This is a genomic window from Streptomyces sp. NPDC102514 (assembly GCF_055584525.1).
This window is the reverse complement of the sequence record NZ_JBVJLW010000023.1, coordinates 112,400-155,465: the sequence shown is the minus strand read 5'-3', so window position 1 is coordinate 155,465 and position 43,066 is coordinate 112,400. Positions and strand designations below refer to the sequence as shown.

Genomic DNA, 43,066 nt, shown 5'->3' with positions numbered 1-43,066 from the left:
GCAGTTCCCCGCGCCCCTGACGGGGTGGGGGTCGATGGTCGGGTGCGGCTGCGCTGTGGCTGGTCGCGCCGGTCCCCGGCCCCCCAAAACGCGGCTGCGCCCCCCCCGGAGGCCCGGGCGGGGGGGGGGGGCGGCGGGGGCGGCCCCCCCCCCCCCCCCCCCGGGCGCGCGCCCCCCCCCCCCCCCGCGCCCCCCCCCCCCCCCCCCGGGGGGGGGGGGGGGCCCCCCCCCCCGCCCCACGGCCGTGTGCCGGTTCTGCGGCTGAGTGCTTACGCCGCCACCGGCTCCTTCGGCTGCGGTGCCGTCGCCGTCTCGGCGGACTTCTTCGTACTGCCGTCGGGAGCCTGCTTGCGCATGCCCTTCAGGACGATGACCAGGCCGGCCGTGACCGCCGTGCCGGCCGCGATGGCCAGCAGGTAGAGGAACGGGCTGCCGATCAGGAAGGTGACCCAGATGCCGCCGTGCGGGGCGCGCAGGGTCGAGCCGAACGCCATGGTCAGGGCGCCGGTGACCGCGCCGCCCGCCATCGAGGCCGGGATGACCCGCAGCGGGTCGGCGGCCGCGAACGGGATGGCGCCCTCGGAGATGAAGGACGCGCCCAGGACCCAGGCGGCCTTGCCGTTCTCCTGCTCGGCCGGGGTGAAGAGCCTCTTGCGGAGGGTGGTCGCCAGCGCCATGCCGAGCGGCGGGACCATGCCCGCGGCCATCACGGCCGCCATGATCTTCATCGCGGAGTCGCTGGGGTCCTGCACGGCGATCCCGGCCGTGGCGAAGGCGTACGCGACCTTGTTGACCGGGCCGCCCAGGTCGAAGCACATCATCAGGCCGAGCAGGACGCCGAGCAGCACCGCGTTCGTGCCGGAGAGCCCGCCGAGCCAGTCCGTCATCGCCTTCTGGGCCTCGGCGATGGGCTTGCCGATCACGATCAGCATCAGGAAGCCGACGACCATCGACGAGATCAGCGGGATCACGACCACCGGCATGATGCCGCGCAGCACCGGTGGGATCTTGATCCGCTGGATGGCGAGGACCACCGCGCCGGCCAGCAGACCGGCGGCCAGACCGCCGAGGAAACCGGCGTTGATGTTGGCCGAGATCATGCCGCCGACGAAGCCCGGCACGAGGCCCGGCCGGTCGGCCATCCCGTAGGCGATGTAGCCGGCGAGGACGGGGATCAGGAAGCCGAAGGCGACGCCGCCGATCTGGAACAGCAGCGCGCCCCAGCTGTCGATCTGGCCCCAGTTGAAGACCTCGGTGACCGGCTTGGCCTCGTTGATCTGGTAGCCGCCGATCGCGAACCCGAGCGCGATCAGCAGACCGCCCGCGGCCACGAAGGGGACCATGTAACTCACGCCGGTCATCAGCCACTTGCGGAGCTTGGTGCCGTAGCCGTCGCCGGGGTCGCCCGCCCGGTCCACCGGGGTGCCGCCGGGCCGGGCGGCCGAGGTGGACTCGCCGCGCTCGGCCCTGCCGCGCACATCGGCGATCAGCTCGGCGGGCTTGTTGATGCCCGCCTTCACACCGACGTCCACGGTGGGCTTGCCGGCGAACCGTTCCTTCTCCCGTACGGGCACGTCGTGCGCGAAGATCACGCCGTCCGCCGCGGCGATGACGGCGGGGTCGAGCCGGGTGAAGCCGGCCGATCCCTGTGTCTCGACGACGATCTCGACGTCATCGGCCTCGCGGCCCGCGTTCTCCAGCGACTCGGCCGCCATGTAGGTGTGCGCGATACCGGTGGGGCAGGAGGTGACGGCGACGATCCGGAACGGCTGCCGGGCGTGGCCCTCGGCCACGGGTTCGGCCCCGGCCGGGGCCGCTGCGGCCGAGGGGGCCGACGGAGCCGAGGGGGTCGACGCCGGCTCGGCCGGAGCGTCGGCAGTGGGCTCGGCGGCGGGCGCGGGCTCGGGTGCGGCCCCAGGGGTCTCGTCCCCGCGGATGAGCGCCGCCGCGGACTGCGCGTCGTCCACCGACCGCAGCGCGGTCGTGAACTCGGCGTTCATCAACTGGCGGGCCAGCGACGACAGGATCGTCAGGTGGGCGTCGTCCGCACCGGCCGGAGCGGCGATCAGGAAGATCAGGTCGGCGGGGCCGTCCGGCGCGCCGAAGTCGACCCCGGCCGCGCTGCGCCCGAAGGCCAGGGTCGGCTCGGTGACGTGCTCGCTGCGGCAGTGCGGGATGCCGATGCCGCCGTCGAGGCCGGTCGGCATCTGGGCCTCGCGGGCGGCGACGTCGGCGAGGAATCCGTCCAGGTCGGTCACCCGCCCCAGAGACACCATGCGCTCGGCGAGGGCACGGGCCGCCGCTTCCTTCGTATCGGCGGACAGGTCGAGGTCGACCAGTTCCGCGGTGATCATCTCGCTCATCGCGGGCTCCTTCGCTCGCGTATCGCCCGGGGAGAGTGGTGGGCGAGGGTGGGGATGGGGATGGGGACGGGGATTGCTTCAGTCGCCTCAGCCACTGCGGCTGGTGCGGGGTGGGCTGAGGGGGTGGTCATGACGCCGGCTCCGTCAGTACGCGGTCGACCGGGATCTCCGCGGTGACCGTCACCGCGCCCGGGTCGAGGTTCGCCGGGCTCGGCATCACGCTGCCCGGCAGTTGGACGGCCGCCGCTCCGTGCGCCACGGCGGAGGCGAGCGCGCCGGGCCCGCTGCCGCCGGCGATGAGGAAACCGGCGAGGGAGGAGTCGCCGGCGCCCACGTTGCTGCGTACGACGTCGACGCGGGCGCTCGCGAACCAGGCGCCGTCCTCGTCGACGAGCAGCTGCCCGTCGGCGCCGAGGGAGGCGAGCACGGCCCGCGCGCCCAGCTCCCGCAGTTCCTCGGCGGCCTTGACCGCGTCGCCGACCGTGGCGAGCGGGCGGCCGACCGCCTCGGCGAGCTCCTCGACGTTCGGCTTGACGACGTCGGGCCGTTCGCGCAGGGCCGCGAGCAGGGCCGGTCCCGAGGTGTCCAGCGCGATGCGGGCGCCCGCCCGGTGGGCGCGGGCGACCAGTTCCGCGTACCAGGAGGGTGCGAGGCCGCGGGGCAGGCTGCCGCAGCAGGCGATCCAGTCGGCGTCGCGGGACTGCTCGCGCACGGTCTCCAGGAGCGACTCCTCCTCGGCGGAGGTGAGTTCGGGTCCGGGTGCGTTGATCTTCGTGAGGACGCCGTCGGCCTCGGCGAGCGCGATGTTCGAACGGGTCGCGCCGGCGACCGGGACCGGAGCGACCTCGATGCCCTGTGCGTCGAGGAGGTCGGCGACGAGTGCGCCGGGGGCGCCGCCGAGCGGCAGGACCGCGACGGTGCGCCGGCCGGCCGCGGCGACGGCCCGCGAGACGTTGACGCCCTTGCCGCCCGGGTCCATGCGCTCGCCGGTGGCCCGGATGACCTCACCGCGGTCGAGCGAGGGGACCTCGTACGTGCGGTCCAGCGACGGGTTCGGGGTGACGGTGAGGATCATGCGCGCACTACTTCCGTGCCGCCGCGCTCGATGGCGGTGGCGTCTTCGGGGCTCAGACCGCTGTCGGTGATCAGGAGGTCCACCTCGTCGAGGCCACCGAAGCGCGCGAAGTGTTCCTGGCCGTGTTTGGCGGAGTCGGCGAGCAGCACCACGCGGCGGGCCGCGGCGAGGGCGGCGCGCTTCACGGCGGCTTCGGCGAGGTCGGGGGTGGTCAGGCCGTGTTCGGCGGAGAAGCCGTTCGCGGCGAGGAAGACCACGTCCGCGCGGATCTCGCCGTACGCCCGCAGCGCCCAGGCGTCGACCGCCGCGCGCGTACGGTGCCGGACGCGGCCCCCGATGAGATGGAGCTGGACGCCGGGGTGGTCGGCGAGGCGGGCCGCGATGGGGAGGCTGTGCGTCACGACGGTGAGCGAGGCCTCCAGCGGGAGGGCCCCGGCGAGGCGGGCGACGGTCGTGCCCGCGTCGAGGATCATCGTGCCCTCGTCGGGCAGTTCGGCGAGGGCCGCCTTGGCGATGCGGTCCTTCTCGTCCGCGGCGGTGGTCTCGCGCTCGGCGAGGTCGGGCTCGAAGTCGAGCCGCCCGGCCGGTATGGCACCGCCGTGCACCCGGCGCAGGAGTCCCGCCCGGTCGAGGGCCTTCAGGTCCCGCCGGATGGTCTCGGCCGTGACCTGGAACTCCTCGGCCAGCGATACGACGTCCACGCGTCCACCGTCACGTGCGAGCCGGAGGATCTCCTGCTGCCGCTCAGGTGCGTACATGCCCGTTCGCCTCCACTCTCTGCCCGAACCTGTGGTTTCACTCGCAGGCTACGCCCGCGTTTCGGGAAAGTAAACAGGTTCGGGCATCGATGTGGGCATGAACGGGCATGAGCGGATATTGCTGCTCGGTCACTGCCCGGCCGCTGCTCAGCGGACGAGTTCGGGCTCCTGGTCGTCGGCGGGGGTGGACGCGGTCGCCGCCGCGGGCGCTTCGTCCGTGGCCTCCGCACCCTCCGTGGCTTCCGTCGCCTCCGCGCCCTCCACGTGCTGGGCCGGACGCTTCGGCAGGGCGAACATCAGCAGGAAGATGACCGCCATCACGACGGCGACATGGACCAGCGCGTGCTGGAAGGCGTCGACGAACGCGGCGCCGACCTCCGGCGGTGCCAGACGGTCGGACATCGTGCCGAAGAAGACGACGGAGACCAGGGCGAGGCCGAGGGCGTTGCCCATCTGCTGGACCGTGTTGATCAGGCCGGACGCCGAACCGGCGTGCTCGCGCGGGACCTCGGAGAGCACCGCGTCCGTGAGCGGGGCGACGATCAGGCCCATGCCGAGGCCCATCACGACCAGCGGGAGGGCCATCTGCCAGGAGGCGATGGACAGGCCGTACCGCTCGGACTCCCAGATGTAGAGCAGGACGCCGGCGGCCATGGTGAGCGCGCCCGCCTGCAGCACCTTCCGGCCGAACCGCGGCACCAGCTTCTGGACCGACAGACCCGCCGCGAGCGACACCGCGATCGAGAACGGTACGCCCGTCAGGCCCGCCCGCAGCGGGCTCCAGCCGAGGCCGGTCTGCATGTAGAGCGTCCAGATCAGGAAGAAGATGCCCAGGCCGATCCCGAAGACGGTCTGGACGGCGATGCCCGCCGCGAAGCTCTTCACCTTGAACAGGGAGAGTTCGACGAGCGGCGAACCGTCACGCGCAGTCTTGTGCTTCTCGTACGCCACCAGCGCGCCGAAGACGACGAGGGAGCCGCCCATCGACACGTATCCCCAGGTCGGCCAGTCCAGCTCGCGGCCCCGGATCAGCGGGTAGAGCAGCATCAGCAGACCGAGGGTGACCAGGGCGACGCCGACGAGGTCGAGCTTCAGGGCGCGGGGGGCCTTGGACTCGGTGATGAACTTCCGGCCGAGGATCAGGCCGGCGATGCCCACGGGGAGGTTGATGAGGAAGATCGGCCGCCACTCCAGGCCGAACAGGTTCCACTCGGTGAGCAGCGCGCCGAAGAGGGGGCCGGAGACCGCGCCCAGGCCCACGATCGCGCCGAACAGGCCGAAGACCTTGCCGCGTTCGTGCGCCGGGAAGGTGGCGTGCACGATCGACAGGACCTGCGGGACCATCAGCGCGGCCATCGCTCCCTGGAGGATGCGGGAGGCGACCAGCATGTCCGGGTTCACCGCGAAGCCGCAGAGGGCCGACGCGAGGGTGAAGCCGCCGATGCCGATGAGGAAGAGGCGCTTGCGGCCGTGGATGTCGCCCAGGCGTCCGCCGGTGATCAGGCCCGCGGCGAAGGCGAGCGCGTAACCGGCGGTGATCCACTGGATCTGGCTGAACGTGGCGCCCGCGTCCCGCTGGATCGAGGGGATCGCGATGTTGACGATCGTCACGTCGACCAGGTCCATGAAGGCGGCCGTCATGACGATGGCCAGGGCGTACCAGCGGCGGCGGTCTGCCTCCGGCCGGGGGGACGCGGGGGTGGTGCTCGGTGAGGTCATGGTTCGACGCTAGGGGGGATGTAGGTCAGGTCGTGTCCTAGTTGTGGGGGATGCTCGGGGTGCGGGCGGACGGGGTGGGTGCGTTCGGAGGGTGCGGGTGCGTCGTGGCCGGTCGCGCCGTTCCCCGCGCCCCTGAGAGCGAAAGACAAACGATTGCGCCGTTCCCCGCGCCCCTTGGGGTTCGCGCCCTTAGGGGGTCCGCGTCCCCGGTCGGTTCCATGAGAGGGAGACATCTATGAGTACGGATACTCCGGCGCGGCTGTTGCAGTTGTTGTCTCTTCTTCAGACTCCTCGGGAGTGGCCCGGTGGGGAGCTTTCGGAGCGGCTCGGGGTGTCCCGGCGGACCGTGCGGCGGGATGTCGACCGGCTGCGGGAGCTGGGCTATCCGGTGCAGGCGACCAAGGGCGCGGACGGCGGCTACCGGCTGGTCGCCGGGAAGGCCATGCCTCCGCTGGTGCTCGACGACGAGGAGGCGGTGGCGATCGCGGTGGGCCTGCGCGCGGGCGCGGGGCACGCCGTCGAGGGCGTCGACGAGGCCTCCGTACGGGCGCTGGCCAAGCTCGAACAGGTCCTGCCGAGCCGGCTGCGCCACCGCGTCTCCACCCTGCAGGCCGCCACCACTCCCCTGACGACGGGCGACGGCGCCAGCATCGCGCCCGAGACGCTGACCACGATGGCCTCGACGATCGCCGGGCAGGAGCAGCTGCGGTTCGCGTACCGCGCGGGGGACGGGGCCGAGAGCCGGCGCCGGACGGAGCCGTACCGGCTCGTGTCGACCGGCCGCCGCTGGTATCTCGTCGCGTACGACCTCGGCCGCGAGGACTGGCGTACGTTCCGGGTCGACCGGGTGTCCGAGCCCTTCGCTACCGGGGCCCGTTTCACGAAGCGCGAGCTGCCCACGGGGGACGCGGCCGAGTATCTGCGGCAGTCGATGTACCGGCGGCAGGAGACGTACGAGTTCGACGTGATGTTCGTGGCACCGGCGGACTTCGTCACGGCGCGGCTGCCCGCGTGGCTTGGGGCGCCCGAGCCGATCGACGACCGGCGGTGCCGGTTGCGTGCCTCGACGGGGGACGCGGTGGAGTGGATGGCCGTGCGGCTCGCGATGGTCGACTGCGAGTTCACCGTGCACGCACCCGCGGAACTCGTGGCGTGTGTAAGGGACTTGGGGGGACGGCTCAGCCGGGCCGTCAAGGGGTAGCGGGCTGCGCGGGTGGCAGGGGGTGCCCGTCCCGGCGAACGACGTGTCCGCCGGGGCGGCGCGCCTCCGTGACACAATGTGCCGCCTGGGTCACCCCGGGGTTCAGGTTCGGGGTGGCCCAGTCGTCGTGTCCGCATGCCTCACACGGAACGCCGAACGCCGTACGCCGGACCCAGCGCGCCGCCCGCCGCGCGCCGTACGTCCCCGCAGAACGGCCGTACGACCCCGGACATGAAGCCGAGCCCCGGCGCCAGGGGGGGAGGCGCCGGAGCTCGGCTCTGGAAGAGTCCCGGCACCGGGGGGAGTGCGTCGGGACTCGGCTTTGGGGGGTCCTGGGGTTTGTGCCCCGGGACCGATGTGTTGAAGCGGCTGTAAACGGACTTCTGTGCGACCCGGTGAGCGGCTCTGACCAGCCATGCCGTGAGGCGTGGCCGACACAGATCTGCTCGTCCGTCCCGCGGTAGGCTCGCATGCCCCCGAAACGGGGACCCAATCCCCTCGAAGAGGACGAGTTTTCCTCATCCCGGACCGGGCCCCGGACCAGGGCCTGAACCGCTGCCCGGACCGGGGCGCCGCCGGAGCCCGCAGGCGGTCTACGCCGCGGCGTCGAACCCCGTGGAACGGGCCAGCTTCTTCAGTTCCATCAGCGCGTGCTTCTCGATCTGGCGGATGCGCTCACGGGTGAGGCCGTGCTCCTTGCCGACCTCGGTCAGCGTGCGCTCGCGGCCGTCGTCTATCCCGTACCGCATCTTGATGATCGAGGCGGTGCGCTGGTCGAGGCGGCCTATGAGGTCGTCCAGCTCCTCGCTGCGCAGCAGCGTCAGCACGGACTGCTCGGGCGACACGGCCGAGGTGTCCTCCAGCAGGTCTCCGAACTGGGTGTCGCCCTCGTCGTCCACCGCCATGTTCAGCGAGACCGGGTCGCGGGCCCAGTCCAGGACGTCGATGACGCGCTCCGGCTTGGAGTCCAGCTCCGCCGCGATCTCCGTGGGCTCCGGATCGCGGCCGTGCTCGCGGTTGAACTCGCGCTGCACACGGCGGATCCGGCCCAGCTCCTCCACCAGGTGGACGGGGAGCCGGATGGTGCGGGACTGGTCGGCGATGGACCGGGTGATGGCCTGCCGGATCCACCAGGTCGCGTACGTCGAGAACTTGAAGCCCTTGCGGTAGTCGAACTTCTCGACCGCGCGCACCAGGCCCGCGTTCCCCTCCTGGATCAGGTCCAGCAGCGGGAGGCCGCTGCGGGGGTAGCGCCGCGCTACCGCGACGACCAGGCGGAGGTTCGACTTGATGAAGACCTCCTTGGCCCGCTCGGCCTCGGCGACCAGCGCTTCGAGCTCCTCGTGGGAGGCCTTCACCTTGGTGTCGGTGGTCTCACCGTCGAGAAGCTGCCGCGCGAAGACGCCGGCTTCGATGGTCTGGGACAGCTCGACCTCCTTGGCGGCGTCGAGCAGCGGTGTACGCGCTATCTCGTCGAGATACATGCCGACCAGGTCGCGGTCGGCGATCTCGCCGCCTACGACGCGAACACTGCGTGCCGCGTCGGTCTCGCCGGAGGCGGACTTACGACGGGCGACGGCACGGGTTGCCATGCGTGCTCCCTTGCGATGGTGGGCTTGCGGGACCTAGTGGTGGCTTTGGTGGCTCGGACACCCTCCCGAGTGCCCTGCTTCCCATGGAAACAACGACTGGAATCCGGACAGAATTCCCAACCCGGCCCTCGATTTTTCTGATCTTGCAGTACCCTGTGCCGCCATAAAAGGAGGCGCGGTGCCGTCGGAACGTACAGAGGTCCAGGTCAGACCCGGAGCCGAAGCCGACCTCGGCGCCCTCACGGACATCTACAACCACTACGTCCGTGAGACGCCCATCACCTTCGACACGGCCGTCTTCACCCCGGAGGAGCGACGTCCTTGGCTGCTCTCTCACCCTGAAGACGGCCCGCATCGGCTGATGGTTGCCGTGGACGCGGACTCACAGCGGATTCTGGGGTACGCCACATCGAGCGAGTTCCGGCCGAAGCCCGCGTACGCGACGTCCGTGGCCATGACGGTGTACGTCGTTCCCGGCGCGGGCGGGCGGGGCATCGGCACGCAGCTCTACGCGGCCCTCTTCGACGCGCTCGCGGGCGAGGACCTGCACCGGGCGTACGCGGGGATCGCGCAGCCCAACGAGGCGTCCGTGCGGCTGCACGAGCGGTTCGGCTTCCGGCACCTCGGTACGTACCGGGAGGCGGGCCGGAAGTTCGGCCGGTACTGGGATGTGGCGCGGTACGAGAAGGACCTCTGAAGGTCCGCCCCCGGCAGGCAAGGGGCGCCCCCTGCCGGGGAGGGGCCACCCCTGCCGGGGAGGAGTGGTTCGTGTCAGCCGAACTGGACCGAGCGCTTGGCCAGGCCCAGCCAGAAGCCGTCGATCACGGACCGCTGGGACGCCAGGTCGCCGGCGGCGTCCGCCGCGCCCATGGTCACGAACAGCGGGGCGAAGTGCTCCGTACGCGGGTGGGCGAGCTGTCCGGCCGGGGACTTGTGGAGGAAGTCGAGGAGGCCGTCCACGTCCGCGGAGTCGAGCGCCTGGTGTCCCCAGGCGTCGAACTCGGCCGACCAGCCGGGGACACCGCCCTGGCGGAGGGCGGCGAGGTTGTGGGTGAAGAAGCCGGAGCCGACGATCAGGACACCCTCGTCGCGCAGGGGCGCGAGCCTGCGGCCTATCTCCATCAGGCGGACGGGGTCCAGCGTCGGCATGGAGACCTGCAGGACCGGGATGTCGGCCTCGGGGAACATCTCCACGAGCGGGACGTACGCGCCGTGGTCCAAGCCGCGGTCCGGGATGTCCTGGACCGGCGTGCCGGGGGCGCGCAGCAGCTTGCGGACGGACTCCGCGAGAGCGGGGGCGCCCGGGGCGTCGTACCGCACCTTGTAGTAGTGCTCGGGGAAGCCCCAGAAGTCGTAGACCAGCGGCACGGGCGCGACGGCGCCGAGGGCGAGCGGGGCCTCCTCCCAGTGCGCCGAGACCATCAGGATCGCCTTGGGGCGCGGGAGGTCGGCGGACCAGGCGGCGAGCTGGCCGGGCCAGATCGGGTCGTCGGCCAGGGGCGGGGCGCCGTGCGAGAGGTAGAGGGCGGGCATGCGCTCCACGGCGGGACGTTCCCCGGTGGCTGCGGACATGACTGCTACTCCCTCTCGTGCTGCTCGAAGTGATTGCCTGAAGCTGATGCTTGAAGTATCAAGCTTTCCTGGGCGGAGCCTACTCCCTACTTGTTTAAGATTCAAGAAGGGGCTCGTACAGTAGGTGTATGAACACGGCATCCGCTGACGAGCCGCGCTGGCTCAGTGACGAGGAACAGCGCACCTGGCGTGCGTTCATGCACGCGACCACGCTTCTCGAGGACCATCTCGACCGCCAGTTGCAGCGTGACGCGGGCATGCCGCACATCTACTACGGGCTGCTCGTGCAACTGGTCGAGGCGCCGCGGCGGCGGTTGCGGATGACCGAGCTGGCGATGAAGGCGAAGATCACGCGGTCTCGTCTCTCGCATGCGATCGCCCGGCTGGAGAAGAACGGGTGGGTACGGCGGGAGGACTGTCCGTCCGACAAGCGGGGGCAGTTCGCCGTCCTGACGGACGAGGGGTACGCCGTTCTCGAACGGGTCGCTCCCGGGCATGTGGCCGCGGTGCGGCAGGCGCTGTTCGACCGGCTCACGCCTGAGCAGCAGAAGGCGCTCGGGGAGGCGATGCTGCTCATCGCGGAGGGCCTTCAGCCGGAGGGGGCGGGGGCGGACCTTCCCTGGCTCCGGTAGCCGACTCCGGGTGCGGGCCGGTGGGGGCCGTTCGCGCAGTTCCCCGCGCCCCTGACGGGGTGGGGGTCGATGGTCGGGTGCGGCTGCGCTGTGGCTGGTCGCGCAGTTCCCCGCGCCCCTCAAAAGCGGGGCTGCGCCCCTGCCTTTGCCCCTGAGGGGCGCGGGGAACGGCGCGGGCAACCCCCACCGACCGCAGACACAAAACAGCCGCCACCCCCACAAGGGGCGCGAGGAACTGCGCGACCAGCCCCCACCGGCCCGCAGGCGCAAGGCGGCCGTCGGCCCCCTAAGGGGCGCGGGGAACTGCGCGGCCAGCCACGACGCAGCCGCAGGTCGAGTACCGGCCGGCCGTCGTGGTGCGGAGCTCAGGTGCGGAGCTCAAGGCATGGATCTGCCCCGGCTCCGTTGTCGGAGTCGGGGCAGATCGGGGTTCGTGCGTACGAAGGCGTCCCCACCCCTGCGTACGCACGAGGTCAGTGGGTGACCCAGTCGGTTCCGGGCCCGCTCACCGCGAAGCGGCTAGTGGGCGACGACCGGCACCAGCAGCTCGTCCTCGGCGCCGTCGACCGCGCCGGTGGACGGTGCCACATCGGTGGGCTTCGCGTTCACGAGGGTGAGGACGATCGCCGCGGCCGCGACGAGGATCCCGACCGCGAACCAGATCGCGTTGGTGTACCCGTGCACCTGCGCCTGCAACTGCACGAGCTGCTGCTGCGACTGCGTGGCCGCACCGCCGATGTGGTCCTTGACGTACGCGGTCGTGGCCGAGGCCGCGATCGTGTTCAGCAGCGCCGTACCGATGGCGCCACCCACCTGCTGCGAGGTGTTGACCATCGCGGAGGCGACACCGGCGTCACGCGGCTCGACACCCAGCGTGGCCAGGGACATGGCCGGCATGAACGCCGTACCCATACCGAGGCCGAGCAGGAGCATGCCGGGCAGGAACAGGGTCGCGTACGAGGAGCCGATCTCCATCTGGGTCAGCACCAGCATGCCGAGCGCGGCGACCAGGAAGCCGGGACCCATCAGCAGCCGCGCCGGAACGCGGGTCATCAGGCGGGCACCGATCTGCGTGGAGCCCGTGATCATGCCCGCGATCATCGGCAGGAAGGCGAAGCCGGTCTTGACCGGCGTGTAGCCCTTCACGATCTGCAGGTAGTAGGTCAGGAAGAGGAACAGACCGAACATCGCGATGATCGCGAGGCCGAGCGAGAGGTAGATACCGCCACGGTTGCGGTCGGTGATGACACGCAGCGGCAGCAGCGGGGCCTTGACCTTCGACTCGACGACGACGAAGGACGCGAGGAGCAGCGCCGACACGACGAACAGACCGATCGTCATGGAGTCGCCCCAGCCCTCGGACTCGGCGCGCGTGAAGCCGTAGACGAGGGAGACCAGGCCGAGGGTGGACAGGACGACACCCGGGATGTCGAGCGGCGAGCGGTTGCGGCTGCCGGACGGCTCACGGATGACGAAGTACGCACCGGTGGCGGCGACGGCCGCGAACGGGATGTTCACGAAGAACGTCCAGCGCCAGTTCAGGTACTCGGTGAGGAAGCCGCCGAGGATGAGGCCGACGGCGCCACCGCCACCGGCGATCGCCCCGTAGATGCCGAACGCCTTGGCACGTTCCTTGGAGTCGGTGAACATCACCGCGAGCAGGGAGAGCGCGGCGGGCGCGAGCAGTGCGCCGAAGGCACCCTGCAGGGCGCGGGAGCCGAGCAGCATCGCCTCGTTGGTGGCGGCGCCACCGAGCGCGGAGGCGCCGGCGAAGCCGATCAGACCGGCGACGAAGGTGCGCTTGCGACCCCACAGGTCGGCTATGCGACCACCGAACAGGAGGAGTCCACCGAAGGCGAGCGCGTAGGCCGTGATGACCCACTGCCGGTTGCCGTCGGAGATCCCGAGGTCCTGCTGGGCCGAGGGAAGGGCGATGTTCACGATGGTCGCGTCGAGCACGACCATGAGCTGGGCGAGCGCGATGAAGACCAGCGCTTTCCAGCGGTTCGAATCGGGAGCCGGCGCCTTGGCGGCGTTGGCCTGGACTGTTTCAGACATGGGAGTACCCACTTCAGGACTTCGTGGCGAAAAAACGTGACGGAAGGGACGGCTCGTCACCGGTGACGTCTTCGTCGACTACGTTGTCGACGCCCTCCTCGACGTCCTTGTCGATGACGACCGGTGGCTTGTGGTGTGAGTGGTGACTTTCGAAACGCGCGGATCTGATCGGTCGGCCGGTCGGTCAGTGAGCCGGTCGGGTGGTCGCTCGATCGGTCAGGCTCGTCGCAGGTCCTCCATGGTCGCGGCCGCACCGGGCAGTTCGGATCGGGCGGGCGCCCGTAGCCCGTCCAGGAACAGCTGCAGGTGGCGGTGTACGAAGCGGTCCATGTTCGGGCACGCGGTACCGGGCAGCGGCCGGGTGAGCTGGCTGATGGCGATCATGAGGTCCCCGACGGCGACGTCAGGACGGAGCTGGCCCGCGGTCCGGGCCCGCCCCATGAGCGTGTCGATCAGCTCCTCGACCCGCTCGCGCGAGGCGACCAGGTCCGGGTGGTTCTCGTCGAAGGCTTCCGAGAGCATCGGGCACAGGGCGCCGATCCGCTCGTCGGCCGAAGCGTGCACGAACCGTGAGAGTGCCTCGAAGGCGTCACCGGTCTCGGCGAGCATCTGCTCGACCTGTTCCGAGACGCGGTCCATGACCGAGCAGACGACCTCGCGCTGGAGGGCCGCCCGGTCCGGGAAGTTGCGGTACAGCGTGGCGTTGCCGATACCCGCCCGGCGGGCGATCTCGTCGAGCGGCACCTCGGCACCGAACTCGACGAACATCTCTCGTCCGGCGGCGACGATCCGCTCCCGGTTGCGCAGAGCATCGGCCCTCGGGCGGGGCACCTTGCGCTGGGCGACGGTTGCGGTCTCCACGGCGTACTCCTTCGCGTTCTCTCAGTGGTTCGTGTGGGTGGTTCGTGCTTCGTGTTGGTGCTTCGTGTTCGTAGTCGGTGGCTCTTGCTCTTACTGATTCCTGCCGTCCGGGCGATCCGGGGATCCGCTCCCCGTTTCACGCGGACACATGGCTAAACGGGGAGGGGGTCCCCGGTTATTTCCCGATCCCGAAGAGATTCATTGTGACCTGAGTCACATGTGACTCCAGGGGGGTTTGCCGCCCTCGGAAAGGCCCCGTCTCCCCGGCCTCCTCCCACGATCGGTCTCCTCCAGCGCGCGCCCCCGCATCCGGCGGCACAGGGTGATCGGACAGGGTGCAGCCCACAACGGCCGGCTGCCCGGAGCGAAGGGCTTCGTATGCAGCCGACCAGCCGCCGGATACGCCCGCGCCGCCGCACCGCAGCCCTCGTCTCGGTCACCGCCCTCACCCTCGCGGTCAGCACCTCCGCCGGGTCCGGACATCTGACGGCCGGCTCGACCTCGGCGGCGGGCCCCGTGGCACCGGCGGCCGGGACCTCCCCGCTCGGTCCCTGCATGATCAGCGGCTCGACGGGCGTGCAGATGTCGGAGGGCATCCCCACCCCCACGGGCTACGCCCGCTCCACCGGCACGGTCCGCGCCCTCAACCTGATGGTCGACTTCTCCGACGCGCCCGGCCAGGGCAAGGCGCTCGACCGCTTCGGTGAGTTCTTCCCGCAGACCACGGACTGGTTCCGCACCAGTTCGTACGGCCGTCTCGACTACCGTTCGCAGGCCCCGATAGGCGACTGGCTGCGTATGCCCAAGCCCTTCAAGGAGTACGGGATAGAACGCGGCGCCCCCTTCGACCCCGGGTACCGCGAGCTGGTTCAGGACATCGTGAGCACCGCCGACCCGAAGGTGAACTTCCAGGACTACGACCTGCTGAACGTCCTGATCACGCCGAACGCCGGCCCCTCCGCCCTGGACACCGTCCTGTCCGTCACCTTCGCGGGCAACACCGAGGCGCCGGTCGCGGACGGGGTGCCCGTCGCCAACGCGTCCTTCGTCTACAGCCGCCAGGACGACGGCTCCGGCACGTACGCCGAGACCGGTTACCGCGTACTCCCCCACGAGAACGGCCATGTCTTCGGACTGCCCGACCTCTACACCCAGGACGGCGGCGGCGCGGTCGGGCACTGGGACATCATGAGCGAGGACTGGGGCGCCGACAACGACCTGCTGGGCTGGCACAAGTGGAAGCTCGGCTGGCTCGACGACTCCCAGGTCGGCTGCGCGGCCTCACCCGGCACGACCGAGCATGTGCTGACCCCGCTGACCGAGCCCGGCAACGGCAGCAAACTGCTCTTCGTCCCGGTCGACGCGAAGACGGGGTACGCGGCCGAACTGCGCACACAGGCGGGCAACGACGAGTCGGTCTGCAAGACGGGCGTACTGATCTACAAGGTGAACGCGGACGTCGACACCGGCCACGGCCCGATCTCGGTGATCGACTCCACGAAGGACAGCGGCGGCTGCACCCGCAGCCCGAACGTCCACGCCGAACTCTCCGACGCCCCCTTCTCCCCCGGCCAGTACTTCAAAGACCTCGAATCCGGCATCCGCATCACGGTCGCGGGCAAGGACCCCAAGGGCAACCACCGCGTATACGTGACCCGCGGCCCCCAATAGGAAACGCGCCTCTCAGGGACGCGGAGAACGGCGCAGTCCTTTGCCCTTAAGGGGCGCGAGGAACTGCGCGACCAGCCCCCACCGGGCCCGCACTCGACTGTCGACCCCGGCCTTTCAGGGGCGCGGGGAACGGCGCAATCCTTTGTCCTCAAGGGGCGCGGGGAACGGCGCGACCAGCCCCCACCGGGCCCGCACTCGACTGTCGACCCCGGCCTTTCAGGGGCGCGGGGAACGGCGCAATCCTTTGTCCTCAAGGGGCGCGGGGAACTGCGCGACCAGCCCCCACCGGGCCCGCAGGTCACCTACGCCCCCGCCCCGCCTCCCCCCTCCCATTCATTACCGTGGTCGGCACACCGTTATGGGGAGCCATGCCACCGACCCACCTCACCCCGCCCAAGCCCGACGCGGCCGAACCCGCCGAGGCAGTGGCCCCACTGATGCGCGGCCTCACCGTGCTCCACCGCCTCACCGAGGCGGACGGCACGCTGAGCCTCAGCGGCCTGGAGAAGACCACCGGACTCGCCAGATCCACGGTGGACCGCATCGCGGCGACCCTCGCCCGGATGGGCTACCTGCGCCTGGACGGCCGCGACGCCGTCCTCACCCCGCGGCTGATGGAGCTGGGCAACGCCTACCTCGCCGCGCTCCGGCTCCCCCGACTGCTGGACACCCGCGCCGACGCCCTCGCCGACGAGCTGGACGAGTCGGTCTCCCTCGCGGTCGCCGACCGGGACGGCATCCGCTTCATCCACCAGGCCACGCGCCGGCGCGCGATGTCCCTGAGTTTCCGTATCGGCGACCTGCTCCCCGCCGAACGGACCGCGCCGGGCCCGCTGTTCGCCACCGAGTGGACGCTGGAGGACTGGGCACGGTGGCGGGACAGACGGGCGGCGGATCCCCAGGACCGGACCTTCCCGGCGGTCCCCCCGCGCGAACGCCCCACCCGGGACGCGGAGTTCGAGGAACGGACGCACCAGGCGGGCACCCGCGGCTGGGCCCTCGACGACCAGCTGATCGAGCCGGGCCTGATCGCCGTCTCGGTGCCCGTACGGGACCGGGGCGGCCACGTCGCCTGCGTGGTGAGCGTGGTGAGCCACACCAGCCGGCACACGGCGGACTCCCTGCGGGAGACCATGCTGCCGCGGCTGCGGGCGACCGTACACGCCATGGAACGGGATCTGCGCGAGGCGCCCGCCCGGCCGCCCGCCGCGCCGGCCGGGCTCGCCGCCTGGACCGGCGCCTCCAAACAGGAACTGGGCCGCGAGTTCGTCGAGTCGCTGGCCCGCGGGCTGACCGTGATCACGGCGTTCGGCGAGGGGCGGGCCGAGCTGACGCTCACCGAGGTGGCGCAGGCGACGGGGCTCGCGCGGGCGACGGCACGGCGTGCGCTGATCACCTTGGAACACCTGGGCCATGTCACGTCCCACGGACGGCACTTCACGCTGACGCCCCGCGTCCTGTCACTCGGCTTCCCACCCCTCTCCCGTACGACGCTGCCGCAGATCGCGGCCCCGCACCTCGCCGACCTCGCGGGACGGCTGCACGACTCGGCGTCCCTCGCGGTCCTGACGGGCGACGAGATCCAGTACACGGCCCGTGTCGCCACCAGCCGCATCATGAGCGTCAACATCACGGTCGGCACACGGCTGCCGGCGTACGCGACCTCGCTGGGGCGGGTGATGATGGCGGACCTCTCCCCCGCCGGGCGGGAGCCGTTCCTGACCGGCCGCCTGGACGCGCTGACGCCGCACACCGTCACGGACCCGGCAGCCCTCGCGGCCGTCCTGGACCGCGTACGGTCGGCCGGGTACGCGCTGGTCGACGGGGAGTTGGAGGAGGGGCTGCGGTCGATCGCCGCTCCGGTCCGGGACCGTACGGGGGCCGTCGTGGCCGCCGTGAACGTGGCCATGCACAGCTCTCGGCGGACGGTCGAGCGGTGTGTGGCCGAGGTGCTCCCGGAGCTGGCGGCCACGGCTGGATCGATCGAGGCGGATCTGCGGGTTGCGGGGCGCTTCACGCGCGTACCTGTCGCCTAGCCGGCGGGGGGATGGAACGGGGTTGCGGGTGCTGTGGGTGTTGCGGGTCGGGTGCGGGTCCGGTGGGGGCTGGCCGCGCAGTTCCCCGCGCCCCTAAAAGACAAAGGATTGCGCCGTTCCCCGCGCCCCTTAAAGACGAAAGACTGCGCCGTTCCCCGCGCCCCTTGGGCGCCCCTGATGTGTGACAGGGGTTCGTTGCGTGTGCGCGGCGGTCGTGCTTGGGTCGGGCGATGAACTTTTTGTTGACGGCCAGTGGTCTGCGTAACGGCACGCAGCGGGACGCGTTGCGGGACATGCTGGGGAAGCCGTTCGGATCGGCGAACGTCGTGTACGTTCCCACGGCGTCGCTCGCCGAGCCCGGGGACCACGGGTGGTTCGTCGAGGACCTGAACCGGCTGCGCGCCCTCGGCTGGCGGGAGTTCGACGTCCTGGAACTCAACGGCCTGCCCCGGCAACTGGTGCTCGACCGACTGCTGCACGCCGACGCCATCTACGTCGGGGGCGGCAACCACTACCACCTCGCACGCAGCATCACCGGCAACGGCCTGGCCGACGGCTTCCTGGAGGCGCTGGAGAGCCGGGTCTACGTGGGATTCAGCGCCGGATCGATGATCTTCAGCCGTCATCTCACCGCACACTCCGCCGACGTCATCGGGGACACCGCGGACCTCCACGTCCTCGGCGCGACGACCTTGGAACCGCCGTTCGGCCTCTTCGACTGGTACCTCAAGCCCCACCTGTACTCACCGGATTTCCCCGAGCGGGACGACGCCTGGGCCGATCGCATCGCCGAACGGGCGGACTTCCCGATCTACTTCATCGACGACGAGACAGCCGTCCGCGTCAGGGACGGCAAGGTGGACGTGGTGTCCGAAGGCCGGTGGCAACTCCACCCGTGACGCGCCCGACGCGTGGTGAGGCGCCGGCCACCGGCGCACCCGACGACGCGGAGGCGCTCGCCCTCGGGGCCCTCGACTGGCTGATGAAGGCGGCGCGGGACGACCCTGGTGGCGGCACCGGCACCGGTGTGGTCTGGCCGGACACCCTTGCCGACGGTCAGGTCACGCCACGGCTGTACGACGGGACCTCGGGGGTGCTGCCGGCGCTCCTCGACGCATGGAGGTACTTCGGCGACGACCGGTACGCGGACATGGCCCTGCGCGGCGCCCGCGGCGTCGCCGCCGCGGTCGACGACTGGGAGGACAGCGGCCTCTACGCGGGAGTGGCCGGCATGGCTGTCGCCCTGCGGGGCGTGCACCGTGTGCTCGGTAACGCGGCGGCGGGCACAGCCGCCGACCGTGCGCTGGACGTCCTGCGGTCCCGCTACGACGGCGCGGGGTGGAACGACTGGTACGAGCTGATATCCGGCAACGCCGGCATAGCGCTCGCCGCGCTGGAGTGCGGCGATCTCGACCTCGCGCTGCTGGCCGTGGACCGCTACACGCGGACCGCCGAGTCCACCGGGGCCGGCGTTCGGTGGCAGCTCACGGCCGGGTCCTTCCCCCGCATGCACCACATGTCGCACGGCACCCTCGGCATCGTCCACGCGCTCGCCGCCGTCGGCCGGGCCGCGGGCCGCTCCGATCTCGTCGACCTCGCGGTGACCGGAGCGGCCGACGTCGTCTCCCGGAACGAAGCCGGCCCCGAGGGGTTCCTCGTCGGGCACTCCGACCCGCAGCAGCAGCACGAGAGGGTCGGCCGCCACAACTACGGCTGGTGCCACGGGCCGGCCGGGGACGCGCAGGCGTTCCGGCTGCTGACCCACGTCCTGCCCGGTGATCCGGTCTGGCCCGCCCTCGTCGACCGGTGCTGGCACACCCTCGTCGGCTCCGGAATCCCCCGGCGGATCCGGCCCGGTTTCTGGGACAACAACGGCCGTTGCTGCGGCACCGCCGGGGTGCTCGCCCTCGCCTGCGACCGCATGGTCGAACGCGGTGACGGCCGTGACTTCGCCGATGTCCTCGTCGCCGATCTCGCGGCGCGGGCGACGGTCGACGGCGGGGGTGTGCGCTGGTCCAATGTCGAACACCGGGACGTGCCCAGTGTGCTCGCGCCTGCCAGCGGCTGGGCCATGGGTGGCGCGGGCATCGTGCGTGAGTTGCTGCGGCACGCGCGCGTCACCGCGGAGCGCGACCCGCGCTATGCGGTCCCCTTCCCGGACCATCCGCCCGCCACCGGCCCGCCACCGACGGTGGACGCCCGGGTGCGGGCGGGTGCGGGCTGATCGCGCAGTTCCTCGCGCCCCTAAAGGACAAAGGATTACGCCGTTCCCCGCGCCCCTTAAGACGAAGGACTGCGGTGTTCCCCGTGGCCCTTTTTAGGGGCGCGGGGAACTGCGCAGTCTTTGGGCGGTGTCGGATCATGCCGTCTGGCGGGATACCGGGCGGTGCTGGGGTGCGGGCGCCTCCGGCGTGGGCGTGGGCGTCGGCGTGGGGTCTCGGCGGCGGCCTGAGGCGACCAGGTCCTTCAGGGTCGGCTCCGCCGCGAGGCGCGGCAGCAGCAGGGCCCAGAAGCGCGTCAGCATCGACTGGGACAGCCACTGCGCGTTGCGGCTGCCCAGCGCCCCGAACCCGACGGTCGCCGCGACCACCGCGTGAGCCGCGTCCTGCGGCGCCACGTCCCGCGCCAACGCGCCCTCCCTGGCCGCCTGAATCAGCAGACTCTCCACCCACGCCTGCCAGCGCCGCCGCAGATCCGCCCCGGCCGCCACCGGCAGGGGACTCTCGCTCAGGTCGAACCCGGCCCGCAGGATCACATCGTGCCGCAGCCCCCGCAGCAGGGCGTGCGTCGTGTCGACCAGCACCTGCAGTGGCCCCCCGCTCCCGGCGGCCTGGCCGCGTGCCGCGCCCTCGTGGGTGATCTGGCGCAGCCGCTGCGCCGCCGCCTCCCACACCGCCGCGGTCAGCGCGGCCTTGCTGGCGAAGTGGAAGTGCAGCGCGCCGTTGCTGACGCCGGCGCGGCTGCTGATCGTGGACAGGGACACGACGTCGAAGCCGTCCTTGCTGAAGAGTTCGGCCGCCGACTCGATCAACGCGTTGCGCGTACGCACCGCTCGCTCCTGCTGGGCCATCAGAACGCTCCGTTGCTGCGAGGGCATGCCGGAAAGGCAGAATCACGATAACAAACCGCGCGCGCGGTTTCTATAGCGCCTACGGCGCCGGCGAGAGAAGTACCGGCAGTGAGCCGTAGCCGTTGACGATGAAGGACTCCACGGGCTCGATCCCGTCCACCGGTACCGCCAGGGCCAGTTGGGGGAAGCGTTCGAACAGCGCGGCCACCGCCACACCCGCCTCGATCCGCGCGAGCGGGGCCCCCAGGCACCGGTGCACCCCGTGCCCGAAGGCCAGGTCCTCGCGCCGGCCCGGCCGCAGTACGTCGAAGACGGCGACGTCGTCCCCGTACGCCTCGGGGTCGCCGGAAGCCGCGGCGAAGGAGATGAGGATGGGGTCACCCTGACGGATCGTCACCGCACCCCCGCCGTCATCCTCGTCGGCGTCCGTCCCGGGTCCGCCGTCCCCCAGCGTGATGTCGTCGACCGCGAACCGCATCGGGGAGTACGCCGCCGGGCTGTGCGCCCGCAGGGTCTCGTCCACCACGTCGGCCCAGGTTGCCCGTCCCTCGCGTACGTGGGCGAGTTGGCCGGGATGGGCGAGCAGCGCGCCGACGGCGTTGGTGATGAGGGTGCAGGTCGTCTCCTGGCCCGCGGCGATCATCAGGTAGAGGGTGCCGAGGAGTTCCTGCTCGCTGAGCCCGCCGTCCTGGTCGCGGGCCTCGATCAGCGCGGACGTCAGATCGCCGCCGGGGCGCTCCCGCTTCTCGGCGACGAGCTGTGCCAGCATGCCGAAGACCTCGACCTGCGCGGCGGCCATCTCCACGGCCGGTACCGCCGTGCCGAACACCAACTCCAGTGCGGTGCACAGGGGTTCGCGCGCCTCCTCCGCCACCCCGAACAGCTCGCAGATCACCCGCATCGGCAGCAGTTTGGCGAACTCGGCCCGCAGGTCCGTCCGTTCACCGGCCGGGCGGGCGGCCAGCTCGTCCAGCAGCCCGGCCGTGAGTTCTTCGACGCGCGGGCGCAGGGCCTCGCTCCGGCGTGCGGTGAACGCGCCCGCGACCAGCCGTCGCAGCCGGGCGTGGTGCTCTCCGTAGGCGAACAGCATGTTCTCGTTGGCGACCCACGGATACAGCGGCCACTCGGCGTCTATCCGCCCGTCGACGAAGGCGGGCCAGTGCCGTCGGGCGTCCTTGGACACCCGCGGATCGAGGAGGAGCTGCTTGACGTACTTCTGCCGTACGACGGCCCAGGCGGTCACCTTGCCCGGCAGTTCCACCGGGGCCACCGGGCCTCGTGAGCGCAGTTTTCCGGCCTCCGAGGCGAGATCGCGTCCCGTGACGTCCAACGCGTACGGGCAAGCGGGCATGTCCATCCGTGCACTCCGTTCGGTAGGTCGTTCGCACGCCCCGCCGACACGGGGAGGCGTCTTACCGGGGCGCCCGGCGCGGGCGTCTCACTGGACGGCGGTCACGGTCTCCGCCGCCGGCACGGCCCGCGGCGCCTTCCCGTCCCCGTCGCCGTCCCCGTCCCCGTTCCCGTCGCCGTCGCCGTCCCCGTCCGCGGCCTCGCTCTCCGAGTCGAGGTCACCCCCGGCTTCCGCTTCCGCCTCGGCCTCCGCCTCGTGCAACCGCATGGCGTCCGCATGGACGCGCGCCGCCCGCTCCGGCGAGAAGTCCAGCCGTACGAGGATGCCGGGCACCGCGATCGACGGCATGAGATGCCGGTAGAGGTCGGCCACCCGCTCCGCCAGGTCCGCGCGGCCCGTCATGATCCGCGACAGCACCTGGACGCCGGTGAAGGCGCCGACGAACAGCTTGGCCAGCGCGTCCACGTCGGCGTGCGGCAGCACCTCACCCCTGGCCTTGGCTTCCCGGAAGAGGGCGTGGGTGTGTTCCTGCCAGGCCTGCATGGGCACCCGGCGGTTGAGATGGTCCTTGGGAGAGCCCTGGTCCACGGTCAGCCGGACACTGCCCTGGACGATCGGGTCCCCGGTGTCCTGCTTGAGCAGATACGCGAGCAGCAGCGCCTCGTCCAGCGACTGCTGCAGTTTCAGCTCCTGTTCGGGCACGCGCGGCAGGGAGTCGACCTGTCCCGCGAGGACCGCCTGGGCCAGCTCCTCCTTGGAGGTGAAATGGAAGTAGAGGGCGCCTTTGGTCATGCCGGACTTCTTGAGGACGTCCGAGATGGTCGCCGCCTCGTATCCGACCTCGTCGAAGACCTGGGCCGCCGCGACGAGGATCGCGCGTCGCGTCCGAATGGCTCGCTCTTGCCGCGCCACGGGGAACCTCCGTACCATCCCGCTCACCGGGAAAAAGAGACCAAGAGGTCTGTACCGTACGCCCACGACCTCGCGGCTCAGAATAAAACCAGCCGAACGGTTTCTCAAGGAGTCCTCCGGCCCGAACTGGCCGCACCTCACTGAGCTGCGATGATGGAAAGATATCGCCTTCGGCGCTTCCCGGCGCTCCCCGATCGAGCCCCGCCACCTCCCTCCGCGCACCTTGAAAAGAAAACCGGTTGGTACGTATCTTCGTGGGGCAGTGGTCCGCATCCGACCGGTCCCACACCCTGGGGAGTTCGATGTCCGTGCCCGCACACACGAAGACCCACCCCGTCGCCGACGAGCTGGCCCGGCTCCTCTTCGAGGGCGCCGACCGCGAGCGCGTCCACGGGGACTGGCGCCGGCTCGTCCGCGGCAGGGAGTTCGCCTACCGGGCGGAACTGTCGCCGCAGGAGCGGACGGCACTCTCGTACGAGCGGCTGCGGCTGCTGAACGAGGCGGTGGGCGACCCGGTGGCGCTGGCGGCCGACCCGCATCGCCTCGCGGGTCTGCACGAGTGGACGGGGCCGGTGGACGGCGGGCTGACCACACTCGCGAGCATCCACTACAACCTCTTCCTCGGCAGCGTCATCGACCATGACGGCGGCCGTGAGAGAGACCTCTCCCGCTTTACGTCCCTGCAGAGCACAGGAACGTTTCTCTGCACGGAGTTGGAGCACGGCAACGACGTGGCGTCGATGGAGACGGTCGCGGTGTTCGACCGGGCCACGGGCGGTTTCCGGCTGACCACGCCGACCGAGGGCGCACAGAAGTTCATGCCCAACACCAGCCTCGCCGGCGGCCCCAAGACCGCCGTGGTCGCGGCCCGTCTCCTCGTCGACGGCGAGGACCGGGGAACGTTCCTCTTCCTGACCCCGCTCAGCGACGAGAGCGGCCACCTTCCCGGCGTACGGGTCCGTCCGCTGCCCGGCCGCACCGGCACCCCGGTGGACCACTGCCTCACCGCGTTCGACCAGGTGTGGCTGCCGCGCGAGGCCCTCCTGGAGGCCGAGCACGGACGGCTGGCCGCCGACGGGACGCTGACCAGCAGCCTCGGCAACAGACGCAAGCGGCTGCTGCGCTCCATCAACCGCGTCACCATGGGCAAGCTCTGCATGAGCGCCGGCACCCTGGGCATGTCCCGCGCGGCGCTGACGATCGCGGTGCGCTACGCCCACAGCCGCCTCCTGTCCGGCCCCAGGGCCGGCGAGCGCATCCCGCTCGCCGCCCACCGCAGCCACCACGGCCGGCTGCTGCACTCGCTGGCCACGGCGTACGCGATGACGTTCCTGCACCGGTCCACGGTGAACCTGTTCGCCACGCACGCCCAGGAGGAACGGGCGGAGGTGGAACGTGAAGTGGCCGTGGCCAAGGGGTGGATCACCTGGCAGGCACGGGAGATCACCACCGAATGCCGTGAACGCTGCGGCGCGCAGGGGCTGTTCCCCGCCAACGGGCTGGCCGACCTTCCCCTCAACATCGAGGGCGGCATCACCGCCGAGGGCGACAACCTGGTGATCTGGGTGAAGGCCGCGTCCGAGATGGTCTTCGGCCATCAGGTGACGCGGACGGACGACACCCCTGCCCCTCCCGCCGACCGGGAGATCACCGAACTCCCCTACCTCCGCTCCCTGCTGGCCGATGTCGAACGCATCTGGCAGGACCGGGCGCGGGCCGCCCTGCGCGAGGGGCCCTCGGGTGACCCGGTCGGCCGCTGGAACGTGACGTCCGACGCGGCGCTGGAGATGGTCTCCGCGCATGCGCGGCTCCGGGCGGCGGACGCGTTCCTGGCGGCGATCGCGCGGACCGCGGATGCGCGGGCGGGGCATCTGATGCGGAACCTGTGCCGGTTGTTCCTGCTTCGGCAGGTGGGCGCGCACACGGGTGACCTGCTGGCCGAGGGCCGCATCACGGCCGACCACGTACGGGGTCTGCCGAAGGCCGTCGACACGGTCGTGGGGTCTCTGGCGCCGCACCTGATGACACTGGTCGACGCGTTCGACCTGCCGGCGGAGGTGCTGTCGAACATCCCGATCGCCAGCGGGGGGTATGTCGGCGGGGCGGATGTGGGGGGCGACTTGGTGGGTGCGGGGGCCGTACTGTCCGGCTGCGCCCCCGGCGGGGCGTGACCGCAACCCCTGTGTTGCTTGGCTGCGGGCGCGTGGGGGTTGGCCGCGCAGTTCCCCGCGCCCCTTAAGGGGCTTTGCCCCGTGGTTGGTTGGCTGCGGGTTCGGTGGGGGCTGGGCGCGCCGTTCCCCGCGCCCCTTAGGGGCAAAAGCAGGGGCGCAGCCCCGCTTTTGAGGGGCGCGGGGAACGGCGCGATCAGCCACAACGCACCCGCACGTGCGAACGCGCATGGGCCTTCGGCCCCTCAGGGGCGCGGGGAACTGCGCGGCCAGCCCCCACCCACCCGCACATGTGAACGCAGGCGGGCAGCGTGTCAACGGACCAGGCACGGGCTCTTCGCGTCGAACTGCCAGTTCGGGAGCAGGTATTGCATGCCTGCGGCGTCGTCCCGCGCGCCCAGCGCCTTCTTCAGGTACAGCTCGTGCGCCGCGAGCAGCCGCTCCATGTCCAGTTCGACGCCCAGCCCAGGCGCGTCCGGCACCGCGATCTCCCCGTCGACGATGCGCGGCGGGCTGACGGTGAGCCGTTCCAGGCCTTCCTGCCAGATCCAGTGCGTGTCCAGCGCGTTGTACTCCCCCGGCGCCGCCGCCCCGCAGTGCGTGACCATCGCGAGCGAGATGTCGAAGTGGTTGTTGGAGTGGCATCCCCAGGTGAGCCCCATGGCGTTGCACAGCTGAGCTACTCTCACGGACCCCTGCATGGTCCAGAAGTGCGGGTCGGCGAGCGGGATGGAGACGGACTGGAGCGCCAGCGCGTGCGTCATCTGCCGCCAGTCGGTCGCGATCATGTTCGTGGCTGTCGGAAGTCCGGTCGCCCGCCGGAACTCCGCCAGGATCTCCCGCCCGGAGTACCCGTCCTCCGCCCCGCAGGGATCCTCGGCGTACGCGAGCGTGCCGACCAGTGGCTTGCACAGTTCGACGGCCTCGCTCAGCGACCACGCCCCGTTCGGGTCGAGGGTGACCCGTGCCCCGGGGAAGCGGTCCTTGAGCGCCCGTACGGCTTCGACCTCCTCCGCACCGGCCAGTACACCGCCCTTGAGCTTGAAGTCCCGGAAGCCGTACAGGTCGTACGCCGTCTCGGCCTGTCGCACGATCGCCTCCGGCGTGAGCGCCTCCTCGTGCCGGACGCGGTACCAGTCGACGTCCGAGTCGGGCTCACGGACGTACTCCAGGTCGGTGCGGCCGGGGTCGCCGACGTAGAAGAGGTAGCCCAGGACCCGTACGGACGAGCGCTGTTGGCCGTCGCCGAGGAGCGCCGCGACCGGTACGTCCAGGTGCTGGCCCAGGAGGTCGAGCAGTCCCGACTCGACGGCCGTCACGGCGTGCACGGTGGTGCGCAGGTCGAAGGTCTGGGCTCCCCGGCCGCCCGAGTCGCGGTCGGCGAAGCGGTCCCCGATCGCCCGCAGGACGCGCTTGTAGTCGCCCACCTTCGCGCCGACGACCAGGGACTCGGCGTCCCGCAGGGTCCGGGTGATCTTCTCGCCGCCCGGTACCTCCCCCAGTCCCGTACGGCCCTCGGAGTCCTTGAGGACCACGATGTTGCGGGTGAACCAGGGGCCGTGCGCGCCGGAGAGGTTCAGCTCCATGCTGTCGCGGCCGGCGACGGGGTAGACGGCGAACTCGGTGACGGTCGGCTGACTCATGCGGATCCATGACCTTTCGGAGTGGGAGGGGTCTCTTGGGGGGGGGAACTCACAGGCTGAGGACGTCCAGGGCCCACTCCATCGCGAGGACCCCGCCCAGGCCGAGGACCGCGAGGACCGTCGTATAGGTGGTGCGCACCTTGATCGCCTCGATGACCGAGAGGTTGAAGTACTCCTTGAAGAGCCAGAATCCCGGGTCGTTGACGTGGGAGAAGGCGATCGAGCCGCAGGACACGGCGAGCACCATGATCTCGGGGTGGATGCCGCTGCCCGCGAGGAGCGGCAGCACCACCCCGGAGGCGGTGACGACGGCGACGGTCGCCGAGCCGAGCGCGACGCGGAGGATGACCGCGATGAGCCACGCCAGGACGATCGGCGAGATGGACCAGCTGTCGGTGGCGTCCTTGATGTAGTCGGAGATGCCGCCTTCGACGAGGACGTTCTTGAACGCGCCGCCCGCGCCGATGACGAGGAGGATCATCGCCATCGACTGGGCGGCGGAGGTGCAGGACGTGTTGACGTCCGCGAGGCTGCGGCCGATGCGCGGGCCGAACGCCCAGATCGCCAGGAGCAGGGTCAGCATGAGCGCGATCGGCGCCGAGCCGATGAAGGCGACGAAGTGCAGGACGGGCCCGTCCCCCGCGACCGTCATGTCGATGACCGCGGCGCCCGCGATGAGGACGACGGGGAAGAGCGCGACGGACAGCGACCAGCCGAGGCCCGGCATCTCGCCGTCCTCGAACTCGCGGTCGCTGACCAGGCCCTTGGGGATGGAGGGGTCCATGGCCCGGATGAACGGCAGCCGCGGCCACAGCAGCGCGATGAACGCGCCCACCGGGACGGCGATGAACAGGCCGTAGAACAGGGTGTGTCCGACGGAGGCGTGGAAGGTCGCGGCCACGGCGGTGGGGCCGGGGTGCGGCGGCAGGAAGCTGTGCATCGTGGACAGGGCGATCGACATCGGCAGGCCGACCCACAGCAGCTTCACCCCGGTGACCCTGACCAGCGTGAACGCGATCGGCACGATGATGATGAACGCGACCTCGTAGAACATGGTCACGCCGATGAGCATGGACGTGACCACCATGGCGACCTGGACCCAGCGCGGCCCGAACGCGTCGAGCAGCCGGCCGGCTATCCGCTGGGCGGCGCCGGAGTCCCCCATCACCCGGCCGACCATGGCGCCGAGGCCGATGGTGAGCATCGTGTCGCCGATCTGGCCGCCGATGCCCTCCGAGAGGACGTCGGGGATGTCGGCCACCGGTATGCCCTGGACCAGGGCGACGCCCACCGCCACGAGCAGCAGCGCGGCGAAGCCGTTGAGTTTCATCCGGGTCATCAGGAACAGCAGCACCAGGACGCTGATCCCGACTACGAGCAGAGGCATGCAGTTCCCCTTTGAACTGGCCGTGTGTCAAGCGGTGGATCGGGCGGAACGTGGGGCGGATCAGGCGGTGGCGCGTCGGAGCGGCGCTCCGACGAGGGCGAGGCCGGTGTCGAGGATCGCCTCCAGTTCGGCGAGGTCGGCGGCGCCGGGATCGGTGAGCGGGGCCCGTACGAGCCCGACGGGCAGGCCGCGCAGCCGGGCGGCGGCCTTGACGAGGGACACGGCGTACCCCGGCACGCGGTCGCGCAGTTCGACGAGCGGGATGTAGAAGTCGCGCAGGAGCTTGGTGAGCGTGGCCTCGTCGTTCCCGCGCAGGGCGGTGAAGAAGGCGCTAGGGCCTGTCTGACCATTCCCGTCTGCCGCGCGACGCCATGCACGCCCTCTCGCCGCACCGGGCACAGAGCCAAGTACGTCCAGTACGAGGCCCTGCGCCCGGCACGGCGAGAGCACGCACCTGACGCCGCCCGGCCGCCCTCCGGGCGACGACGGGAATGGTCAGACAGGCCCTAGCGATCTCGGGGGCGAAGGCGTGGACGGCCGAGGAGTAGGCGGGGACGCCGACGGTGGCGTACGCGCGGGCCTGGATCTCGGCGGTGGAGGCGCCGTTGAAGAAGAGGAAGCCGTCGGGGGCGGCGAGGGTGAGCCGTTGCAGCCGGTCGAGGTCGCTGTGTCCGTCCTTGAGGCCGATGACGGTGGGGATCTCCGCGATACGCCGCACGCTGTCGGCGGTGAAGGCGACCTGCCCGCGCTGGTACGCGATCAGCGGCAGCCGGGTGCCGGCGGCGATCCGGCGCAGCTGTCCGACCAGGCCGTCCTGCGGGGCGCCGACCAGGTAGTGGGGCATCACGAGCAGGGCGTCGGCGCCGGCCTCCTCGGCGATCCGGGCGAAGCGCAGGGCCTGCGCCCAGCCGTAGCCGATGCCGGCGACCACGGGCAGGCGGCCGTCGGCGATCTCGACCGTGGCCTCGACGACCGCGCGGTACTCGTCCTCGTCCAGCGAGAAGAACTCGCCGGTCCCGCAGGCGGGGAAGACGGCGCCGGGGGCGGCGGCACCGGGTCCGGGGGCCAACTGGGCGGTCAGGTAGGCCCGGTAGGACTCCAGGTCGAGCCCGCCGCTGCCGTCACCGTCGCCGTCACCGCCGTCGCGGAAGCTGGTGAGAGGAAAGGACAGCACTCCGCCCGCCATGCCGTCGCGCAGCCGCTGCACCACGCTCCCGATCTCCGCGCTGTACCGCATCTCCGACCTCTCATCTCTATATGCAGATGGCGTACACGTATGAGAACGGAGGTTAGGTCGGTGAACCGGGCACGGTCAATGGGTGCGGCAGCGCGGATTTACGATGAGGCCATGCCGGAGAGCAGCGGGGGCCGCGGGGTACGGGGAGCGCAGGAACCACGGGGAGCACGGGGCGTACGCGGGGTGAAGTCGGCGACCCGGACGGTCGCGCTGCTCGAACTGCTCGCCGCACGCGGTGACCGGCCCGCCCGCCTGGACGAACTGGCCGAGGAGCTGGACGTACCGCGCAGCAGCATGTACCAGCTGCTCCAGACCCTCATCGACTGCGGCTGGGTGCGCTCCGACACGACCGGGTCCCTCTACGGCATCGGCATCCGCGCCCTGTTCACGGGCACGAGCTATCTCGACAGCGACCCGCACGTCCGCCTGGTGCGCCCCTATCTCGACCAGGCTTCGGACGCGCTCGGCGAGACGATCCACCTGGCCCGGCTCGACGGCCCGGACGTCGTCTACCTCGCGACCCGCGAGTCCCACGAGTACCTGCGGACCATCAGCAGGGTCGGCCGCCGTATCCCGGCCCACGCGGGCGCGCTCGGCAAGGCCCTGCTCGCCGAACGCCCCGACAGCGAACTCCCTCTCCCTGAGGGCCCGTTGCCCGCCCTCACCGAGAACACGCACACCACCAGGGCCACCCTGCTCACCGACCTCGCGGGAGTCCGCGCCCGCGGCCACTCCATCGACCGCGAGGAGACGGTGCCCGGCATCGCGGGCTTCGGCTTCGCCCTGCGGTACGACTCCCCGGCGACGGACGCCATCAGCTGCTCGGTGCCGGTGGCCCGCCTCAGCGAGTCCCACGAGGCCCGGGTGATCGCGGTCATGAGGGAGACCCGCACGAAGATCGAGAGCGCGCTCCCGTCGGCTTCGGGGGCGCCGGACTGGCGGTGACGGGTCCGGCCCACCCCACCTCCTGCTCCACCGCCCACTCCCCCGGCCGATCCACCGCCCACTCCCTCGGCAGATCCACCCCCTGCTCCCTCGGCCGGTCCACGGCCTACTCCACCGCTCCGCGGCGCATGACGAGGGCGGCGGCCACTACGGACGAGACCACGGCGAGCACCGCGCAGGCGCCCGCGGTCGCCCCGAGCGCCGCCCACGGCAGCTCGACCGACGTCCGCACGGAGAGCAGCCGCAGCGCGCTCCACATGCCCAGCAGATTGAACCCGGCGACGAGCAGCCCCAGTACCCCGCCCAGCACGACCACCATCAGCGCCTCGGCGCCCACCAGCCGCAGCACCTGCCACCTGGTGGCCCCGGCCAGCCGCAGCACGGCCAGGTCGCGGACCCGGCCGGAGGCCGCCATGACCATGGTGTTGACCAGCGAGATGCCGGTGTACAGCAGGGCGATGCCGAGGACCAGGACGAAGCCCATACGGGTCGTCCGGTCGGTCTGCGGGTACGTCGCCCGCACCCACTGCCCGGCGGTGAACACGTCCCCGCCGGACTCCCGTACGGCGTCCCGCAGTTCGGCGGCGACGGAGGTCGCGGCGGTCGCGTCCCCGGCGCCCGTGAGGCGTACGTCGACCCGGTCGGCGTACGCCTTCGGAGCGTTGCGCGGGGTGACGTACACACCGTTGTCGCCGGTGCCGACCGGCATGACCGCGGCGATCCTCAGGGACTTTTGCGTGCCGTCGCCGAGCCAGACGTCCACGCGCTGTCCCACGGTGTGCCGTTCCCACTCCTCGTTGACGATGATCGAGCCGTCGTCCAGGTCGCCCGCGCTCCCGGCGACGAGCGGCAGCCGAGCGGTGCGGGTGAGCGGGCCGGGTTCGGCGGCGTGGGCCTCGGACCCGATGAGCGCCACACCGTCCTCCAGTACGTACACGGCGCTCGACGAGGTCACGGAGACCTCGGTGCCCGGCACGTCCCGCAGCCTCCGCAACGTGCCCTCGTCGAAGCCCGCCCCGCGCGGCGCGGTGACCACGAAGTCGGCGGTGGTCCGCGCCCGGACCTCGGCCGCCCTCGCCGCGTGGAGGGTGGCGACGGCACCCAGCAGCGAGCCCGTCAGCGCGACCATGACCAGCACGGGCGCCGCGACGGCGGCCGTACGCCGGACGCCCGCGGCGGCGTTCTCCCGCACCAGCATGCCCGTGGCGCCGGGCAGCCGGGCCGGCGCCCAGGCGATCAGCCGGGCCATCGGGCGCACCAGCACCGGTGCGAGCAGCGCCACCGCGGTGATCAGCAGCATGGGCCGGCTGATGTAGGTCTTGCGGTGCAGCAGCTCGCCGGGGTCGCCCACCAGGGCCAGGACCGGCATGACCACGGCGGTCAGCAGCAGGCCGCCGCCGAACAGCCGGCGGCCCCACGTCATCGTCCCGGTGTCGACGGCCGCCTCGCGCAGCGCCTCGACGGGGCGGGTGCGCCCCGCACGCCAGGACGCGGCCACCGCTCCGGACAGCGCCACGAGCAGGCCCGTCCAGAAGGCCGTCCAGTACGGCCAGGTGTGGTCGCCGACGGTGAACCAGCGGGGCGCGAGGTCTTCGTCGACCGCCCACGCGGCGAGCCGCGGCGCCCCGTACGAGCCGAGCACGCAGCCGGCCGCCGAGGCGAGCACACCGATGAGGAGTGCCTCGAGGACGACCATGCGGCGGAGCTGTCCCGGGGTCGCCCCGGCCGTGCGCAGCAGCCCGAACTCCCGGCGGCGCCGGGCCACCGCGAACGCGAAGGTCGACGCCACCACGAACACCGACACGAACCCGGTGACACCGGCCGCCGTGCCGAACAGGGCGTTCATCGCGGTGAGCGCGTCCCTGTCCCGGTCGGGATCGGCGTCGGCGTAGCGGCGGGCGTCACCGGTGAGGACCTGGACGCCGTCGCTCGCGCGCACGGTCTCGCGTACGGCCTCACGCACGGCCGCCGCGTCCGCGTCGACGACGAGCTGGACGCTGCGGGGCGCCAGCCGGGCGGCGGCGGTGTCGGTGTGGAAGACGGCGTTCTCGAAACCGGCTCCGGGCGCGGGGCCCGCGTCCCGTTCGGCGCCAACCGCTGTCACGACGCCGACGACTCGTACGGTGCCGTCGTCGGTCCGTATGCGCGTGCCGGGGCGGGCCCGGTAGCCGCTGACGGCGACCTCGTCCGCGGCCTTCGGCGCGCGCCCCGCGACCAGCTCGTACGGGGCGAACGCGGCGGTGGACCAGGGGTGGCCGACCAGATCGGCGGGGCCGGCCCCGCCCCGGACCCGTACGGGGAACGACCGGTCCTCGACGACGGTCCCGAGGGTTCGCAGCCTGGCGACCAGCTTCTCGGGGAGGGTGCGCGGCTGGGCGAGCCCGCGGGTGCGGACACCGTTCGGGGTGGTCACCCGCAGTGTGTCCATGCCCTTGACGACGACGGGCGCCGCGGCGAACCGTTCGGGCCCGCGGTCGGGCGCGTCCGCCGAGGACGCGAGGACCAGTCCCATGACGGCGATCAGCGCCACGCCCGAGGAGAGGGCGGCGAAGCTGCCGACGAAGGTGACCCAGCGGGTGCGCAGCGTACGCAGGGTGGTGCTCAGCAGGACGGTGCTCAGCCGGGTGGTGCTCAACACGGCGCGGTCTCCAGCTCGGTCACCCGCGCGGCGATGTCCTCGGCCCCTGCGCCGATCAGCTCGCCGTTGACGCGGCCGTCGACGAGGACGACCACGCGGTCGGCGTACGAGGCGGCGACCGGGTCGTGGGTGACCATGACGACCGTACGGCCCTCACCGTCGACCATGCCGCGCAGCAGGCCGAGCACTTCACGGCCGGTCCGCGAGTCGAGCGCACCGGTGGGTTCGTCGGCGAACAGCACCTCGGGGCGCGTGATCAGGGCGCGCGCCAGGGCGACGCGCTGCTGCTGGCCGCCGGACATCTCGGTCGGCCGGTGCCGGGCCCGCCCGCCGAGTCCGACCTGCTCCAGCACCTCGCGGACCCGGGCCTTCGGAGGGCGGCGGCCGGCCAGCCGGAGGGGCAGGGCCACGTTCTGCTCGGCGGTCAGGGAGGACAGGAGGTTGAACGCCTGGAACACGAAGCCGATGCGTTCACGGCGCAGGAGCGTCAGCCCGGTCTCGCTCAGCCCGGTCAGTTCGGTCCCGCCGACGACGACCGAGCCGGAGGTGGGCCGGTCTAGACCCGCGGCACACTGCAGCAGGGTCGACTTGCCCGAGCCGGACGGCCCCATCACGGCGGTGAACGTCCCCTTCGGGAAGCCGAGCGACACCTGGTCGAGAGCGGTGACGGACGTACCGCCGGAGCCGTGACGCCGGGTCACGGACCGCAGTCGGATCGCGTGGTCGGAGGCGTGGTCGGCCCCGTCCCGGGTCACGCCGTCGGTCACGTAGTCGGTCACGTCGTGGGTCATGCGTCCCCGCTCATGTCGGTGTCGGTGCTGTCCGCCGGCTCTCTGCACCTGCGCTGTCGGCGCTGTCCGTCGGCGGTTCCAGGGTCGGTCGGCGCACCCTCGTGGCGCGCTACGGCAGGGACGAGACTTGGGGTAGGGCCAGGCCTACCCCCGGTCCACGCCCTGGCCCGATGGCGCGGACGATCCCGCGCTCGTACGGTCCTACCGTGATCCCCATGCACCCCCGGAACGTGTGGCAGGCCATGTCCCGTCCGGGCTTCCTGCTGTCGGCCTGGCCCTGGCGCGCTGCCGCGTACCTGCTCACGGGCGCGGTCACCGGCGTCGTCGCCCTGACGGCGCTCGTGACGGTGACCGTGGTCTGCGGCGCGCTCGCTCTCCTCGTGGTGGGCCTTCCCCTCCTGGTCGTGGTCGCCCTCAGCGGGCTTCCCGTGGCGGGGGTGGAGCGGCGCAGGCTGCGGCTGATCGACGACGATCCGGCGACCGGCCGGCACCGGGAGCCGACCGCGCCGGGCCTGCGTGCCTGGCTGACGACCCGGCTGCGCGAGCGGGCGACCTGGCGGGAACTCGGATACGCGCTGCTGTTCGCCGTGCTGTTGTGGCCGGTCGACGCCCTGGCGATCACGGTCGCCCTGCTCTTCCCGCTGTCCATGGCCGCCACGCCCCTGCTGATGGCCACGGCCGGAGGCGGCGAGGAGACGAAGGTGCTCAAGCTGTGGACGGTCACCACGTGGCCGACCGCGTTCGGCGTCGCCGTACTGGGCCTGCTCCTCATGGCCCTGTGCTGCTACGTGCTCGGTGTCGCGGCGGGCGCCCGCGCCGAGCTGGCCCGGCTGCTGATCGCCTCCCGCGAGGACGAACTGGGCGCCAGGGTCGTCGAACTGGCCGGCTCCCGCGTGCGGTTGGTGGACGCCTTCGAGGCGGAGCGCCGCCGGATCGAGCGCGATCTGCACGACGGCGCCCAACAACGCCTGGTGGCCCTGAGCATGACCCTCGGCCTGGCCCGGCTGGACGCACCGCCGGGCCCGCTCGCCGACCAGCTCGCCAGGGCCCACGAGCAGGCGGCCCAAGCCCTCGCGGAGCTGCGCGAACTGATCGACGGCATCCACCCCAAGGTCCTCGCGGACTACGGCCTGCAGGCCGCGGTCGCCGACGCCGCGGACCGCTCGGCGGTCCCCGTGGACGTCGACCTCGAACTGCCGGGCCGGCTGCCCGGCCCGGTGGAGTCCGCGGCGTACTTCGTGGTCTGCGAGGCGCTGGCCAACGTCGCCCGGCACAGCGGGGCCGGACGCGCGCGGGTCAGCGGCGGCCACCGCGACGGCCGTCTGATCCTCCAGGTGTGCGACGACGGGCGGGGCGGCGCGGACGCCTCGGCCGGCACCGGGCTCACCGGCCTCGCGGACCGGGTGTCGGTACTGGATGGCAGACTCGCCCTGTCCAGTCCGCCGGGCGGCCCGACCCTGTTGCTTGTGGAGGTTCCTTGCGAGGTGGCCCCGGCCGAGGCGGCCGAACGCTCCGGGTAGTGCTGGCCGAGGACAGTGTGCTGCTGCGGGAAGGACTCATCGGCCTGCTGGCCCGCTTCGGCCACGAGGTGGCGGCGGCCGTCGGGGACGCGCCGGCCCTGCACGCGGCGGTCGAGGAGCACGCGCCCGACATCGTGGTGACGGACGTACGCATGCCGCCCGGCTTCCAGGACGAGGGCCTGCACGCGGCGGTACGGCTGCGCGAGAGGCGCCCCACGCTGCCGGTCCTGGTCCTCAGCCAGTACGTACAGCGGACGTACGCCTCCGAACTCCTGGACTCCGGCGACGGATCCGGCGTCGGCTACCTGCTGAAGGACCGCGTCGGCCAGGTCGAGGAGTTCGTCGACGCCCTGCACGAGGTCGCCAACGGCGGCACGGTACTCGACCCCGAAGTGGTCCGCCGCCTGCTGCGCCACCGCCGCGACCCCCTGCAACGCCTCACCCCGCGCGAGCGCGAGGTACTGGCGCTGATGGCGGAGGGCAGATCCAACGGCGCGATCGCGAAGGACCTGGTGGTCTCCGAGGCAGCGATCGGCAAACACATCAACGGAATCCTCACGAAGCTGAACCTTCCGCTGGAGGAGGGGACGCATCGGAGGGTTTTGGCTGTGCTGGCGTTTTTGCGGGGGTGAGGGGGGTGGGGGGAGGGGGCTTGGGGGGGGTAAGCGGGTTGCGGGGTGAGCTTGGGCCCTCCACGGGGAGGGCGGATCTCTCGGCCACTGAGCCACCGGACGGCCGCCGGCCCATCACCCCTCAGCACGGCAAGCCACCAGGTCACGGCATGATCTTCCACCGCCCCTCAACACGGTGGACCACCAGGCCACGTCATGGTCTGCGACCCATCACCCGCCTGAGCCCCGATCCGGTACCCTGTGGTGCGAGCGTCCCTGGCCGGCGCTGCGGCACGTGGCGCGGTTCCCGCACCTCATCCCCGCGGCAACGACCGAGAACGCTCAGGGCTTGACCGGGAGACCTGGCCACGACTCGTGCATCGAGTTCCACGCAAGGTTTCGCACAAGCCCCGCCTTCGTAGCTCAGGGGATAGAGCACCGCTCTCCTAAAGCGGGTGTCGCAGGTTCGAATCCTGCCGGGGGCACAGCGCATTACGCCGCTGACCTGGGGTTTCCTCTTCAGGGAGGCACCCTATTCGGCCTCGGACTCCTCGTCCGGGGCCGTTTGCGTGAGCGGACGGGGAGTTGATCTCCCGAGAATCTCCCAACGGGGAGCATCCGACACCGACTGCGGGTCGAGTGTGTCCGCGCTGCGGGGTTCGACCTCCGCTTCAAGAACGGGGTTCTCGGAAGTGGCACCGCGGTGGTACGAGCCGACCTGCGGCCTCGGTGATGGCGAACACCCGGCCGCATAGGCCGACGTTGCCGCGCCGTGGCGCAGGTCGTGAAGCAAGACCGGCGGGAGGCGATGCCTTCGCACAGCTCGATGAACCGCGGTGACGCTGGCGAGGTGGATCAGTTCTCCAATCCAGCGGGTGGAAACCACGCCACGCCGTTCGGCGGCACGACCTCAGCAGGGCGACACGAGAGCGGCCCCCCACGTGTATCAGGTGGGGGGCCGCTCTCGGTTCCTCAGGCGGGACCGGGATCGAAGATCTCGTGTCCACCAACCCGGCGCCAGACAACGTGCGGCTCACCCTCGCGGAGTTCGTCTCCGTACTGCCAGGTGGCGCGCCCGTCAGGCGCCCAAGTCATTTCCATGATGGGACGCTCGCCGTCAGGGAGCCTGACTCCCTGGACCGGCTTGACCCGCAGGCCGGGCCGAAACTGCCCAGTCGCAACATCCGGTACGAACTTCTTCCGGACGGTGTCCTCGAACCGCTCTCGCTCCTGCGGAAGGAGCTTCTTGAAATCGCGGTCGAAGCGGGCAGTCGTCACGAAAGTCGGCAATAGGGTCTCCTGGCGGGTCGGGGTCAGCTCTCCTTGTCGAGGTGCGCGAACATGCCGTCCACGTCCTCGTGACGGGTTGTGCGCCCAGCCGCGATGTCCTCGCTGGCCTCGCGCTCACCCGCCTGCCACCGCTCCGACCAGAACCATGCCTGATCGGTGCGGATCTTCCTCAGCCCGTGAACCTCGACGACTCCGGCATCGTTGATCTCGAACTCAAGCTCGTCACCTGGGGAGACCCCCAGCGCCTCGCGCACGCCCGCGGGCAGCGTCAGCTGCCCCTTGTCGCGCACGCCGGCCTGGAACGTAGCCACAGCCATGGATGACCTCCCACTCTCACCTTCCATGTCTTCTTCGCTACTCAGACTACCCAGGATTTAGTTAAATTGCGACTCTCTAACTTTCCAACTTTCTCACAGTCTACCATCGCCGTTAGTAGCCAAAGGGCTCCAGGCACGTGGCACAAGCCCGGCTGTGGCCTCGGCGATCGCCGGACCCACATCGGGATCCCGACACCGGGGATCCGCGACCGGAGCCAGCCAGTTCAGCAAGAGGAGTTCTGACGCCCCCACACTCGCGAGCGAACAGTCAACCCAAAAACCCCCTTCAGGCGAACGCGGCAGTCACACCACCCTGTGACGACGGCTAGAACGTTAAGTTCATGCCGACGTCCCGTGCCATCGGCTCAAGTTCAGACGGCCCAAGAAAGAATGCGCACTCCAGGTGCGCACTGGTTCAGCGGAGTCAGTCGCTTCTAGGATCACTCTTCATCAACCACTACTCATGGCGCAGTTGAAGGGGGCCCGCACTCATGCCTTATCCGCCGACCAGTGAGGATCCGTTGATCGGACGAGCGCAGATTGCCACGCTCGCGGGTGTAAGCCGACCGACCGTAACAGCCTGGGAAGGGCAGGAGACCGGCTTCCCCTCTCCGCAGCGTTCCAACGGACAGGACTACTTCCGGCGCTCGGAAATCATGGACTGGCTGGACCGGCGACCGGTGCCGTCTGGGCGGCTCGTCGCAGGAGAGCCCGCCAGCACCACCTACGGGGACCGTGCCCGGAAGGAGGAAGAAGCCGGTAAGCCCCTAGCCGACGCGGCGAAGCACCGTCTCCGCACAGGGTCGTCGTACCGCATGCCGACCGGCGCTGTCGATGAACCCCGCCCCGAGAACCGGCGGATCGTAACCGATCTGATGGGCAGCCTCATCGACCGGGTGCGGGGGGCAGCCAGCGTGCTCGACTATCTGAACCTGCTGCTCTGCCTCCACTATCTCCGCGGCGCCGCCCCTGACCGCTTCGACACATTGGCCGCCCGCGCCCGCGTCCTCAATGGCCTCGACGATGCGGCCCAGTTGCTCCGGGACGTCGGTCGCGCGGCGGACGAGGACATGCGTGGACTCGGGGTCCATTCGAGCATGCAGGAGGCGTTGGGGCGCCTGGAGCCGCGGACCGCTCGGGACCTTCGCAACGTCGTGGACGCGATGAGCCGCCTCTCCGAGGACGTGTTCGGGCTCATCCTCGACGAGTACGAGCAACAAGCCGCTCTGGGCAGCGGCGAGTTCTTCACTCCTCGCCCTGTGGTCCGGCTGATGACACGGCTGGCCTGCTCGGAGTTCGGTCCAGGGGAACCGGAATCCGCCTACGACCCGTACGCCCGTGACGGAGGATTCCTCATCGAGGCCACGGCCGCCTGCGCCGTGGACGAGGATGGTCTGCCTCGCAACGAGACGCTGCAGACGTATGGCGAGACCCGGCGCGCCGACACATGGCGACTGGCGACCATGAATCTCCTTCTTCATGGCGTCTCCCCTGCTCTTGACCTCAAACGCACACCCCCTTGGCACGACAGCCCGGGGCGGGCTCCGCTGGAGTCGTACGACATCGTGCTCACCAACCCACCGTTCAACATGAGCGACCCCGGCCGCGGAGAGCGTCGTGAGGGGCAGTGGGAGTACGGGGCTCCGCCGCTCGACAACGACAACCTTGCCTGGGTCCAGCACTGTCTGGCGAAGCTGCGCGAGCGGGGCCGAGCCGGGATCATCATGCCCAACAAAGCAGGCAACTCCGGTCACAAGGCCGAGCAGACAATTCGGCGGAATCTGGTGGAGAGCGGAGTCGTCGACTGTGTCGTCGCCCTGCCGGCCCAGTTGTTCACCGGCACCGCCGTACCGGTCTCCGTGTGGATGCTGCGCCACCCCGACAACCCGTGCACCAGCACGCTGTTTCTCGACGCACGACACATGGGAGCGAAGAACGGAGCACGCCGGGTTCTCAGCGCCTTGGACGCCGAATCCCTCCTCGACGCCTACCGCGCTCACAGGAACGAGGGAGGGGCCGCGCCTCCCCTCGGGACGACGCCCGAGGAGCCGCGCGTACCCGCCGCCCTGGTGTCCCGGGAAGAACTGCGGCTCAGCGACTACTCCCTCAACCCTCTTGACCATGTCGAACGCCGGAGCGATGGAGGGGAGGGTATCGAGCACGAACTCGCGTCCGCCTGGGAGCGGCTGCGCGATACCGAAGAGCACCTACGGGACATACAAGACGGCGCCGCTCAGCTGCCGTTCGTCGGGGGCCGTGGGCCGCTGCTGCGGAGGACACAGCCAGCCTGCGTGGCCAGCCTCGACTCAATCTGCGAGATCCAGGCCGGACCGTCCTATTCCAAACTCGGCAAGAAGCAGCGCAGCACCCAAGGCCCGGTTCCCGTGGTGTTTCCACGGCACCTGAAGGACCGGCGCATCACTGACGAGGAAGACGAGCGGGTAGCAGAGGAGACTGCCCGTCGCCTGAAGAACTTCGAGCTGCGGCACAAGGACATCGTGTGTGTCCGCTCCGGTGCGATCGTTCCGCCGGCACTGGTGCAGCAGCATCAGGCCGGCTGGCTGATGAGCCCCAATGTCATCCGGCTCCGTGTTCCCGAGGCGCAAAAGGACCAGGTGCTGCCGGAGTACCTGCTCCACTACCTGTGCCTGGACGAGTCCGTCGCCTGGATGCGAGACCGGGCCGCCGCCACGGCTGCCCCGTCGCTCCGGTCCGAATCCCTCGGGTCGCTGCGGATTCCACTGCCGGAGCCGGCCGAGCAGCAAGAGATCGTGGCCGCGCTGAACGGCCTTGACGGGCTGGACCGCGCGTATCTGGCTGCCGCTGCCTCAGTGCGACGCACCCGCATCGCCCTGGCCGATGCGCTGCTGGGCCCGTCTACCGAACCCGCTCCTGCCACCTTCCCTCGCCGCTGATTCAAGAAAGAAGAGTCGTTGTGAACACCCGACAACAATCGTCCGCTCCGACACCCCCTCCCGTGTCGGCCTCCGAGCCCGTGAACAGTGCCTGGATCCCCTGGCTGCTGGTCATAGTGCTGTTCTCTGCCCTTGTCGGGGTATGCGTCGGATTCCTCAGGACCCTCGACGGCACCCCGGCTCCCGCGGCCTTGCTCTCGGCAGGTGCGGCGTTCGGAGGAACCGCGCTGCTCTGCTTGGCCGTGGTGCCGGTAGTCCAACAACTGCGTCAGCACAGTTCCTCGTAGATCTTGCTGGGCTCGCGTGCGTCAGTGCCCGCTCCGCCTTGAGCGATTAGCATTCCGGGCGCGTGAGCGATGCGTGAGCGGACAATCCGGCACGAGGTGTCAACGAGCGGATTGAGCACGAGGCGGCGTGGCGCTGACCAGGTGCAACAGCCCCACGCGGCAGCCTCCGGCACGACCCAGCAAGGATCCAATCCCACTCCTAAAGCGGGTGTCGCAGGTTCGAATCCTGCCGGGGGCACCAGCCGAAAGGCCCCGGACCGATCATGGTCCGGGGCCTTTCGGCATCCACTTCTGGCATCAACAGGACCGCAGCGCAGGGAAGAGGCCGCGCCAGACCCGTGCCAGGTCGGATGGGGAGTGACGGGGACTGAGTGGTCAGCCGGTCATGTGCCGTAGCCGCTCCGCCACAGGTCAGCCCAGCAATCGTCCGGAAGCCGAGCTGGGGCTCCGCGAATCGCCTCCTGGCCGCCCTTGGTCTGGTGAGGTCAGGGGCGAACGCCCTCCTCGGAGGGCACCGAGCCGCGAAACCCTCCTTTCTGCCAGCGGTCAGAGACCTCGATCCCGGTTCCAGCGGCTCACGTGCATCCCGTAGAAGACGTTGCCGATGCCCGCGGTGAGCATGAACAGCCAGAAGTGGGCCCACAGCGACTGACGTCGACGCCTCAAGCCCGCCCCACCAATAAACGCTGCTGAAGACGCCGCAGCGGAAGTGCTGTTGTTGATGATGATCATCGGGGGCTGCCCGTACGGCTGAGCAGGCTGCTGACCGGGTGGTGTCGCCATACTGCATCGGCTCCATGGTGAAGTTGAGAGTGCTAGAGCGAGACGCACCATAGAAGCGTGCGGATGGCGACCGAGGCCGAACAGGTCACGTGTCACCCGTACGGGGCACAGCGCGGCGGTCTCAGTTTCCGTCTCATCCAGCACCGTTCAGACGAGACGGAAGCCGCGAGCGCAAGCCGCTCCAAAGAGCAGTCCCTACTGAACGCAGACGAACGCCCGTGCCTGCAGCCCACAGCCCCACCACCACAGTTGGAAAGCGTGCACATGCAGTCGACGTGCGGCCCTGATGGGTGCGCGGCCGGCGCTGACAGGTCTCACTCTTGGCCATCGACGAAGCCCGACCGTCGGTTAGGTCCCGGGTTCACCCCGGGCCGTCCCCAGACAGAACCGGGGATGCGGCTGCTCTACAGAGCTGGACACCTCGGAAGCAGACCGCGCGTCTCGTGCCCGCGCGCAGACAGCGCGACCGGCGCATGCGCGAACTGGTACTCAGCGCCTACGAGTACCAGTTCGCGTTCTGCGGCTACGACGGCAGGATCGGCGTCGTAGCGGTCGGGCTGGAACCCGCACACGGCGCTCTCCGATGTCAGCTCGGTCCCGTCAGACCTTGCTGAGTTCCCAGAACCTGAACACCGTCGAGGCGTCCAGGCAGTACTGGTATCCGCGGATGTCATCGTGAACCGCCGCGTACTGTTTTGCCTGCCAGATCGGCAATACGGGGACATCGTCGGCCACGATGTCCTGAATCTTGCCGAAGTCGCCACTCGCCTCAGCGCGGTTCTTTTCGGTGGCTGAGCGCGGAATCAGCGTCTCGCTTATCGTTCGGTTCGAATAATTATTGGCCAGTACGTTGCCGTCGCCGAAGAACGGGGAAGTGAAATTATCGGCGTCGGGATAGTCCGGCAGCCAGCCCTTCACATACACGCCGTACTTACCCGCGGCAATGTCCTTCTCATAGCGATCGAAGGGTACGGACCTGACCTTGGCCTTGAAGAGGCCACTGCTGTTGAGCTGCTCGGCGATGACCTGCAGTTCCTGATCGGTGGCAAGACCGTAACGGGACGGGGTGGACCACAGTGTCACTTCCACCTTTCCCTCGATCCCGTCGGCGCGCAGCGCCGCTTCGGCTTTTTCCTGGGAAGGGCGGTCTCCATAGGTGTCAAAGAACGCCGTTGTATGACCGATGACCCCGGCAGGAATGATCGAATACAAAGGAATCGCTGTGTCCTGGTACACCTGCTTGATCAGAGCGTCCCGATCCAGTAGGTGACTCATGGCCTTGCGGAAGCCGATTTTTCCGGCCACCGGGTCGTTCATGTTGAAGACCAGATGTTGGACCTCAGCGCTGTCGCCCTCGACTATTTGGATTCCCGGCTCATCGGCGAGACTGTCGGCGCCGACAAGGTCCTTCGCGGGCAGGCCCCGGAAGGCAAGGTCGATGTCGTGGTCCGTCAGGCCCTGCCTCAGACGGGCTTGGTCGGAATGGAAGAGTTTCAGCGTGACTCCGCCGTTCTTCACCTCGGCGGGGCCTCTATAATTTTCGTTCGGGGAGAAGACTGCCTCGTCCTTGCTCATTGATGTGAGCTTGTACGGCCCGGAGCCTGAAGCCTGACCGTCCTCGCGTAAGGATTTGGCCTCGTACTGACGGTGGTTGACTATGGAA

The 43,066-nt window shown here is 70.6% G+C and carries 31 protein-coding genes, 1 tRNA gene and 3 pseudogenes (1 of these 35 only partly in view); 14 read left to right on the top strand and 21 right to left on the bottom strand.

The window, feature by feature from the left end; genetic code table 11:
• Window positions 1–269: 269 nt before the first annotated feature.
• The 4 genes from ACZ60E_RS40420 to ACZ60E_RS40405 all read right to left on the bottom strand — a co-directional run bounded on the left by ACZ60E_RS40420 (window position 270) and on the right by ACZ60E_RS40405 (window position 5,915).
• Window positions 270–2,363, bottom strand: a complete 2,094-nt coding sequence (locus tag ACZ60E_RS40420) for a PTS fructose transporter subunit IIABC (RefSeq protein ID WP_469447133.1) — start codon at window positions 2,361–2,363, stop codon at window positions 270–272.
• A 127-nt stretch (window positions 2,364–2,490) separates the two neighbouring features.
• Window positions 2,491–3,438, bottom strand: coding sequence for a 1-phosphofructokinase (gene pfkB / locus ACZ60E_RS40415; RefSeq protein WP_384816070.1), 948 nt, complete (start codon window positions 3,436–3,438; stop codon window positions 2,491–2,493).
• Window positions 3,435–4,196, bottom strand: coding sequence for a DeoR/GlpR family DNA-binding transcription regulator (locus ACZ60E_RS40410; RefSeq protein ID WP_469447132.1), 762 nt, complete (start codon window positions 4,194–4,196; stop codon window positions 3,435–3,437). Before ACZ60E_RS40410 ends, pfkB begins: the two co-directional genes overlap by 4 nt.
• 147 nt (window positions 4,197–4,343) lie before the next feature.
• A complete protein-coding gene (locus ACZ60E_RS40405; RefSeq protein ID WP_469447130.1) occupies window positions 4,344–5,915 on the bottom strand; it encodes an MFS transporter in 1,572 nt (523 codons plus the stop codon).
• Between the two features lie 235 nt (window positions 5,916–6,150).
• On the opposite strand from ACZ60E_RS40405, the gene ACZ60E_RS40400 reads away from it, so the two are divergent.
• Window positions 6,151–7,116, top strand: coding sequence for a helix-turn-helix transcriptional regulator (locus ACZ60E_RS40400; protein ID WP_469447128.1), 966 nt, complete (start codon window positions 6,151–6,153; stop codon window positions 7,114–7,116).
• Between the two features lie 593 nt (window positions 7,117–7,709).
• Here the strand turns inward: ACZ60E_RS40400 and ACZ60E_RS40395 are convergent.
• Window positions 7,710–8,708: a sigma-70 family RNA polymerase sigma factor gene (locus ACZ60E_RS40395; protein WP_384816079.1), complete on the bottom strand. Its 999-nt coding sequence runs from the start codon at window positions 8,706–8,708 to the stop codon at window positions 7,710–7,712.
• A gap of 178 nt (window positions 8,709–8,886) precedes the next feature.
• Between ACZ60E_RS40395 and ACZ60E_RS40390 the strand changes: the two genes are divergently transcribed.
• Window positions 8,887–9,405, top strand: a complete 519-nt coding sequence (locus ACZ60E_RS40390; protein ID WP_469447125.1) for a GNAT family N-acetyltransferase — start codon at window positions 8,887–8,889, stop codon at window positions 9,403–9,405.
• Window positions 9,406–9,479: 74 nt separating this feature from the next.
• On the opposite strand, the gene ACZ60E_RS40385 is transcribed toward ACZ60E_RS40390, so the two are convergent.
• On the bottom strand, window positions 9,480–10,280 hold the full coding sequence (locus ACZ60E_RS40385; RefSeq protein WP_469447123.1) for a dioxygenase family protein: 801 nt from the start codon (window positions 10,278–10,280) through the stop codon (window positions 9,480–9,482).
• 128 nt (window positions 10,281–10,408) lie between these two features.
• Here ACZ60E_RS40385 and ACZ60E_RS40380 point away from each other — a divergent pair, with 128 nt between their 5' ends.
• Window positions 10,409–10,912 (top strand): MarR family winged helix-turn-helix transcriptional regulator, encoded by a 504-nt coding sequence (locus ACZ60E_RS40380; RefSeq protein WP_384816085.1) that lies wholly within the window; start codon window positions 10,409–10,411, stop codon window positions 10,910–10,912.
• A gap of 519 nt (window positions 10,913–11,431) precedes the next feature.
• On the opposite strand, the gene ACZ60E_RS40375 is transcribed toward ACZ60E_RS40380, so the two are convergent.
• Together ACZ60E_RS40375 and ACZ60E_RS40370 are read right to left on the bottom strand one after the other, a co-directional pair.
• Window positions 11,432–12,970 carry an MFS transporter gene (locus ACZ60E_RS40375; protein ID WP_469447121.1) on the bottom strand — a complete coding sequence of 513 codons (1,539 nt, stop codon included), beginning with the start codon at window positions 12,968–12,970 and terminating at the stop codon, window positions 11,432–11,434.
• A 216-nt stretch (window positions 12,971–13,186) separates the two neighbouring features.
• The gene (locus ACZ60E_RS40370) at window positions 13,187–13,831 is read right to left on the bottom strand and encodes a TetR/AcrR family transcriptional regulator (RefSeq protein WP_384816181.1); all 645 of its coding nucleotides are present in this window, start codon (window positions 13,829–13,831) and stop codon (window positions 13,187–13,189) included.
• A gap of 378 nt (window positions 13,832–14,209) precedes the next feature.
• Here ACZ60E_RS40370 and ACZ60E_RS40365 point away from each other — a divergent pair, with 378 nt between their 5' ends.
• The 4 genes from ACZ60E_RS40365 (at window position 14,210) to ACZ60E_RS40350 (ending at window position 19,762) form a co-directional block, all read left to right on the top strand.
• On the top strand, window positions 14,210–15,502 hold the full coding sequence (locus ACZ60E_RS40365; RefSeq protein WP_469447119.1) for a M6 family metalloprotease domain-containing protein: 1,293 nt from the start codon (window positions 14,210–14,212) through the stop codon (window positions 15,500–15,502).
• 368 nt (window positions 15,503–15,870) lie between these two features.
• A complete protein-coding gene (locus ACZ60E_RS40360) occupies window positions 15,871–17,538 on the top strand; it encodes an IclR family transcriptional regulator domain-containing protein (protein WP_469447117.1) in 1,668 nt (555 codons plus the stop codon).
• Window positions 17,539–17,768: 230 nt separating this feature from the next.
• Window positions 17,769–18,437, top strand: a complete 669-nt coding sequence (locus ACZ60E_RS40355) for a Type 1 glutamine amidotransferase-like domain-containing protein (RefSeq protein WP_469447115.1) — start codon at window positions 17,769–17,771, stop codon at window positions 18,435–18,437.
• The gene (locus ACZ60E_RS40350) at window positions 18,434–19,762 is read left to right on the top strand and encodes a lanthionine synthetase LanC family protein (RefSeq protein ID WP_469447113.1); all 1,329 of its coding nucleotides are present in this window, start codon (window positions 18,434–18,436) and stop codon (window positions 19,760–19,762) included. The genes ACZ60E_RS40355 and ACZ60E_RS40350 overlap by 4 nt, the downstream gene beginning before the upstream one ends.
• 135 nt (window positions 19,763–19,897) lie before the next feature.
• On the opposite strand, the gene ACZ60E_RS40345 is transcribed toward ACZ60E_RS40350, so the two are convergent.
• The 3 genes and pseudogenes from ACZ60E_RS40345 to ACZ60E_RS40335 form a co-directional block, all read right to left on the bottom strand.
• Window positions 19,898–20,608, bottom strand: a complete 711-nt coding sequence (locus tag ACZ60E_RS40345; RefSeq protein WP_469447111.1) for a ScbR family autoregulator-binding transcription factor — start codon at window positions 20,606–20,608, stop codon at window positions 19,898–19,900.
• Between the two features lie 79 nt (window positions 20,609–20,687).
• A complete protein-coding gene (locus ACZ60E_RS40340; protein WP_469447110.1) occupies window positions 20,688–21,965 on the bottom strand; it encodes a cytochrome P450 family protein in 1,278 nt (425 codons plus the stop codon).
• Between the two features lie 234 nt (window positions 21,966–22,199).
• Window positions 22,200–22,871: pseudogene (locus ACZ60E_RS40335) on the bottom strand (ScbR family autoregulator-binding transcription factor); the annotation flags it as partial.
• Between the two features lie 302 nt (window positions 22,872–23,173).
• On the opposite strand from ACZ60E_RS40335, the gene ACZ60E_RS40330 reads away from it, so the two are divergent.
• Window positions 23,174–25,042 carry an acyl-CoA dehydrogenase family protein gene (locus tag ACZ60E_RS40330; protein WP_469447108.1) on the top strand — a complete coding sequence of 623 codons (1,869 nt, stop codon included), beginning with the start codon at window positions 23,174–23,176 and terminating at the stop codon, window positions 25,040–25,042.
• A gap of 311 nt (window positions 25,043–25,353) precedes the next feature.
• Here the strand turns inward: ACZ60E_RS40330 and ACZ60E_RS40325 are convergent, their stop codons facing one another.
• From ACZ60E_RS40325 to ACZ60E_RS40310, 4 genes and pseudogenes are all read right to left on the bottom strand, one after another.
• Window positions 25,354–26,682: an enolase C-terminal domain-like protein gene (locus ACZ60E_RS40325; RefSeq protein WP_469447107.1), complete on the bottom strand. Its 1,329-nt coding sequence runs from the start codon at window positions 26,680–26,682 to the stop codon at window positions 25,354–25,356.
• A 49-nt stretch (window positions 26,683–26,731) separates the two neighbouring features.
• Window positions 26,732–28,069 carry a gluconate:H+ symporter gene (locus tag ACZ60E_RS40320; protein ID WP_469447106.1) on the bottom strand — a complete coding sequence of 446 codons (1,338 nt, stop codon included), beginning with the start codon at window positions 28,067–28,069 and terminating at the stop codon, window positions 26,732–26,734.
• 60 nt (window positions 28,070–28,129) lie between these two features.
• Window positions 28,130–28,402: pseudogene (locus ACZ60E_RS40315) on the bottom strand (5-dehydro-4-deoxyglucarate dehydratase); the annotation flags it as partial.
• Complete coding sequence (locus tag ACZ60E_RS40310) at window positions 28,401–29,306, bottom strand: dihydrodipicolinate synthase family protein (protein WP_469447105.1); 906 nt, start codon at window positions 29,304–29,306, stop codon at window positions 28,401–28,403. The pseudogene ACZ60E_RS40315 and the gene ACZ60E_RS40310, both read right to left, overlap by 2 nt.
• Window positions 29,307–29,417: 111 nt before the next feature.
• Here ACZ60E_RS40310 and ACZ60E_RS40305 point away from each other — a divergent pair, with 111 nt between their 5' ends.
• Complete coding sequence (locus ACZ60E_RS40305; protein ID WP_469447104.1) at window positions 29,418–30,251, top strand: IclR family transcriptional regulator; 834 nt, start codon at window positions 29,418–29,420, stop codon at window positions 30,249–30,251.
• A gap of 106 nt (window positions 30,252–30,357) precedes the next feature.
• Here ACZ60E_RS40305 and ACZ60E_RS40300 read toward each other — a convergent pair whose 3' ends face one another.
• The gene (locus ACZ60E_RS40300) at window positions 30,358–32,859 is read right to left on the bottom strand and encodes an ABC transporter permease (RefSeq protein ID WP_469447140.1); all 2,502 of its coding nucleotides are present in this window, start codon (window positions 32,857–32,859) and stop codon (window positions 30,358–30,360) included.
• A 23-nt stretch (window positions 32,860–32,882) separates the two neighbouring features.
• A complete protein-coding gene (locus tag ACZ60E_RS40295; protein WP_469447102.1) occupies window positions 32,883–33,680 on the bottom strand; it encodes an ABC transporter ATP-binding protein in 798 nt (265 codons plus the stop codon).
• 242 nt (window positions 33,681–33,922) lie between these two features.
• Here ACZ60E_RS40295 and ACZ60E_RS40290 point away from each other — a divergent pair, with 242 nt between their 5' ends.
• From ACZ60E_RS40290 to ACZ60E_RS40280, 3 genes are all read left to right on the top strand, one after another.
• On the top strand, window positions 33,923–35,200 hold the full coding sequence (locus ACZ60E_RS40290; RefSeq protein ID WP_469447138.1) for a sensor histidine kinase: 1,278 nt from the start codon (window positions 33,923–33,925) through the stop codon (window positions 35,198–35,200).
• Window positions 35,200–35,832 carry a response regulator gene (locus tag ACZ60E_RS40285; protein ID WP_469447101.1) on the top strand — a complete coding sequence of 211 codons (633 nt, stop codon included), beginning with the start codon at window positions 35,200–35,202 and terminating at the stop codon, window positions 35,830–35,832. The genes ACZ60E_RS40290 and ACZ60E_RS40285 overlap by 1 nt, the downstream gene beginning before the upstream one ends.
• 391 nt (window positions 35,833–36,223) lie before the next feature.
• A tRNA-Arg gene (locus tag ACZ60E_RS40280) sits at window positions 36,224–36,296 on the top strand.
• 487 nt (window positions 36,297–36,783) lie between these two features.
• On the opposite strand, the gene ACZ60E_RS40275 is transcribed toward ACZ60E_RS40280, so the two are convergent.
• Together ACZ60E_RS40275 and ACZ60E_RS40270 are read right to left on the bottom strand one after the other, a co-directional pair.
• Window positions 36,784–37,101, bottom strand: coding sequence for a hypothetical protein (locus tag ACZ60E_RS40275; RefSeq protein WP_469447099.1), 318 nt, complete (start codon window positions 37,099–37,101; stop codon window positions 36,784–36,786).
• A gap of 23 nt (window positions 37,102–37,124) precedes the next feature.
• Window positions 37,125–37,418, bottom strand: coding sequence for an AbrB/MazE/SpoVT family DNA-binding domain-containing protein (locus tag ACZ60E_RS40270; RefSeq protein ID WP_469447098.1), 294 nt, complete (start codon window positions 37,416–37,418; stop codon window positions 37,125–37,127).
• 491 nt (window positions 37,419–37,909) lie between these two features.
• On the opposite strand from ACZ60E_RS40270, the gene ACZ60E_RS40265 reads away from it, so the two are divergent.
• Window positions 37,910–40,333, top strand: a complete 2,424-nt coding sequence (locus ACZ60E_RS40265) for an N-6 DNA methylase (protein ID WP_469447096.1) — start codon at window positions 37,910–37,912, stop codon at window positions 40,331–40,333.
• Window positions 40,334–41,166: 833 nt separating this feature from the next.
• On the opposite strand, the gene ACZ60E_RS40260 is transcribed toward ACZ60E_RS40265, so the two are convergent.
• On the bottom strand, window positions 41,167–41,286 hold the full coding sequence (locus tag ACZ60E_RS40260) for a DUF8108 domain-containing protein (RefSeq protein WP_469447095.1): 120 nt from the start codon (window positions 41,284–41,286) through the stop codon (window positions 41,167–41,169).
• A gap of 545 nt (window positions 41,287–41,831) precedes the next feature.
• On the opposite strand from ACZ60E_RS40260, the pseudogene ACZ60E_RS40255 reads away from it, so the two are divergent.
• Window positions 41,832–41,975: pseudogene (locus tag ACZ60E_RS40255) on the top strand (phosphorothioated DNA-binding restriction endonuclease); the annotation flags it as partial.
• 28 nt (window positions 41,976–42,003) lie between these two features.
• On the opposite strand, the gene ACZ60E_RS40250 reads toward ACZ60E_RS40255, so the two are convergent.
• Window positions 42,004–43,066, bottom strand: partial view of an ABC transporter substrate-binding protein gene (locus tag ACZ60E_RS40250; protein WP_469447093.1) — the 3' portion only. The gene runs 500 nt beyond the window's last position; only the last 1,063 of its 1,563 coding nucleotides appear in the window; its start codon lies off the right edge, out of view; it ends in the stop codon at window positions 42,004–42,006.

Bases quoted from the DNA above. Each gene is read 5' to 3' on its own strand.
- ACZ60E_RS40420 (WP_469447133.1), bottom strand. From the start codon at position 2,363: ATGAGCGAGATGATCACCGCGGAACTGGTCGACCTCGACCTGTCCGCC.
- pfkB (WP_384816070.1), bottom strand. From the start codon at position 3,438: ATGATCCTCACCGTCACCCCGAACCCGTCGCTGGACCGCACGTACGAG.
- ACZ60E_RS40410 (WP_469447132.1), bottom strand. From the start codon at position 4,196: ATGTACGCACCTGAGCGGCAGCAGGAGATCCTCCGGCTCGCACGTGAC.
- ACZ60E_RS40405 (WP_469447130.1), bottom strand. From the start codon at position 5,915: ATGACCTCACCGAGCACCACCCCCGCGTCCCCCCGGCCGGAGGCAGAC.
- ACZ60E_RS40400 (WP_469447128.1), top strand. From the start codon at position 6,151: ATGAGTACGGATACTCCGGCGCGGCTGTTGCAGTTGTTGTCTCTTCTT.
- ACZ60E_RS40395 (WP_384816079.1), bottom strand. From the start codon at position 8,708: ATGGCAACCCGTGCCGTCGCCCGTCGTAAGTCCGCCTCCGGCGAGACC.
- ACZ60E_RS40385 (WP_469447123.1), bottom strand. From the start codon at position 10,280: ATGTCCGCAGCCACCGGGGAACGTCCCGCCGTGGAGCGCATGCCCGCC.
- ACZ60E_RS40380 (WP_384816085.1), top strand. From the start codon at position 10,409: ATGAACACGGCATCCGCTGACGAGCCGCGCTGGCTCAGTGACGAGGAA.
- ACZ60E_RS40375 (WP_469447121.1), bottom strand. From the start codon at position 12,970: ATGTCTGAAACAGTCCAGGCCAACGCCGCCAAGGCGCCGGCTCCCGAT.
- ACZ60E_RS40365 (WP_469447119.1), top strand. From the start codon at position 14,210: ATGCAGCCGACCAGCCGCCGGATACGCCCGCGCCGCCGCACCGCAGCC.
- ACZ60E_RS40360 (WP_469447117.1), top strand. From the start codon at position 15,871: ATGCCACCGACCCACCTCACCCCGCCCAAGCCCGACGCGGCCGAACCC.
- ACZ60E_RS40355 (WP_469447115.1), top strand. From the start codon at position 17,769: ATGAACTTTTTGTTGACGGCCAGTGGTCTGCGTAACGGCACGCAGCGG.
- ACZ60E_RS40345 (WP_469447111.1), bottom strand. From the start codon at position 20,608: ATGGCCCAGCAGGAGCGAGCGGTGCGTACGCGCAACGCGTTGATCGAG.
- ACZ60E_RS40340 (WP_469447110.1), bottom strand. From the start codon at position 21,965: ATGGACATGCCCGCTTGCCCGTACGCGTTGGACGTCACGGGACGCGAT.
- ACZ60E_RS40330 (WP_469447108.1), top strand. From the start codon at position 23,174: ATGTCCGTGCCCGCACACACGAAGACCCACCCCGTCGCCGACGAGCTG.
- ACZ60E_RS40325 (WP_469447107.1), bottom strand. From the start codon at position 26,682: ATGAGTCAGCCGACCGTCACCGAGTTCGCCGTCTACCCCGTCGCCGGC.
- ACZ60E_RS40320 (WP_469447106.1), bottom strand. From the start codon at position 28,069: ATGCCTCTGCTCGTAGTCGGGATCAGCGTCCTGGTGCTGCTGTTCCTG.
- ACZ60E_RS40310 (WP_469447105.1), bottom strand. From the start codon at position 29,306: ATGCGGTACAGCGCGGAGATCGGGAGCGTGGTGCAGCGGCTGCGCGAC.
- ACZ60E_RS40305 (WP_469447104.1), top strand. From the start codon at position 29,418: ATGCCGGAGAGCAGCGGGGGCCGCGGGGTACGGGGAGCGCAGGAACCA.
- ACZ60E_RS40295 (WP_469447102.1), bottom strand. From the start codon at position 33,680: ATGACCCACGACGTGACCGACTACGTGACCGACGGCGTGACCCGGGAC.
- ACZ60E_RS40290 (WP_469447138.1), top strand. From the start codon at position 33,923: ATGTCCCGTCCGGGCTTCCTGCTGTCGGCCTGGCCCTGGCGCGCTGCC.
- ACZ60E_RS40270 (WP_469447098.1), bottom strand. From the start codon at position 37,418: ATGGCTGTGGCTACGTTCCAGGCCGGCGTGCGCGACAAGGGGCAGCTG.
- ACZ60E_RS40265 (WP_469447096.1), top strand. From the start codon at position 37,910: ATGCCTTATCCGCCGACCAGTGAGGATCCGTTGATCGGACGAGCGCAG.